Genomic DNA, 55,967 nt, shown 5'->3' with positions numbered 1-55,967 from the left:
TGCGAGGCGGTGCGTTGTGCTTTGGTGTACAGCTTTTTGCCGGCGGCGCTCAGGTGCAAACCCTGGGCGCGGCGGTCGGTGGGGTGTTCGCGTTTTTCGATCACGCCTCGCGTTTCCAGAACGCGCAGCATGCCCACCAGGTTGGGCGGCAGGATGTCCAGCGCGCCACACAGCTGGCGCGAGGTGATGCCGGGGTTGTGGGCGATGAGCGACAGCACTGAAAAATCGACCGGACGCAGTTCGTACTGCGCCATGCGCTCCAGAAACACCGAAATGATGGTCAGCGCCGCGCGGCGGGCGTTGTAGCCGGTGAGGGTTTCGAGGTAGCTGGTATCGATGTCGCCCTCCACTGTCGCCGCCTTGCGGGGCGACGAACTGCGTTTGAGGCTGCGGGCGGTGCTGGGTTCGGCCATGTGTGTGCGTGGGGATGGCTCAGGCGCACAAAGCCTTGATGTCCTCGGGCACCGGGATGGCCTTGATGCGATCCGGGTTCTCGGGCGGGTGCACGACGAAAGCGCGGGTTTCCCGGCCCTCGCACAACACCGTGTCGCCACGTCGCACCACATGTTTCTGGATGAACACCTTCTCGCGCCATTCTTCCACGGTGGTTTCGATGCGCAGCGTTTCGCCGTAGGTGGCGGGCACCATGAAGCGGGTGTTGATCTCCAGCAGCGGTGTGCCGACGATGCCACGCGTCCTGATCAGCTCGCGCCAGGGTGGCACGCCGTTGGCCATGAAAAAATGCAGCGAGGCGGCGTCCATCCACTTGGAGAAGTTGGGAAAAAAGACGATGCCGGCCGGGTCGCAGTCGCCAAACTGGACCTGGATGTCGTAGAAGGTGGACTTGCTCATGTTCTGGGTCGGTTGAGTCGGCTATTGTGCACAGCGCGCCAGCACCATCTGCCGGCGCATCTCAAATTCGGGCAACACGCGCTGGTGCAGAGCCAGGGCAGGGCGTTGCCAGCGTTCATCGTCGGTGGGCGCAGCGTTCTCGATTTGCTGCCAGGCCCAGTCCAGCAGCACCAGGGCGGTGGCGCGCAGGAAATCGCCGGCCACCTCATGGGCCAGGGTCTCGCTGCTCGGGGCGGCTTTCACCACGGTCTGCGCCATGTCGCGCAGCGCGCTGATGCGCAGACCTTCGCCCAGCTCGTCCAGCAACTGGTTCAAGGCCGTACCACCGTCGGGCAGCACCTTGCGCAGCAGCAGGTCGATGGCCTGGATCTCGTTGGTGCCTTCATAAATCATGCTCACCCGCGCGTCGCGCACGATTTGTTCGATGCCCCATTCGCGCACATAGCCGTGGCCGCCAAACACCTGCAGGCATTCGCTGCCGCCGCTGAAGGCTTGTTCGGTGAAGGCGCTTTTGAGCACGGGTGTGGTCAGGGCGCACCAGCGCTGGGCTGAGGCACGGCGGGCTGCGTCGGGGTGGTGTTTGGCCACGTCCAGCTCCAGCGCGGTGCGGTAGGCCAACACGCGGCCCGCGTCCACCCAGGCGCGCTGGGTGTCCAGCTTCTGGCGCATGGCGGGGTGGCGGTGGATGAGGTCGGCCGCTTCACCGTCCACACGCGGGCCGGGCGCACGCATCTGTCGGCGCTCGGCAGCATAGGCGTTGGCCTTTTGCCAGGCGGCGTCGAGCAGGCCCACACCCTGCAGGGCCACGTGCAGGCGCGCGGCGTTCATCATCACGAACATGGCGTTGAGCCCACGGCCCGGTTCGCCGACGATTTGTGCATGGGCTTCGTCGAAGCGCATCACGCAGGTGGGGCTGCCGTGCAGGCCCATTTTTTCCTCGATGCGTTCGCACACCACGGCACTGCGTACCCAGGCCCCCACGCTGCCCACTTCGTGTGGAGCGCTGCCCCCCGAGGGGGCTGGCCTTGCTTGGGACGGCCCGGCGCTGTGGCCGCTGCCATCGGTGTAGAACTTGGGCACCAGGAACAGCGAGAGCCCTTTCGGGCCAGCAGGCGCATCCGGCAGGCGGGCCAGCACCAGGTGGACGATGTTCTCGCTCAGGTCATGCTCACCCCCCGAGATGAAGATCTTGGTGCCACTGAGCAGGTAGCCGCCGTCAGGCTGCGGCACGGCCTTGGTGCGCACCAGCCCCAGGTCGCTGCCCGCGTGGGGTTCGGTCAGGCACATGGTGGCCAACCATTCGCCGGTGGCGAGCTTCTCCAGGTACTGCGCCTTGAGGGCGTCGCTTGCGTGGTGTTTCACACACTCGTAGGCCCCATGCAGCAGGCCGGGTGCCATGGTCCAGCCGTGGTTGGCCGCGCTCAGCCATTCGTACAACACGGCTTCCAGCACGCTGGGCAGGCCCTGGCCACCGTCTTCGGTGGCTGTGGCCAGGGCGGGCCAGCCGGCTTGCCAGAAGGCGCGATAGGCGTCGGCAAAACCGGGTGGCGCGGTGACCGTGCCAGCCTCGAAGCGGCAGCCGATTTCATCGCCATCGCGGTTCAGCGGCGCCACCACCTCACCCACAAATTTGCCGGCTTCTTCCAGCACCTGTTGCATCAGGGCGGGGTCGGCCACCTCGGCCAGGGCGGGCAGTTCGGCCAGTTGCTGCGGCAGGCGCAGCACGTCGAAGAGCAGAAAGGTGGTCTCTGCCGGGTTGGGGCGGTAGGCGTTCATTGTTTGGCGGCCCCGAGGTAGGTGTCGATCACGCGCGGGTCTTGCGCCAGTTCGGCTGCCGGCCCGTGCAGGCTCAACTCGCCCATTTCCAGCACGTAGCCGTGGTCGGCCACGGCCAGCGCGGCGCGCGCGTTTTGCTCCACCAGCACGATGGTCACGCCGGTCTGGCGCAGGGTTTCGATGATGGCAAAAATCTCTTTCACGATCAGCGGCGCCAGGCCCAGGCTGGGTTCGTCCAGCATCAACACCTGCGGGCCCGACATGAGCGAGCGGCCCACCGCCAGCATCTGGCGCTCACCGCCCGAGAGCGTGCCGGCCAGCTGGGTGCGGCGCTCCTTCAGGCGCGGGAACAGGGCGTACACATCGTCGAGGCGCGAGCGCCACTGGGCGTTGCCCATGCGCATCTGGCGGTAGCCACCCAGCACCAGGTTGTCTTCCACTGGCATGGTGCCGAACAGCTCGCGTTTTTCGGGCACCAGCGCGATGCCGCGCATCACGCGTTCTTCCAGGGTGAGGGTGCCGATGTCCTCGCCCTGGTACTCGACCAGGCCCTTGGACGGCAGCAAGCCCATCATGCTGTTGAGCAAGGTGGATTTGCCGGCGCCATTGGGGCCGATCACGGTGATGACGCTGCCTTTGTCGGCGTGCAGGTCGATGCCGTGCAGCACCTCAGCGCGGCCGTAACCGGCGCGCAGCTGCTGGATGCGAAGTAGGGGGGTGCTCATGTCAATGCTCTGTGCCGAGGTAGGCCGCGCGGACCTTGGGGTCTTGTTGAACGTGGGCGGGTGTGCCCTGGGTCAGCAGGGTGCCAAACTCCATCACCACCAGGTGGTCGCAGACCTGCATCACCAGGTCCATGTCGTGCTCCACCAGCAGGATGCTCACGCCTTCGCGCTGCAACTGGCGCAGCACATCGGCCAAGGCCTGTTTCTCCTTGTGGCGCAGGCCGGCGGCGGGTTCGTCCAGCAGCAGCAGGGCGGGGTCGGCGCACAAGGCGCGCGCGATTTCCATCAGGCGCTGTGGCCCCATGGCCAGGTTGCCGGCCTGTTCGTGCAGGTAGGCACCCATGCCAATACGCTCCAGCTGGCGCTGGGCCTCGCGGAACAGCCGCTGCTCCTCGGCGCGGTTGGTGCGCAACATGGCGGGCAACACGCCTTTGCTGCCCCGGGTGTGGGCGCCCAGCGCCACGTTTTCCAGCACCGTCATGTCGGCAATCATCTTGACGTGCTGGAAGGTACGCGCCATCCCCAAGCGCGAGATTTCGCGCGAGGGCTTGCCACCCACCGCCTGGCCCCGGAAGACCACTTGGCCGCTGGTCATGCCCAGCACGCCGGTGATGAGGTTGAAGGTGGTGGACTTGCCCGCCCCGTTGGGGCCGATCAGGCCCACGATCTGCCCGGCCTGGATCTGAAAGCTGATGTCGTTCACGGCGGTGAGGCCACCGAACTGCTTGCGTATGGCTTGCACGTCCAGCACCACTTCGCCGGCAGCGGGTTTGCTGCGCTCGGGCAGGGCGGCGGCGTTGGCCCAATCCACCTTGCGCTGTTTGCGCGGCAGCTTGCGTTCCACCAGTGACCACAGGCCATCCGGCAGGTACTTGAGCACCAGCACCATGGCGATGCCAAACACGATGACCTCGTAGCTACCGCTGGTGCCAATGAGCTTGGGCAGCAGCACCTGCAATTGGTCGTCGAGCAGCTTGATGAGCCCGGCACCGGCGATGGCGCCCCACACATGGCCCACACCGCCCAGCACCGCCATGAACAGGTACTCGATGCCCATCTTCAGGCCGAAGGCCGAGGGGTTGACCGTGCGCTGGAAGTGCGCCAGCAGCCAGCCGGCCACCGAGGCGAACAAAGCGGCCAGCACAAAGATGGTGACCTTGTAGCGAAAGGTGCTGATGCCCATGGCTTCGGCCATTTGCGAGCCACCCTTCATGGCACGGATGGCGCGGCCGGCACGCGAGTCCAACAGGTGGAGCAGCGCAAAAGCCAGCATCAGCAGGATGGCCCAGGTCAGCACAAAAAAGGCGCGGCCCTGGCCGATGTCGAAACCGGCGATGGACAGGCTCTTGATGCCCAGCAGGCCGTCGTACTTGCCCAAGGCATCGAGGTTGCCCATGGTGTAGTAGAGCGACAGGCCCCAGGCGATGGTGGCCAGCGGCAGGTAATGGCCCGACATGCGCAGCGTGATGACACCCACCACCAGCGCGCTGATGGCAGTGAACGCCAGCCCGATGAACAGCGTGACCCACGGCGAATAGCCCAGGTTGAGCGTGAACCAGGCGGTGGTGTAGGCGCCAATGCCCACAAATGCCGCCTGCCCGAAGGAGGTGAGGCCACCAATGCCGGTGAGCAGCACCAGGCCCAGCGAGGTGAGGCTGTACAGGCCGATGTAGTTGAGCTGCGTGATCCAGAAATCAGGCAGCGGCAGCACCGCTATCAGCGGCACGGCGGCGATGAGGGCGATCAGCCCGGTTTTTCTTATATCCATGGCGACGGATCGGACGGGTTGCTGGCGTCAAGTGCGCCCAGGCGGGGGACACCGCCGGGCCGGCTCTGCCGGACGGCTGGTGTCGCCCCCTTGAGGGGGGATGCGGCCACGCGAAGCGGGCAAGTGACGGGGGTGGGCTTTTTCACTTCAGTGGTCCTCGTCGGAGTGGCCGCTGGTGATGGAGCGGATCAAGAGCACCGGCAGGATCAGCGTGAACACGATCACTTCCTTGAAAGCGCTGGCCCAGAAGGAGCCGAAGGATTCGACGACACCCACGAACATGGCGCCGATGAGCGCGCCCGGGTAGCTGGACAGGCCAGCCACCACGGCGGCCACAAAACCCTTCAGGCCGATGAGGAATCCCGAGTCGTAGAACACGGTGGTGGTGGGGCCGATCAGCAAGCCCGAGAGCGCGCCCAGCAGGGCCGCCATGGTGAAGGTGAGCTGGCCCGAGCTGTGGGTGGAAATGCCCATGAGGCGTGCGCCGGTGCGGTTGACGGCGGTGGCGCGCAAGGCCTTGCCCTTGAGCGAACGCTCGAAGTAGAGGTAGAACAACACGATCAAGGCCACCGTGCTCAGGCCGATGATGATGGTCTGGCCGCTCAAGGTGAGTGGGCCCAGTTGGCCTCGGTAGTCCCAGAAGCTGGGGTTGCGGAAACCCTCGGCGCCAAAGAACAACAGGCCCAGGCCGGTCATGGCGAAGTGCACGCCCACGGAAACGATGAGCAGCACCAGTGGCGTGGCGTCTTCCAGCGACTGGTAGGCCACGCGGTAGACCAATGGGCCGAAGGCGGTGACCACGGCCACCGACAGCAGCGCTTGTGCCACCAGCGGCCACTGCTGAGGTGCCGCCCAGATGGTGAACAGCGACACGATCACCGGCGCCAACAGGGTTTTGAGTGCGGCCTGTGTGGCGCGGCCCGCGTGGCCGTGGTGGCGGAAACGCGCCACCCCTTCCATCACGGCGGCGATGCCGGCCAGGATGAGCAGCAGCCACACCGTGCCGGGTGTTTTGCCGGTCTGCAGCATGGCGAGGGTGAGGGCCCCGTAGGCGACAAACTCGCCCTGCGGAATGAAGATGATGCGGGTGACGGTGAACACAAGCACCGTGGCGAGGCCCAGCAGCGCGTAAATGGCGCCGTTGGTCACACCGTCCAGCAGCAGAATGCTGGCGATCGAGAAATCCATGGCCGGGTCCGGGTTGGGGAGGGAGAGGGTGGGGCGCGTCCGCACGGGCGCGCCCCGGGAGAGCAAGGCTTATTCGACCTTGAACTTGCCGTCCACGACCTTGAGCATCACACCGGTTTCGTTGGTGTAGCCCCAGTGGTCGGCGGCGGTCCAGTTCATCACGCCGTGGGCGAAGATGGTGCGGCCCATGGTCTCCATGCCATCGCGCAGTGCCGCGCGGAACTCGGGCGTGCCGGGCTTGGCTTTCTTGAGTGCGGCAGGCACAATTTTTTCTAGCACCACCTGTGCGTCGTAGGAATGGCCGGCGAACTGGTTGCGCGAGTTGGCGCCGTAGGCCTTTTCGTACTTCTGCACGAAGTCGATGGCCTGTTTTTTGGACGGGTGGCTGTCGGGCAGTTGTTCGGCGATCACGGCCGGGCCGGACACCACAAACGAGCCCTCCACCGCCTTGCCGCCCACGCGCATCAGGTCTTGGGTGGCGGCAGCGTGGGTCTGGTAGATCTTGCCTTTGTAGCCACGGTCCACCACGGCCATGTGCGGCATGGCGGCACCCGAGCCCGAGGCCACGATCAGCATGGCATCGGGGTTGGCCGAGGTCAGCTTGAGGGCTTGTGGGGTCACGCTGGTGTCGGTGCGGGCAAAACGCTCGGTCGCCACGATCTTGATACCGGCCTTGTCCAGCAGCGGGGTGATTTCCTTCAGCCACTGTTCGCCGTAGGCGTCGGTGTAGCCCAGGAAGCCCAGGGTTTTCACGCCCTGTTTTTTCATGTGCTCCACCACCGCGCTGCCCATCACGGTGTTGGACTGCGGCAGGCGGAACAACCATTTGTCCTTGCCGGCGGGCACGCCCACGGGCGAGCCGGCCAGTTGCACCGTGCCCGCTTCGCTGGCGATGTCGGTCATGGCGGCTGCCACAGCGGTGATGCACGAGCCGATGATGAGGTCCACCTTGTCTTCGGTCACGAAGCGGCGGGCGTTGGCCGCGCCCTTGCCGGGGTCGGTGGCGTCGTCCAGGATGATGAGGTTCACCTTCTCACCGCCAATGCTTTGCGGGAACAGCTTGAAGTAGTTCTGCATCGGGATGCCCAGGCCCGAACCCGGGCCGGTGAGCGCCAGGCTGACGCCGATGTTGATGTCGGCTTGGGCTGCACCGGTGGCCAGCACGGCCACGGCGGTGGCGATCAGGGTCTTGATGTTTTTCATGGTGTGTCTCCTAGGGGTGGTTGGGGAACGGGGGAACAAAAAGGTCAGCAGGTCAACAAGCGGCAGCGCATAAACAGGTTCATCCGGGGGACACCGCCGGGCCGGCTCTGCGGGACGGCTGGTGTCGCCCCTCGAGGGGGATGCGGCCACGCGCAGCGGGCAAGCGACGGGGTGGGCTTCATCTCGGCGCCATGCGCAGGGCGCCATCCAAGCGGATGACCTCGCCGTTGAGGTGGGTGTTGGTGACGATGTGGCAGGCCAGCTCGGCGAACTCCGAGGGCTTGCCCAGGCGCGGCGGGAAGGGGATGCTGGCGGCCAGCGAGGCCTGCACCGGCTCGGGCAGGCTTTTCATCAGCGGCGTGGCAAACAGGCCCGGGGCGATGGTGCACACGCGGATGCCATGTTGCGCCAGGTCGCGCGCCATCGGCAGTGTCATGCCCACCAGCCCACCCTTGGAGGCGCTGTAGGCTTGCTGGCCCACTTGGCCATCGAACGCCGCCACCGAGGCGGTGAACAACATCACGCCGCGCTCGCCGTCTTCCAGTGGATCGAGCTTGGCGCAGGCCGCTGCAAACAGGCGGCTGGCGTTGTAGGTGCCCACCAGGTTGACGGTGATGACCTTGCTGAAATCGTCCAGCGGGGCGGCGCTGCCGTCTTTTTGCACCACACGTTTGGCGGTGCCGATGCCGGCGATGTTCATCAGAATGCGCGCCGGGCCCAGGGTCGAAGTGACCTTGTCGAACGCTGCTTGCAGGCTGTCGGTGCTGGTGATGTCGCAGGGGCAGGCCACGCCGCCGATGTCGGCGGCCACACGCTCGGCGTTGGCCAGGTTCACGTCGAGCACCGCCACCTTGGCGCCCAGGCGGGCCAGCTCGCGTGCGGTGGCTTCGCCGAGGCCAGAGCCACCGCCTGTGACGAGGGCCACTTGTCCTTGAATCTGCATGGTCGAGTCCTTTGTGTTTTGTCGCTGTGAAAGATCAGGCCGCGTCGGGGTTTTCGACCAGCAGCGCAATGCCTTGCCCACCGCCCACGCAGGCGCTGGAGATGCCATAACGCAGGCCGCTGCGTTGCAGCTCGCGCGCCAGGGTGATGGTCAGGCGCACGCCGGTGGCGGCCAGCGGGTGACCCAGTGCGATGGCGCCGCCGTTGACGTTGAGCTTGGCCAGGTCCAGGCCCAACTCGAGGCCCACGGCCAGGGTTTGGGCGCCTTGGGCTTCGTTGATTTCATATCGGCCGATTTGGTCCAGCGTGAGGCCGGTGCGCGCCAGCAGCAGGCGGATGGCCGGTGCCGGGCCGATGCCCATGATTTCGGGCGGCACGCCCACCGCAGCGGCGGCCACGATGCGTGCCAGCGGCTTCTTGCCGTGGGCTTTGGCGTAGTTGCCCGAGGCCACCACGGCCGCTGCCGCTGCATCCACCAGCGCCGAGCTGTTGCCACCGGTCTGCACGCCACCTTCGTACACCGGCTTGAGCTTGGCCAGCACCTCCACTGGGGAGATGCGGGCGTGGGTGTCGGTGGCCACCTCGGTGACCTTGCCCTGCAGCTTGATGCCGCGTGGCTTGTAGCCATCGAGCTCGAACTTTTCGGTGACGACCGGCACGATTTCGCCAGCCAGGAAACCGCTTTCCTGCGCCGCCACCGCCTTGGCAAAGGAGCTGGACGCAAAAGCATCCACGTCTTCGCGGCTGATGGCGTACTTTTTGGCCAGGTTCTCGGCCGTCTGGATCATGTTGATGCCGGCGGCCGGGTCTTTCAGCGCCTCCCACATGTAGTCCTTGAAGCCGACGGGCGCGCCGAGTTTGAAACCGGTGCGGTGGTCGAAGGCGGCGATGGGGTTGCGCGTCATGCTCTCGGTGCCCACCACCAGCGCGGCCTCGCAGGCGCCGCCCTGGATGTGTTCACCGGCCTGGCGGAACAGCTCGAAGCCGGTGCCACAAATGCGCTGGGCCATGATGGCCGGCACGTCCACCGGCACACCGGCGTAGAGCCCGATGTGGCGGGGCAGGAAAAACTGGTCGAAGTCGCCGGGCGCCATGTTGCCCGTGACCACCGAGCCGATGTCGCTGCCGGGCACACCGGCCCGGGCCAGCGCGGCACGGGCCGCCTTGATGCCCAGATCCGTGGGCGAGATGTGGCCCAGTGCGCCGCAGTAATCGACCATGGGCGTGCGCACACCGTCCAGCATCCAGACGTCGTCGAAGGAGGAGAAAAAACCGGGGTTTGCCATGGTGCTTGTCACTGCGGAAGGAGGATGTGGTGCAGGCGGCCGCCGTGCAGGGCGTCCACCGTGTCGGCACGGTGGGCCAGCACGGCGCGCTGGTTGATGGAGCCTTTGTCGGTGACCTCGCCCCGGTCGATGGTGGGTGGTTCGGACAGCAGGCACAGGCGGGCGATGCGGTTGGCGCTGCCGGTGGCTGTTTTTGCCAGCGTGTTCACCACCGACTGGAAGTGGGCCAGCACCGGGGCGCTGGCCAGCACGTCGGCCATGGCCGCATCGGCGGGCAAGCCGGCCAGTTGGCGCACGGCCGGGGTGGGGAAGACCATGGCACCCACCTCTTTGAGGTTGATGCCGGTCAGCACCACGTCCTGGATGTAGGGCGCGCCGGCCGCGATGACCTTGGCACGCAGCGGCCCCACGCTCACGAAGGTGCCGGTGGCGAGCTTGAAGTCCTCTGCAATGCGGCCGTCGAATTTCAGGCCGAGGTGCACGTCGGTTTCGTCGATCCACTTCACCGCGTCGCCGGTGCAGAAGAAGCCTTCCTCGTCAAAGGCCTCGGCGGTTTCTTTGGGCGCGCGCCAGTAGCCGGGGGTGATGTTGGGGCCCTTGTAGCGCACCTCGGTTTTGCCGTCGGTGTCCACCAGCTTGAGTTCCAGGCCGGGTGTGGGCACACCCAGATCGCCTGCGGTGACGAAGGGGTTGGTCACGAAGATGCCAAATGGGCCGGATTCGGTCATGCCCAGCCCGGTGCCCATGACGATGCGCTCACCGATTTCGCGCTCTTCGCTTTCGTACAGGCTGTCCCAGATCGGCTGGGCCAGGGCGGCGCCAGCATAAAAGAACATCTTGACGCGCGAGAGGAGGTTCTTGCGCAAGGCGTCGTCGGTTTTCATGGCGTTGGCGATGGCCTCGAACCCGGTGGGCACGTTGAAGTACACCGTGGGGGCGATCTCACGCAGGTTGCGCAGCGTCTCGTGCATCAACGCGGGCGTGGGTTTGCCGTCGTCGATGTACATCGTGCCGCCGTGGTAGACCACCATCCCGACGTTGTGGTTGCCACCAAAGGTGTGGTTCCAGGGCAGCCAGTCGCACAGCACCAGGGGCTGCTCGGCCAGCACCGGCATGGACTGCGCCATCTGCTGCTGGTTGGCGCACCACAGGCGCTGTGTGTTGATGACGGCCTTGGGCAGCTTGGTGGAGCCGCTGGTGAAGAGGAACTTCACGATGGTGTCCGGCCCCGTGGCGGCCATCGCTGCGTCCACGGCGCTGGTGGCGTCGGTCAGGGTGAGCTGTTCAAAAGACGTGACCTGGCGATCCGCCACACCGCCGTGGGACAGCACCACCTCCACATCGGCCGGCACCGCCGCGGCAATGGCTTTGGCGTAGCGTGCGCCGTCGGTGGCAAACACCAGACCCGGCGTCACGGTGCGCAGCACGTGTTTGAGTTTGTCGTAGTCCTGGCTGATGAGCGAGTAGGCCGGCGAGGTGGGCACATAAGGGACCCCCGCCACCATGCAGCCCAGGCCCATCAGCGCGTGGTCCAGGCTGTTTTCGCTCAGGATGACCACCGGGCGCTCGGCGCTCAGGCCGCGGTTGATCAGCGACTGTGCGATGCGGCGCGCGGTGTCCCAGGCTTCGCGGTAGCTGACGTGCCGCCAGTCGCCGAGGGTGGTTTTACCTTGCGCATCGGTGGTGGGCTGGCGTTGCGCCATGAAGCTGCGCTCGGGCGCGGTCTCGGCCCAATGGCGCAACCGGTCGGTCAGGCGCTCGGGGTAGGGCAGCAGGTCTTGTTCGGCGCGCAGGTAGTGGGTGCCGGGCGCGCCGTCGCGCAGGCGCACGCGGGTCACGCCGAAGCGCATGGGGCGGAACCGCGGGGAAGTGTGGGGGGTGCTCATCTTGTCTCCGTTGTTCTTTTTTCTTCTTCGAGGCGTCAGGCTTTTTTCACCTTGGCCGCCTTGCCTTCAAGAAAGGCGCGCACCCTCTCTTTGGCTTCGGGGGCGGCCTGGGCAATCGCGGCCATCATGGCTTCGGTCATGAAACCGTGGTCGGCCGGCTGCTCGGCAATCCGGGGCAGGGCATGCATCAACGCGTAGTTGGTCAGCGGCGCGTTGGTGGCGATCTGGGTGGCGAGGGCCAACGCCTTGTCCAGCGCGGTGCCGGCGGGCACCAGGTACTGCGCCAGACCCACGCGCTCGCCGTCAACGGCGTTGTAGACGCGGCCCGTCAGCATCATGTCGGTCATGCGGGCCACGCCGATCAGCTTCGGAATGCGCACCGAACCACCACCGCCCACGAAGATGCCGCGGGTGCCTTCGGGCAAGGCGAAGAACGTGTTTTCGTCGGCCACACGGATGTGGCAGGCGCTGGCCAGCTCCAGACCGCCGCCCACCACGGCGCCGTGCAAGGCGGCCACCACCGGCACCGGGCCGTTCTGCACACACTCCAGTGCCGCGTGCCACATGCGCGAGTGATGCAGGCCTTGGCCGGCGTCGCGCTCCTGCAGTTCCGACAAATCCAGGCCGGCGCAGAAGTGCTCGCCATCGCCGTCAATGACGGCCGCGCGCACGCTGCTGGGCAGGTTCTGGAAGGTGTCGCGCAAGGCCAGGATCAGCGCATCGTTCAGCGCGTTGCGCTTGGCGGCGCGGGTCAGTTTGATGACGGCGATCTGTTGCTGATCGCCGTGCAAGGTGAGGGTCAGGTCGGTGCTTGCCATGGTGTCTGAATGTCGGTATGGTGGGCGATTATGGTTATAAAAAATAACTAATTCAATGGGTCAGGCATGCCCAATTGACAGGTGTTTACCCTGATGTGGTGTGCGCCATCCCACCCGCTGCAAGCCGCCGCGGCATGTTGAACAATGGCTTCTTTTCTCAAGTCCTCATGAGCCCTCAGACCGCTTCCTCGCCCCCCACGCTGCAGATCGCGCAGGGTGTGGCCACCCTCACCCTGAACCGCCCCCAGCATCGCAACCGGCTGGAAGACGGCGACCTGTTGCTGTTGCTGGAACACATCGCGGCGGTCAACGCCGATGTGTCGGTGCGTGCGCTGGTGCTGACCGCACAACCCAACCAACCGCGACCGGTGTTCAGCGCCGGCTACCACCTGGGGGCGTTTCGTGACGACGGCGAAACCGGCCCCATGCCCTTCGAAACCGTGCCCGATGCCCTGGCCACCGCCCGCCCGCTGACCTTGTGTGCCTTGCCCGGAAGTGTGTACGGCGGCGCCACCGATCTGGCCCTGGCCTGCGACTTTCGGTTTGGTGTGGAGGGCATGGAGCTGCGCATGCCGGCCGGCGCCTTGGGCCTGCACTACTACCCCAGTGGCATGCAGCGCTACGTGGCCCGGCTGGGTTTGGGTGTGGCGCGCAAGCTGTTTTTGTTGGCCGAAACCGTGCCCGACCGCGATCTGCTGCAGCTGGGTTTTTTGGACAAGCTGCTGCCCGCGAGCGAGTTGCAGGCCGCTGCGCAGGCCTGGTGTGCCCAGGTGTTGGCCATGGGGCCGCTGGCGGTGCAAGGCATGAAGCAGTCGCTCAATGAAATGGCCCTGGGCTGGAGCCAGCCCACACTGTGGCGCGAACGCGAAGCCGCCACCAAGGCCAGCGCCGATTTCGCCGAAGGGCGGCAGGCCTTTGCCGAGCGCCGAACGCCGACATTCGTGGGCCGTTGAAAACCCTTTTCTTGTTCTGGAGACAAAACATGACCTTCCCCAAAAACGCCTGGTACGTGGCCGCCACAGCTGATGAAGTGGCCGACAAACCCCTGGGCCGCATGGTCTGCGGCGAACGCATCGTTTTCTACCGCAGCGACGCGGCCCATGTGGCCGCGCTGCAGGATTTTTGCCCCCACCGGGGCGCCCCGCTGTCGCTGGGCCGGGTGTGCGCGGGCAAGCTGGTGTGTGGCTACCACGGGCTTGAAATGGGTTGCGACGGCAAGACCGTGGCCATGCCTGGTCAGCGTGTGGGTGGGTTCCCGCCCATACGGGCCTACCCGGCGGTGGAACGTTATGGTTTTGTGTGGGTGTGGCCGGGCGACGCCACGTTGGCCAATGCAGACGATATCCCCGTGCAGCCCTGGCACAAGCACCCCGACTGGGCATACGGCGGAGGCTTGTTCCACATCCGCTGCGACTACCGCCTGATGGTGGACAACCTGATGGACCTCACACACGAAACCTACGTGCACGCCGGCACCATCGGCCAAAAGGAAATCGACGAGACCCCGTGCAAGACCTCGGTGAACGGCGACGAGGTGGTGACCAGCCGCTTTATGCACGGCATCGAGGCACCGCCGTTCTGGAAGATGGCCTTGCGTGGCCACGGCCTGGCCGACGATGTGCCTGTAGATCGCTGGCAGATCTGTCGCTTCACCCCGCCCAGCCACGTGATGATCGAAGTGGGCGTGGCCCACGCCGGCCACGGCGGTGTGGAGGCGCCGCCCGAACACAAGGTCTACAGCATCGTGGTGGACTTCATCACCCCCGAAACCGAGACCTCCATCCACTACTTCTGGGGCATGGCGCGCAAGTTCCAGCCGCAGGATGGCGCGCTCACCGACGCCATCCGAGCCGGCCAGCACAAGATTTTTTCGGAAGACCTGGAGATGCTCGAACGCCAGCAACTCAACCTGCTGACTTGGCCGGAGCGGCCTTTGCTCAAACTCAACATCGATGCCGGTGGGGTGCAGGCGCGCAAGGTGATCGATCGCTGGCTGGCGCAGGAGCAGAGCGCCTGCTCACCCACGTGATGGCGTGGCTGGGTCATATCAAAGCGGTATATCTACATGAGTGAAATTGCGCTTGCGTTTGAACGGTGGACATTGCAAAGTCAGCGCCTAGGCCCCTTGGTGGGCCCGCAACATCCACCGACAGGAGACAACACATGAGATTCGTGAACCGACGCGCTGCCTTGGCCGCCATGGCTGCACTGGCCGCCACGGCCAGCTCCACCGCGATGGCACAACAAACCGTGACCCTGCGCCTGCACCAGTTTTTGCCGCCGCAGGCCGTCATTCCGGCCAAAGCCATCATCCCCTGGGCACAAAAGGTGGAGGCCGATTCGGGTGGACGCATCAAGATCCAGCTGTTTCATGCCATGCAACTGGGTGGTGCGCCGCCGCAGCTGTTTGACCAGGCCAAGGACGGCGTCGCCGACATCACCTGGACCGTGCTGGGCTACACGCCAGGGCGCTTCAACAAGTCCGAGGTGTTCGAGTTGCCCTTCATGAGTGGTGTCGCTGAACATTCATCGCGCGCGTTCTGGGAATACGTGCAAGCCAACGCGGCCGACGAATTCAAGGACGTCAAGCTGCTCGCGGTGCACACGCACGGCCCCGGGCTGTTCCACACCAAGGCACCTGTCACCGGCCTGGAAAGCTTGCGCGGGATGAAGATTCGCGGTGGCTCGCGCGTCATCAACAACATGCTGGTCAAGCTTGGTGCCACGCCGGTGGGCATGCCCGTGCCCGCCGTGACGGATGCCTTGTCCAAGGGCACCATCGACGGGACGACCATTCCTTGGGAGGTCACGCCGTCGCTCAAGGTCACCGAACTGGTGAAGAACCACACCACATTTGCCGGCAAGGAGGGCCTGTACACCCAGACCTTCGCGTTCTCGATGAACAAGGCCGCCTACGACAAGTTGCCAGCCGACCTCAAGGCCGTGATCGACAAGAACTCGGGCATCGAAACGGCGGCCATGTTTGGCCGCGCCATGGACGAAGGTGATCGCACCGGTCGCGAGATCGCGGTCAAGGCCAAGAACAACATCATCGAGCTGGATGTGGCCGAAACGCAGCGCTGGCGTCGCACCGCCGGGTCGGTGGAAACCGACTGGGTCAATGAAATGAAGGGCAAGAACATCGACGGCGCCAAGCTGGTGTCGGAGGCCCGGGCGCTGATCGCCAAGCATTCGCGATAATGCGCGCGTTTTGACGGTACCGGTGTGGGCCGGCCGTCGCCCCGCCGATGTTTCCCCTTGCCTGGGGGAACGTCGGCTTGTTTTTTGGACGGATATGTTTTGAAGACACTGTCGTTTCTTGCACAGGCCTGCGCGGTCATCGCGGGCCTGCTTCTCACCCTGGTCACGCTGGTGACCTGCGTGAGCCTGATTGGGCGCAACACCACCGGCTCTACCCTGCTGGGCGATTACGAGTTGACGGCGGTGGCTGCCGGCGCAGCCATCACCTTGTTTTTGCCGCTGTGCCAGTACCAGCAAGGCAACATCATTGTGGATTTTTTCACCAGCCGCATGCCGGCGCGCATCAACGCGCGCTTCGACCGGTTTGGTGCCCTGCTGTTGTCGCTCATGTTGTTTTTGCTGGCCTGGCGCACCGGGGTGGGTTGCATCAACGCTTTTCAATCGCAAACCACCACCATGATGCTGGGCTTTCCCGAGTGGATCGTGTACGCCGCCATGGTGCCACCGCTGGTGCTGACCGGCGTGATTGGCCTGGCCCAGTGCCTGTTTGGTTTTGATGCGAAGGATGGCGCATGAGCTCGTTGACCATCGCTTTGCTGATTTTTGGCGTCATGCTTGTGCTGATGGTGGTGCGGGTGCCCATCGCCGTGGCCATGTTCGCAGCCGGTGTCTGGGGTTACCTGTATCAGGTGGGGCTGCCGCCGTTCCTCAACAACCTCAATGGCCTGGCCTACGCCCGTTTTGCCAGCTACGACCTCTCGGTCATCCCGTTGTTCATCCTGATGGGCAACTTTGCCACGCAGGGTGGGATTTCCAAGGCCTTGTTCCAGTTTGCCAGCGTGCTCACCGCGCGTTTCAAGGGTGGGCTCGCCATGGCGGCGGTCATGGCCAGTGCCGGTTTTGGCGCCATCTGTGGCTCCTCCATCGCCACGGCGGCCACCATCACCTCGGTGGCACTGCCGGAGATGAAGCGCCACGGCTACTCTGGCCGGCTTTCCACGGGCACGCTGGCAGCAGGGGGCACCCTGGGCATCCTGATTCCCCCGTCGGTCCCGCTGGTGATCTACGCCATCTTGACCGAGCAGAACATCGCCAAGCTGTTTGCGGCGGCCACCGTGCCTGGCATCCTGGCCATGCTGGGTTACATGACCGCGATCGCCATCTACGTGCGCCTGGTGCCTGGCCATGCGCCCGAGCACGACAAGGACTTGCCCGCCATGTCGCTGGAGGCCCTCATGGGGGTGCTGCCCATTGCCATCGTCTTCCTGGTGGTGTTTGGCGGCATCTACGGGGGGTTGTTCACTCCCACCGAAGGGGCGGGTGTGGGCGCCGCCAGCACCTTTGTGGCGGCTTTGCTCAAGCGTGAGTTGACGCCAGCCAAGATCAAGGAGTGTTTTCTTGCCACGGCGGCGACCAGCGCCATGATCTTCATGATCTTCATTGGTGCCGACATGATGAACGTGGCGCTTGCGCTGACCCAGGTGCCGGCCCAACTGGCGGCGCTGATCAAGGACCTGGCCGTGCCTCCTTTGGCGGTGGTGGCCGGCATCCTGCTGTTTTATGTGGTGTTGGGGGCCGTGATGGACGAGCTGTCCATGATCCTGTTGACCATACCCATTTTCTTCCCGGTCATCATGGGCCTGGACTTTGGGATGTCGCAGGAGCACACCGCCATCTGGTTTGGCATCATGGTGTTGATGACCGTGGGCTTTGGCTTGCTGGCACCACCCGTGGGACTCAACGTGTACGTGGTCAACGGCATGTCCAAAGGCGTGCCCATTGCCGAGAGCTACCGAGGCGTGCTGCCCTTTCTGGCCAGCGACGTGGTCCGCACCACCTTGTTGCTGCTGTTCCCGCCCATCTCTTTGTGGCTTGTTCAATTTGTCGGGTGACTTCATGACGCAAACCCTTCTTCATCGCCGCCTTGTTGTCGCCGCTGCCCTGGGCGTGTTCGCGCTGCCCCTGGCGGCACAGACGCCCAGCTACCCCAGCAAAGCGGTTCGGGTGGTTGTGCCCTTTGGCGCCGGTGGCGTGGGTGACCTCACCGCACGTGCCGTTTCGGCCGAACTGGCCAAGCGCTTGGGCCAGCCTTTTGTCATCGAGAACCGCCCGGGTGCGGGTGGGGTGGTGGCCGCCGAGACGGTGGCCAAGGCCGAACCCGATGGCCACACGGTGTTTTTGATGTCCAACGGAACGGCGGTCACGGCCGGCCTGTTCAAGTCGCTGCCTTACGACACGCTCAAAGACTTCACGCCCGTGTCCACCCTGGGCAACTTCGACATCGGCGTGTTGGTGCCGGCCGACTCGCCCCACAAAACACTGGGTGAACTCCTGGCCTGGGCGCGCGCCAACCCGGGCAAGCTCAACATCGGCAGCATCAACATCGGCAGCACGCAGCACCTGGCGGCCGAGTTGTTCAAGAGCACCGCCGCACTGCAGGCGCAGGTGGTGCCCTTCAACGGCACGCCGGCCCTGGTGACCGCGCTGCGCGGCAAACAAGTGGATGTGGCGGTGGAAATCCTTGGCCCGGTGATGCCGCAGATCACGGGCAACGCCGTGCGTGCCCTGGCCGTCACCGGCACACGCCGGTCGCCCTTGTTGCCCGCCGTGCCGACGGCGGAGGAGGGCGGCATCAAGGGTTTTGTGGCTTCGTCGTGGAATGCCTTTGCCGTGCCATCCAAAACCCCACGCGAGGTGGTGCAACGCCTGCACGAAGCGATTGCCGCTGTGCTGGCCATGCCTGAGTTGCAGAAGCGTTTGCGCGACATGAACGTGGAGCCTGACCCGGCCACGCCGCAGGAAACCGCCGCCCTGCTGGCGTCCGACATCCGGCGCTGGAGCGACGTGATCGACAAGGCCGGCATCCCGCGCCAGTGACCCGCGGTCCGCTGGACTGTGCGCCACAATGGGCGCATGACAACATCCTTTTCTGCTGAACAATTGGCCGCCGCCGAGGCGGTGGACGTGGTGGTGGTGGGCGCTGGCGCCGTGGGCCTGGCGGTGGCGCGGGCCTTGGCCCAGGCAGGGCGCGAGGTGCTGGTGCTGGAGCGCGAAACCACCATCGGCACCGGCGTGAGTTCACGCAACAGCGAGGTGATCCACGCGGGCCTGTACTACGAACCCGGGTCGTTCAAGGCACGCTTGTGTGTGCGGGGCAAAGAGCTGCTCTACGCCTTTTGTGAAAGCCATGGTGTTGCGCACCGCCGCTGTGGCAAGCTGGTGGTGGCCACCGATGCGGCGCAACTTGACGCGTTGAAAAACATCGAGGCACGCGCACAGGCCAACGGCGTGCCGGTCGAGTGGCTGAGCGGCGCGCAAGCCCGTGCGCTGGAGCCGGCGCTCAGCGCCCAAGCGGCCTTGCTGTCGCCCAGCACCGGTATCGTGGACAGCCACGGCTTGATGCTCGCGTTGCAGGGTGACCTGGAAGCGGCGGGTGGCGCGGTGGCCCTGGCCTCGTGGCTGGTGCGTGGCGAGGTCGGGGGCGGCGGCACCGTGCTGGAGGTGGTGGCCGATGGCGCACCGATGTGGCTCAAGGCCCGCACCGTGGTCAACGCTGCGGGGTTGTTCGCCTGCCCGGTGGCACGCGCCATTCGGGGCCTGGACCCACGCCATGTGCCCACCGAACGGTATGCCAAAGGCAGCTACTTTTCGCTCGCCGGCAAAGCGCCTTTCTCGCGCCTGGTGTACCCAGCGCCACAAGACGCCTGGCTGGGCGTGCACCTCACGCTGGACCTGGGTGGGCAGGCCAAGTTTGGCCCCGACCTGGAGTGGCTGCCCACCGGCCAGGACCCGCTGGCCATCGACTACACGGTGGACGCCCGGCGCGCGGACGGTTTTTACGACGAGGTGCGCCGCTACTGGCCAGCCCTCGCCGATGGTGCGCTTCAGCCCAGCTACAGCGGCGTTCGACCCAAGCTGTACGGCCCGGGCCAACCCGCACCCGACTTCCGCATCGACGGCCCCGAGCAACATGGTGTGCCGGGCCTGGTCAACCTGTTTGGCATCGAGTCGCCGGGCCTGACCAGCGCGCTGGCCCTTGGTGAACACGTGGTGGATTTGTTGGCAGACTGAACAAGGAGACAGACGATGAAAGTGGCCTGGTACAACCGCAACGGCGAAGCGCGCGAGGTGCTGCACCTGGATGAATGGCCGGATCCCCAGCCGGCAGCCGGCGAGGTGCGCGTGCGCCTGGTCACCTCGGGCGTCAACCCCTCCGACGTGAAAAGCCGCCGGGGCCGTGCGCCGGCCTGGGACCACATCGTGCCCCACAGCGATGGCGCGGGTGTGATCGATGCCGTGGGCGCTGGAGTGCCCGAAGCCCGTTTGGGCGAGCGGGTGTGGATCTGGAACGGCCAGTGGCAGCGCCCTTTTGGCACGGCAGCCGAGTACATCGTGTTGCCCCAGGCCCAGGCGGTGCCCTTGCCCGACGGCACGGACTTTGAGGCCGGCGCCTGTTTTGGCATCCCTGCGCTGACCGCGCTGCAGGCCTTGCGCATCGCTGGCGACGTGGCTGGGCGCGACGTGCTGGTCACGGGTGCGGGCAACGCGGTGGGCCACTACGTGACCCAACTGGCGGCACGCAAAGGTGCCCGGGTGATTGCCACCGCTGGCCACGAGCTGCGCCAGTCGCACGCCTGGGCGGCCGGCGCCCACGAGGTGCTCGACTACAAACACGGTGGCGTGGCCGAGCAGGTTCGTGCGCTGACCAAGGGCCAGGGCGTGGACGTGATCATCGACATGGATTTGTCGGGCACCGCCGGGCTGCTGGCCCGTGGCGCGCTCAAGGCGCACGGTCACCTGGTTTGCTACGGCAGCAACCAGCCGCTGCAGGTGCCGCTCGACTTCCGCAGTCTGTTGTGGGGTTCGCTGAGCATGAGCTTTTTCCTGGTGTACGACCTGCTGCCGCGCGACCGGGAGGCCACCATCGCCGAACTGGAGGCGCTCTTGCGTGCGGGGTGCCTCAAACACGCCATCGGCGCGCGTTTTCCGCTGGCACAGATCGCTGCCGCCCACGAGGCCGTCGAAAACGGCAAGGTGGTGGGCAACGTGGTGCTGACGATCTGAGGGGTGTTCAGCGCCGGGCCGCCTTCAGCGCCGAGGCCGCTTCTTGCACCAGTCCCGGCCCCTTGTAGATCAGCCCGGTGTAGATCTGCACCACGTCGGCGCCTGCCTCGATCTTCGTCACCGCGTCGGCACCGCTCAGGATGCCGCCCACGCCGATGATGGGAAAGCCCTTGCCCAGCTTGGCCCGCAGCTGGCGGATGACGGCGTTGCTGGCTTCAAACACGGGCGCGCCCGACAGGCCACCGGCCTCGTCGCAGTGGGGCAGGCCTTTGACGGCTTCGCGCGAAAGTGTGGTGTTGGTGGCCACCACACCGTCCATGCCATGGCGTTGCAGGGTGGCGGCAATCACGTCGATCTGCGCGGCGTCCAGATCGGGTGCGATTTTCACGAACACCGGCACGCGGCGGCCATGCTGCTGGGCGAGTTGTTCGCGGCGCGTGGCCACGGCCGAGAGCAGGCCGTCCAGCGCCTCGTCGCTTTGCAGGGCGCGCAGGTTCTTGGTATTGGGGCTGGAGATGTTGACGGTGACGTAGTCGGCGTGTGGGTACACACCGTCCAGGCAGGTGAGGTAGTCGTCGGTGGCGTTCTCGATGGGCGTGGCCGCGTTTTTGCCGATGTTCAGGCCCAGCAGGCCACCGTTCTGGCGAAAGCGCGCCTGCTGCACGTTGGCGATGAAGCTGTCCAGGCCTTCGTTGTTGAAGCCCAGGCGGTTGATCAGCGCGTTGGCCTGCGGCAGGCGGAACATGCGCGGCTTGGGGTTGCCGGGCTGGCCCAGCGGGGTGACGGTGCCGACCTCGACGAAACCGAAGCCCATGGCGCCCAGGGCGTCGATCACGCGGGCGTTTTTGTCCAGCCCGGCGGCCATGCCCACGCGGTTGGGAAAGTTCAAGCCGGCCAGGGTGATGGGGTCGCTCACGCGGCTGCTGCCGAACAGGCAGGTCAGCGGCGTACGCTGGGTGCGCGCCAGCGATTCCATGGTCAGTTCGTGGGCGGCTTCGGGGTCGAGGCCAAAGAGAAAGGGCCGGGCCAGGCCGTAGGGCAGAAGGGGCATTGGATAATCCGCGAATCAATTGTTGCGATTGTCTCAAATGACCCAAGACGAACTCAAAACCCTGGTCGGCCAGGCCGCGCTGCAGTATGTGGTGCCGGGCGAAATCATCGGTGTGGGCACCGGCTCCACCGTCAACAAGTTCATCGACGCGCTGGCGACGATGAAGGACCAGATCAAGGGCGCGGTGTCCAGCTCGGTGGCCTCCACCGAGCGCCTGCTGGCCTTGGGCATCCCGGTGTTCGACGCCAACGAGGTGGGCGAACTGGCCGTGTATGTGGACGGCGCCGACGAGATCGACGGCCAGGGCCACATGGTCAAGGGCGGTGGGGCGGCGCTCACGCGCGAGAAGATCGTGGCCGCGCAGTCGCGCCAGTTTGTTTGCATCGCCGACGCCTCCAAGAAGGTGGAGGCGCTGGGCGCCTTCCCGCTGCCGGTGGAGGTGATTCCCATGGCCAGTGCGCGCATCACGCGCCAGTTCCAGGCCCTGGGCGGCACAGCCACCCTGCGCCTGAAGGACGGCGCACCGCTGGTGACCGACAACGGCCAGCACATCCTGGACGTGCGTGGCCTGCACATCACCGACCCGCTGGCCTTCGAGAGCGAGGTCAACCAGTGGCCAGGTGTGGTGACGGTGGGTGTGTTTGCCCACCAGAAGGCCCAGGTCTGCCTGCTGGGCACCGAGCAGGGCGTGCTGACGCTGACCTACTGACTCAGAAGCGGATGCCGGCCGGGTTAGACGGCGGCGCTGCCACCGGCGCCGAAGGGGCGGCGGGCGCCACGGGCGTGTCGACCCTGGGCGCTTCAGGTGTGGGTGGTGCCACGGGCGCCAAGGCTTGTGGCGCCGGGTTGCGGTAGGTGCGCGGCAGTTGCGACTGGGCAGGGTAGCCGGCCGCGTCAAGGTAGCGGTTGAGGTCGCTGGCCAGAAAACCGCTGATGCGCTGTGTGCCGATGGTGGTCAAGGGCAGCGCGTTGTCGGCACCCAGCGCCGCAAACGCCTGCCCGTCTTCGGCCGTGGTGATGGTTTTTTCGGTGAAGGGCACACCACGCTTTTGCAACAGCTCGCGCGCGCTGTTGCACGGGTTGCATTTGTCGCTGGTGTACAGCGTGACCGGGTAGCGCTGCACCGCCTGGCGCAGGGTGTAGGGCAGGGCGCCCGCCTCGCTGGGCGTGGCGGCGGGTGTACTGGTCGATGACGGCGCGGCGCGGTCGGTGTAGGTGACCTTGCCATCCGGCCCCACGATGCGCTGCACACCCTGGGCCTGCGCAGTCAACGCGCAGCACAGTATCAGGGCACCGGTGGAGAGAGCGTGAACCGCTTTCATGTGAACTCCTGCATGCTGTACAAGGGATGTCAGGCCGCCATGCCCTGGTGGCGCAGCAGCGCGTCGATCTGTGGCTCACGCCCCCGGAAAGCTTTGAACGATTCCACCGCCGGACGGCTGCCACCGGCCTCCAGTATGGCCTCCAGGTAGCGCCGACCCATGGCCGGGTCCAGTGGGTTGCCCGCTTCTTCGAAGGCGGCGTAGGCGTCGGCGCTCAGCACCTCGGCCCATTTGTAACTGTAGTAGCCGGCCGCATAGCCACCGGCAAAAATGTGGCTGAAAGTGTGGGGCATGCGGTGGTAGGCCGGTGGCTGCAGCAGCGATACCTCGTTGCGCACTTGGCGCAGCAGGGCCATCACGTCGTTGCCGGGCATCTGGCCCTGGTGCAGCAACATGTCGAACAGTGAGAATTCGATCTGGCGCAGGGTTTGCAGGCCGCTCTGGAAGTTTTTGGCCGCCAGCATCTTCTCAAACAGCGCACGGGGCAGGGGCTCGCCGGTGTCCACATGGGCGGTCATGTATTTGAGCACCTCCCATTCCCAGCAGAAGTTTTCCATGAACTGGCTGGGCAGTTCCACCGCATCCCACTCCACGCCGCTGATGCCGGACACGTCGCGCTCGTTCACTTGGGTGAGCAGGTGGTGCAGGCCGTGGCCGAACTCGTGAAACAGCGTGATGACGTCGTCGTGGGTCAGCAGCGGTGGCTGGCCGTTCACACCTTCGGCAAAGTTGCACACCAGGTGGGCCACGGGCGTTTGCAGGGCGCCGGTGTCGGGGCGCAGCCAGCGGGTGCGCACGTCGTCCATCCAGGCGCCGCCGCGTTTGCCGGTGCGGGCACCCAGGTCAAGGTAGAACTGACCCACCAGTTGGCCACCGCGTTCGAGGCGAAAGAATTCGACCTTGGGGTGCCACACCGGCGCGCTGTCGGCGCGTATGGCCACGTCGAACAGGGTTTCGATGATCTTGAACAGGCCAGCAAGCACCTTGGGTGCGGTGAAGTAGGGCTTGACTTCCTGCTCGCTGAAGGCGTAGCGGGCTTCCTTGAGCTTTTCGGCGATGTAAGGCCAGTCCCAGGCCTGCGGATCGCTCAGGCCCAGCTCGCTGGCGGCGAAGGCGCGCATGTCGGCCAGGTCTTGTTCGGCATAAGGGCGGGCACGGGCGGCCAGGTCGCGCAGGAAGGCGATGACCTGTGCCGGCGAGTCGGCCATCTTGGGCACCAGCGACAAGGTGGCGAAGTCGGGTTTGTCGAGCAGGCGGGCTTCTTCCTGGCGCAGAGCCAGGAGCTCCTGCATCAACGGCGTGTTGTCATACTTCACCGCATCGCCGTCGGCCTGATCGCTGGCGCGGGTGACGTAGGCGCGGTAGAGGCGCTCGCGCAGCGCGCTGCTGTGGGCGAATTGCAGCACCGGCAGGTAGCAGGGCAGCTTGAGGGTGAGTTTGTGGCCGGTTTTGCCCTCTGCCTCGGCGGCGGCTCGGGTGGCGGCTTTCACGTCATCGGGCACACCATCGAGTTCGTCGGACTGCGCGTAGTAGGCAAAAGCGTCGGTGGCGTCCAGCGCGTTTTCGCTGTATTTCTGACCCAGCTCGGCTTGCCGCTCCTGGATGGCCGCGAAGCGGGCCTTGGCTTCGCCTTGCAGCTCGGCACCGCCCAGCACAAAACCGCGCATGGCGTTTTTGTGGGCCTGGCGCTGCTCGGGCGTGAGCTGGGACGGATCCATCTGTTTGTACTTGGCGTAGAGACGCTCGTCGGCGCCCAGACGGGTCCAGAACTCGGTGACCGCGGGCAGGGCCGCGTTGTAGGCGGCGCGCAGCTCGGGCGTGTCGGCCACGCTGTTGAGGTGGCTGACCGTGCCCCAGGCGCTGCCCAGGCGCTCCGTGGCCACATCCAACACCTTGGCCATGGCCGACCACTGGGCGGGGAATTCGGCCGCCGTGGCGGCCTCCAGCGCGGTGTTGGCCTCGGCGAGCAGCGCTTCAATGGCGGGCGCCACGTGTTCGGGGCGGACGGCATCGAACAGGGGCAGGTTGGAAAAATCGAGCAGGGGGTTGGCGGACGTGGTCATGCGCAAAGCGTGTGGGGCAAAAGCCGAAATTTCAAGCCGGGTGGAGCCTGGCTGGGTGTTCAGCGGCGGTCAGGGCTGCGATTTTTTCAAACTTTTTTGCTTGGGCTGGATGCGCTTGATGTTGCCGCCAGCGGTCAGGCGCTCATTGCCCAGCACGCGCACCGTTTTCACCTCGGGGCGCTGGCCGCCTTTTTTGCTGTACTTCAGCACCTTCACGTCGCGCGGCGCCGGCATGCGCTCGGTATCAAACGCTTTTTCCTTCTCGGGCAAAGGGCGCCACAACACGAGCAGCTTGCCGATGTGCTGGATGGGGGCTGCGTCCAGGGCGTCGGCCAGGGTGGTGAACATGGCTTCGCGGGCAGCGCGGTCGTCGTTGAAGACGCGCACCTTGATGAGGCCGTGTGCCTTGAGCGCGGCGTCCACTTCCTTCTGGACGGCGGCGGTCAGGCCGTCGCCACCAACCATGACGACGGGGTCGAGGTGGTGGGCTTCTGCCCGGTGGACTTTGCGCTGGGCGGGGGTGAGTTGTATCTGAGGCATGGGACAATTATCCCCGTGAAAGTCAAAACAAACAGCAAGAAGGTCAACAAGGCTTGGCTCAACGACCACGTCAACGATCCCTACGTCAAATTGGCGAAGAAGGACGGCTACCGGGCGCGGGCGGCTTACAAGCTCATGGAGATCGATGAATCGCTGCACCTGATCCGCCCGGGTGACACCGTGGTGGACCTGGGTTCGGCGCCCGGCGCCTGGAGCCAGTACCTGCGGCGGCGGCTGTCACCCCAGGGGGCCGCCGTGGGCGCGCTCAATGGCCGCATCATCGCGCTCGATCTCTTGCCCATGGAGGCCATCGAAGGTGTGCACTTCATCCAGGGTGACTTTCGCGAGGACGGCCCGCTGGCACAACTGACGCAGCTGTTGGGGGACAAGCCGGTGGACCTGGTGGTGTCGGACATGGCGCCCAACCTCTCAGGCATTGCCCAGACGGACGGGGCGCGCATCACCCACCTGATCGAGCTCGCGGTGGACTTTGCCAAGGCCCACCTCAAACGTGATGGCGCGCTGGTGGTGAAACTGTTTCATGGCCCGGGCTACGAAGAATTGGTCAAGCTTTTCAAGGACACCTTCCGCGTCGTCAAACCGGTCAAACCCAAGGCCAGCCGCGACAAATCGTCGGAAACCTTTCTGGTGGGCTTGGGTCTGAAATAAAAGTTATGGCGGTGATAGCCCGCCCCCAGTCGGGTATTTCGCCGGGCCGCCCCTTGAAAAGCCTAAAATCACCTCATCTGTCAAGTGTCTTGGCACGTTTTCGCCTCAGGAGCCTTTCTTGAACAACCCCTGGTTCTCCAAAATCGCCGTGTGGATGGTCATCGCCATGGTGCTCTTCACGGTCTTCAAGCAGTTCGACGGCCGCGCCACGGCCGGCGCGGGCTACATGGGGTATTCCGAATTCCTCGATGAGGTCAAAGCCCAGCGCATCAAAAGCGCCACCATCCAGGAAGGGCAGGGCGGCACCGAAATTGTGGCCGTCACCATCGATGACCGCCGTGTGCGCACCACCGCCACCTACCTCGACCGTGGGCTGGTGGGCGACCTGATCGCCAACGACGTCAAGTTCGATGTGCGTCCTCGCGAAGAAGGCTCGCTGCTCATGACCTTGCTGGTCAGCTGGGGCCCCATGCTGCTGTTGATCGGCGTGTGGGTGTACTTCATGCGCCAGATGCAGGGCGGTGGCAAGGGCGGTGCCTTCAGCTTCGGCAAGAGCAAAGCCCGCATGCTCGACGAGAACAACAACACCGTGACCTTTGCCGACGTGGCCGGTTGCGACGAGGCCAAGGAAGAGGTCAAGGAAGTGGTGGACTTCCTGAAAGACCCGCAAAAGTTCCAGAAACTGGGTGGACGTATTCCGCGCGGCCTGCTGCTGGTGGGCCCTCCGGGCACCGGTAAAACGCTGTTGGCCAAGTCGATTGCTGGCGAAGCCAAGGTGCCTTTCTTCAGCATTTCGGGCTCCGACTTCGTGGAAATGTTCGTTGGCGTGGGCGCGGCCCGCGTGCGCGACATGTTCGAAAACGCCAAGAAGAACGCGCCCTGCATCATCTTCATCGATGAAATCGACGCCGTGGGCCGCCAACGTGGCGCTGGCCTGGGCGGCGGCAACGACGAGCGGGAACAGACCTTGAACCAGATGCTGGTCGAGATGGACGGCTTCGAGACCAACCTGGGCGTGATTGTGGTGGCCGCCACCAACCGCCCCGACATTCTGGACGCCGCCTTGCTGCGCCCGGGCCGTTTCGACCGCCAGGTCTACGTGACCCTGCCCGACATCCGTGGTCGCGAACAAATCCTGAACGTGCACATGCGCAAGGTGCCGCTGGGCACAGACGTCAACGCCTCGGTGATCGCCCGTGGCACGCCTGGCATGAGCGGTGCCGACCTCGCCAACCTGTGCAACGAAGCCGCCCTGATGGCCGCGCGCCGCAACGGCCGCACGGTTGAAATGCAGGACTTCGAGAAGGCCAAGGACAAGATCCTCATGGGCCCTGAGCGCAAGAGCATGGTCATGCCCGAGGAAGAGCGCCGCAACACGGCCTACCACGAGGCCGGCCACGCACTCATCGGCAAGCTGTTGCCCAAGTGCGACCCGGTGCACAAGGTCACCATCATCCCGCGTGGTCGTGCCCTGGGCGTGACCATGAGCCTGCCGGCGCAGGACCGGTACAGCTACGACCGCGACTACATGCTCAACCAGATCAGCATGTTGTTCGGTGGCCGCATCGCCGAAGAGGTGTTCATGCACCAGATGACCACCGGCGCCAGCAACGACTTTGAGCGCGCCACCCACATCGCCCGCGACATGGTGATGCGCTACGGCATGACCGATGCGCTGGGCCCCATGGTGTACGCCGAGAACGAGGGCGAGGTCTTCCTGGGCCGCTCGGTCACCAAAACCACCAACATCAGCGAATCGACCATGCAGAAGGTCGATGCCGAGGTGCGCCGCATCATCGACGAGCAGTACAAGCTGGCCCGCGACCTGATCGAGGAACACAGCGACAAAATGCACGCCATGGCCAAGGCCTTGCTGGAGTGGGAAACCATCGACACCGACCAGCTCGACGACATCATGGCCGGCAAGCCGCCACGTGCGCCCAAAGACTGGACGCCACGCAACCCCAGCGTGGGTGGCGGCAACAGTGGCGGCGGCGGCGCCGTGGCGACCGACCCGGCGCCCAACGCCGCATGACCCCATGACCCGCCGCTGCCCGGCGTGGTGACACAATGACCGACCCGCCCGCGCAAGCCGGCGGGTCTTTTCATTGGGTCATTTGTCATTTGTCATTTGTCATTCCTCATGTTCTGGCAAACCTCGCGTTTCAACATCGACCTGTCACAGCCGCAGGTCATGGGCATCGTCAATGTCACGCCCGATTCTTTTTCCGATGGCGGTCGACACGACACCACCGCCACTGCGTTGGCGCACTGCGAGCAGCTGCTCAAAGACGGCGCTCACCTGCTGGACATCGGTGGCGAATCAACCCGGCCCGGCGCACCGCCGGTGGGGCTGGAGGACGAGTTGGCCCGTGTCCTGCCGGTCGTGAAGGGCGCCGTCAAACTGGGTGTGCCCGTGTCGGTCGACACCTACAAACCCGAGGTCATGCGGGCCGTGTTGGATGCCGGCGCCGACATCATCAACGACGTGTGGGCCTTGCGGCGGGGCGATGGCGTCTCAGCCGTGGCGGCCCACCCGCATTGCGGCGTCTGTCTGATGCACATGCACCTGGAGCCCCAGACCATGCAGGTTGCCCCCATGAGCGGTGACGTGGTGGCCCAGGTGCGCCATTTTCTGCGTGAGCGTGTACAGACGCTGCAGGCCGCTGGTGTGGCGCGCGAGCGCATCGCGCTGGACGTGGGCATCGGGTTTGGCAAAACGGTGGCGCAGAACTTCGCGCTGCTGGCGGCCCAGACCGAGCTGCTGGAGGAGGCGATGCCCTGGCTGGTGGGCTGGTCGCGCAAGTCCTCGCTGGGCGCCGTCACGGGGCGCAGCGTGCCCGGCGAACGTGTGGCCGCGAGTGTGGCTGCCGCGCTGCTGGCGGTGGACCGTGGCGCACACATCGTGCGGGTGCACGACGTGCGCGAGACGGTGGACGCGCTCAAGGTGTGGGCGGCCGTGCGAGGATAATTGCGGGATATGACAAGAAGATATTTTGGTACCGACGGGATTCGAGGGACGGTTGGTCAATCCCCCATCACCCCCGACTTTGTGCTCAAGCTCGCCCACGCCGTGGGCCGCGTGCTCAAACGTGGCGAGAGCCGGCCCACCGTGCTGATCGGCAAGGACACCCGCATTTCGGGCTACATGCTCGAATCGGCCATGGAGGCCGGCTTCAACTCGGCCGGTGTGGACGTGCTTCTGCTGGGCCCGGTGCCCACCCCCGCTGTGGCCTACCTCACCCGCGCCCAGCGCGCCAGCCTGGGGGTCGTCATTTCGGCCAGCCACAACCCCTTTGCCGACAACGGCATCAAGTTCTTCAACGCCCAGGGCGCCAAACTGCCCGACGAGTGGGAGCGGGCGGTGGAGGCCGCCTTGGATGAGCCCCCCGTCTGGGCCGAATCCGCTGCTTTGGGCAAGGCGCGCCGTTTGGACGACGCGGCTGGCCGGTACATCGAATTCTGCAAAAGCACCTTCGACAAAGAACTCAGTCTCAAGGGCATGAAGCTGGTGGTGGACGCCGCCCACGGCGCGGCCTACCAGATCGCGCCCAAGGTGTTCCATGAACTGGGTGCCGAGGTGATTGCCATCGGCTGCGCGCCCGATGGCCTGAACATCAACCAAGGTGTCGGCGCCACCCATCCGCAAGCGCTGGTGGACGCGGTCAAGGCCCACGGTGCCGACCTGGGCATTGCCCTCGACGGCGACGCCGACCGTTTGCAGATCGTGGACCCCCAAGGTCGCCTGTTCAACGGCGATGAACTGCTGTACCTGCTGGCCGACGAACGCCTGGGCCGCGACGAGCACGTGCCCGGCGTGGTGGGCACGCTGATGACCAACATGGCCGTGGAGGTGGCGCTCAAGGCCAAGGGCGTGCCCTTGGTGCGCGCCAAGGTGGGTGACCGCTACGTGCTCGAAGAGTTGGTGCAGCGCCGTTGGCTGCTGGGGGGTGAAGGCTCGGGCCACCTGTTGGTGCTCGACCAGCACACCACGGGCGACGGCCTGGTGTCGGCCTTGCAGGTGTTACAGGCCTGTGTGCGCAGCGGCAAGTCGGTGAGCGAGCTGTTGGCGGGCTTGACCCTGTTCCCGCAGACCCTGCTCAATGTCCGCATCGCGCCCGGGTCCGACTGGAAAAACAACGCCCGTCTGGTGGCCACCCAGCGCGAGGTGGAAGCCGAGCTGGGTGACAACGGCCGGGTGCTGATCCGCGCCAGTGGCACGGAGCCGCTGTTGCGCGTGATGGTGGAGGCACGCGACGCCGCCCAGGCCTTGGCGTGTGCGCAGCGTTTGGTGGCGGCGGTGTCGGCATGAGCGCGATCACGGTTCGGCGTGCCGACTACGCCAACGCCTCCGATGCGGCTGCCGTGGTGATGCTGCTGGACGCCTACGCCAGCGACCCCGCAGGCGGTGGCGAGCCACTGAGCGATTTCGCCAAGGCCCATCTGGTGTCCTCGCTGGCCGCGCGCCCGACGGCCTTCAGCATCCTGGCCTTCGATGGCGAGCAGCCCGTGGGCCTGGTCAACTGCATCGAAGGTTTCTCCACCTTTGCCTGCAAGCCCTTGGTCAACGTGCATGATGTGGCGGTGCTGGCCAGCCACCGTGGTCAGCGCATTGGCGAACAGATGCTGGCCCTGGCCGAGCAGATCGCCCGCGAACGTGGCGCTTGCAAGCTCACGCTGGAGGTGTTGTCGGGCAACACCGGGGCCTGCCGGCTTTACGAGCGCATTGGTTTTGAGAACTACCAGCTCGACCCCGCCATGGGCCACGCGCAGTTCATGCAGAAATGGTTGGAATAAGCCACCCCCGCGCCGCCTTCGGCGTCACCCCCTGAAAGGGGGCGATGCCAGCCGTCCGGCAGAGCCGGCCCGGCGGCATCCCCGGTTGAATTCACGTCTTTGCGGTCAGTAGAGCAGGTAAGGGCGCCGCGTCTCGGCCCAGGCCGCCTCGTCGGCCGCCGCCGCTTGCTCCAGCACCTCGGGTGCGGCGGTCACGTTATCCACCCACTCGCGCAGCAGCGGCCCGCCGTTGATGAGGTCGATGGCCAGGCGGTCGTGTTCGTACTCGTAGGCGAAGTCGCGCCAAAGTGGGTAGTCGGGTGCTTGCAGGCGCACTGCGCGGAAGGCCAAGGCTTGTAATCGCCACGGCTGGAAGGTTGTGTGGTGGTAGTGGGTCGGGTCTTCCACGTGGATTTGCACCCCGGCACACAGCGCGCCCTTGTGTTTGTGGAAGGTGGGCTCGAAGAAGCACGGGCGCAGCACGCAGCCGCGCAGCCATTCCGGTGCGAGTGCGCGCATGTCTGCCAGCAGGCGTGGCACGTCCAGGTCGGGCGCGCCGAACAGTTCCAGCGGACGGGTGGTGCCGCGCCCTTCCGACAGCGTGGTGCCTTCTAGCATCACCGTGCCGGCGTAGGCGCGGGCCATGCTGAGGTTGGCGGCGTTGGGACTGGGGTTGACCCAGCTTCTCTCCGTTGGCCACCCAAAGCCAGGCGCGGCATCGGGTGCCCAGCCTTGCATGGCGACCACGCGGTAGTCCACCTTCAAGCCCAGCGTGGCAACGAACCAGTGGCCCAATTCGCCCATGGTCATGCCGTGGCGCATGGGCATGGCGCCGGCGCCCACAAAACTTTCCCAGCCCGCGCGCAGCGTGAGGCCCTCGATGGGGCGACCGGCGGGGTTGGGGCGGTCGAGTACCCAGACCGATTTGCCGTGTGCGGCCGCAGCCTCCAGCACGTAGCGCAGCGTCGTGATGAAGGTGTAGATGCGGCAGCCCAGGTCCTGCAGGTCCACCAGCAGCACGTCAAAGCTGTCCATCATGGCCGGCGTGGGCCGGCGCACCTCGCCGTACAAACTGAACACCGGGATGCCCAGGCGGGGATCGAGGAAGTCGGGCGACTCGACCATGTTGTCCTGCTTGTCGCCGCGCAGGCCGTGCTGCGGGCCGAAGGCGGCTGTCAGCTTGATGTCGGGCAGGGCCGCCAAAGCGTCCAGCGCGTGGGTGAGGTCGCGGGTGACCGAGGCCGGGTGGGCCAGCAGGGCCACGCGCTTGCCCTTCAGAGGCGCGCGCAACGTGGGGTCTTCGATCAGACGCTCTATGCCAAATGTCGTGCCGAATTTCATGCGGTGGCTGTGGGTGGGTTGGGGGCGACGCTGGGCATCTCGCGCCAGCCACCCCGGTGGTGGAAATCGGGCCGGTCCGGGCGCGGGTGTTGTAGCGCCCAATAGCTCCGGTGCCCGTCGCGGGTTTCGATCACGGCGCTGAGGCCCAGGCACAGGCTGGATGCCGGGGGCAGGGCGGTCGCGGGCAGTTCGGCCCAGAGGTCAAACTGTTCCGACGTGTGTTCCATCCTAAGGGTCGGCTGGATGGGGCGGCGCGCTTCGGTGTCGGTATCGCGCTGGCGTTCGGCACTGAAGCAGTAGGCGGCCCACTGCCCCGAGGGCGAAAAATTGAACTCCCGGTAGTGCGCGGCCCACACGGGCGAGACAAAAGCTTCCATGCACGTGTGCTGCCACAAACCGTCGGCGGCGCCCGGTGTGGCCGCTGGGGGCAGTTGGATGTCCGCCACTTGGCCGGACACCCGGTAGCGCAACAGCATGCCGCTGGCCTGCCAGTGCAGCGTGGCCGACACCTGGAGCGCCAGCGGGCAGGGGGTGGCCGGGTGGCACAGCAGGTTCAAAGCGGGCAGAGCAGAGGTCACGACAAAGGATTCTCTCAGGCCGGCAACACGGCCACGGGCGAAAAACCGCCGCTCGGGGTGCGGAAGTTGGTGGTCTGGCCCGCGTACAGGCGCGCGGCCAGCAACTGGATCTGGCCCTGGTAGGTGTAGGCGCGCAAATCCATCTTGAGGTGTTTCTCCTCACCGTCCACGGTCACCAGCCGTTCGCTGGGGGGCACCAGGGCCTGGGCCACATAGCTGCCGTTGGCCAGGATCTCGTCCCACACCCGGCGGGTGAGTTTGTCACCCCGGTACGCCGCTTTGCCGCCGTAGCCGGAGCCAGGCTTGAAGAACAGTTGCCGGCGCCGCGTCCACAAGGCCTCGGCCTGGTCCGCGGTCACCGTTTCGGTGAGGGGCACCACCTGTTGCAACAAGGCGCGGTCGGCTTCGTTCGCGCCCCACTGGGCCAGGCGGTCGGGGTCGCTCAAGGCGATGAGGTTGCGTTTGTGCGCCAGCAGTGCGTGGGCACGCGGGTGCGGTGTCAGCACCACCGCACCGGCCTCGTAGGCCTGGCGCAGCGCCGCGTGGCCAGGCTCGCTGAGATCGAAATCGGTGAGCCGGTTGTAGACCAGGTCCACCGGGTGGTCGGCTGGCAGCGCCGGGTGCCAGAGTGCACCATCGCGCCAGACCAGCTCGCCCGGGTCGGCCACCTCGGCCAGCAGGCCTTGTGCGCGGAACCAGGCACGCGCCATGGCGAATTCGGGCGCCAGGTACTGGGCTTGCGGGGCGTCGTCCACGATGAGCACCGTGCGCCAGGTCGCGTCGCCTCGCTGCAAGCGCCATTCGGCGCGGAACATGCCGGAAAAGCTGGCGTCCAGATCGGGCGCCTGTGGGCCGAGTTTCAGCGCTTCGTCCATGGCCGCACAGCAGCTTCGGTGGGCACGGGCCAGGGCGGCATTGAGAAAGGCGCCGCCCGCGTTGGTGTTGATCTCGATGAGGCGGGGGCCGTGCTCGCCGAGGTGGAAGTCGTATCCCATGAACACGCCCAAGGGGCCCAGGTTGTGCTGCGCGATGGCTGGTGCGTGTGCCAGCGCCTCGGCCTGGTAGCCAGGCAAGGCCGCCACCCGTTCGATGGCGGCCACGGCACGTGCCAACGTGTCGCAGGTGCCGGCGTCGATGAAAACCGTGGTGTTGGCAAACAGGTGGGGGTGGCTGTCCTGCAGGCCCGCCCCCAGGCCCGACAGGCCCGGGTTGCGTTCAAGCTCCCGACGCAACCGCATCGCGTCCAGTGTTTTGCAGGCGCAGCCCAGGTTGAGGGAGTCGGACAGATTCATGCGTCGGAACTATAACGAAGCGCATCGCGTCATTCGGCGTGTCACCGAATGGTGCTTCAATGCGGGCCATGTCTGAAACCGAACTCAAGCTGTTGCTGCCCGGCGCCGACGCTGCGCGCATCGCCGAGCTGCTCGCGCGCCATCCCGCCTTGCGCCTCCGGCCCCGGCAGGTGCAGCAACTGCACAACGTGTACTACGACACGCCCGACCAGGCCTTGCGGCGGCAGAAGGTGGCCTTGCGGGTGCGCCGCCAGACCACCGGCGAGCCGCCCAGCGAGTTGTGGATTCTCACCCTCAAGACCGCCGGCACCTCCGTGGGCGGCCTGAGCCAGCGCGGCGAGTGGGAGGCCACGTTGCGCAGCGCCACACCGCGTCTGTCGGCGCTGCAAGGCACGCCTTGGTCCACGCTGGACCCCGACGGCACGCTGTGGCCGCAGCTGGCCCCTGCTTTTGTGACATCGTGCACCCGCACGCTGTGGTGGCTGCGCTCGCGCGGTGGCAGTGTGATCGAGGTGGCCTTGGACGTGGGCGAGATCGTGGCCGGCGGACGGAGCGCGCCCATTTGTGAGCTGGAGCTGGAACTCCAATCCGGCCCGCCCGAGGCCTTGCACGCGCTGGCCCACCGGCTCGCCGCAGCGGTGGCGGTGTTGCCCGGTCAGGCCAGCAAGGCCGAGCGTGGCTACGCGTTGGCCCGCGATGAGGCCGCGTTGCCCACCCGCGCGCGTACGGCGGCGTTGTCGGGACAGATGCGCTTGCCGGCGGTCCTGACGGGCGTGCTTGCTGAGATGTGGGACCAGACCCTGCGCAACGCCGCCTTGTTGACGCACAGCGATGAACCCGAGCCGTTGCACCAGGCGCGGGTGGGTTGGCGGCGGCTGCGCAGCACCACACGCTTGCTCAGGCCGCTGTTGGGCGCGGCGCCTGCCACGCCAGCGTTGCGCGCCTTCTGGCAGGCCACCGGCCCGGTGCGCGAGCTTGATGTGATGCTCACCGACACCTTGCCCGCTGTGGCCCAGGCCTACGTGGATGGCGACCCACAACGCCAGGCCGAATGGGACACCGTGCTGAAGGCGGTGCGTGCGGCCCGCGCACAGGCGGCCGCCACGATGCGTTTGCGTTTGGCCGATCCGGCCACCGGCCAGGGCTGGTTGGTGTGGGGCGAATGGCTGGCCGCTGTGGCCCAGTTGCACGCACATGCTGAGGGCCAGGTCACCAAGGCCACCGATGCCAACCACTGGCCCGCGTGGGTGGCCCAGCGCCTGCGCCGGCAACACAAGCGCCTGACGCAGTTGGGCAAGACGGCCCACAGCGATGCCGAACGACACGCCCTGCGCCTGCGCGCCAAGCGCTTGCGTTACGGCGCCGAGGCGTTTGCCAGCCTTTTGCCCAAGCGGCGAGCGCTTCGCTGGCAGCAGGACGCCGGTAGGGCCCAGCTGGACGAAGGCCGCCTGCGCGATCTGCGCCAGTGTGTGCTGTGGCTGAGTCAGCTTGCGGTGCCGGCGGGGCCGCAGGCCTTCATGCGCGGCGTGTGCGCGGGGCTGCTGTCACGCTGATGTCATGCAATTGCCATGGGTGGGTCATGGCGGCTTTGAAGAATGTGTGAAGACCAAAGACAACACACATCGACCAGGAGCCTGCGATGAAAGAGCTGCCCACCCCCACCATGGATTTTTCACCCCTGCAACTGCCACGGGGGTCACTTCATCCGTTTCAAGCGCTGGTCCCCGGGGCTCAGCCCGTCCGTGCCGCCGCAGGGATTGAGGTCTCGTGGGCGCGCCATTTGGATGAAGTTCGTGCAGCGCAGCGCCTGAGGCACAGCGTTTTTGCCGACGAGATGGGCGCCCGCCTGCCCAAGACCGTGCCTGGCCACGATGTGGACCTGTTTGACGACTACTGCGAACACCTGTTGGTGCGCGAAACCACCCACGGTCAGGTCGTGGGCACCTACCGCGTGCTCACCCCGGCCCAGGCCCAGCGCGTGGGCAGCACCTACAGCGACACCGAGTTCGATCTCACCCGCCTGCGCGCGCTGCGCGAGCGCATGGTGGAGCTGGGCCGCAGTTGTGTGCACAAGGACCACCGCCATGGCGGCGTCATCATGGCCTTGTGGGGCGCGCTGGCCGAGTTCATGGTGCGCAACCAGCTTGACACCATGATCGGCTGCGCCAGCATCCCCATGCAGCACGAGGGCCCCCACGGCATGGTGGGCGGCGGCCACGCGGCGGCCAGCATCTGGCGCCAGTTGCGCAGCACCCACCTGGCGTCCATCGAATACCACGTGCGCCCGCGCCTGCCGCTGCCGGTGGAACAGCTCGATGACACACTGGATGTGGAGCCGCCGGCCCTGATCAAGGGCTACCTGCGCCTGGGCGCCAAGGTGCTGGGTGCCCCGGCGTGGGACCCCGACTTCAACGCCGCCGACCTGCCCATGATGATGCGTATCCAGGATTTGCCGGCCCGCTACCGCAAGCACTTTCTGGGCGTCTGATGCGTGTCGGCCCACACGCCTTCGAGGCCATGGCGCGCACCTGGGCAGATACCGGCCGTGGGGGCGCCAAAGCGGCTTCGCCCCGCAGCCCCGGAGTGGCCCAGGGGGAAGATGCGGCAGAGGGCGAGGAACCGACCCAGCCACTCCTGCGCGCGGTGTTCATTTCCGACCTGCACCTGGGCACGCCGGGCTGCCAGGCCGGGCCGTTGCTGGAGTTCCTGAAGCACCACCCGAGCGAAACCCTGTATCTGGTTGGCGACATCATTGACGGCTGGCAGTTGCGTCGCCGCTGGTACTGGCCCCAGAGCCACAACGACGTGGTGCAAAAGCTGCTCAAACGCGCCCGCAAGGGTTGTCGCGTGGTGTTTGTGCCGGGCAACCACGACGAATTTGCCCGCCACTTCACCGGCCACCACTTTGGCGGCGTGGAAGTGGTGCAGGAGGCGGTGCACACCACCGCCGATGGCAAGCGCTTGTGGGTGGTGCACGGCGACCATTTCGACGGCGTCATCCAGTGCGCCAAATGGCTGGCCTACCTGGGCGACAACCTGTACGAACTCACCTTGCGCCTGAACCGCCACCTCAATTCGCTGCGGGCGCGGCTGGGTTTGCCCTATTGGTCGCTGTCGCAATACCTCAAGCACAAGGTCAAACAGGCGCTCAACTACGTCACACAGTTTGAAAAGGCGGTGGCAGCCGAGGCCCGTCGCCGGGGCCTGGACGGCGTGGTGTGTGGCCACATCCACCGGCCCGAAATGCGCCACATCGACGGCACGCTGTACTGCAACGACGGCGACTGGGTGGAAAGCCTGAGCGCGCTGGTGGAGCATGCGGATGGCCGGCTGGAGCTGCGGTACTGGGCGCCCCAAGGGCTGGCGCCCCGTGTGGCACAGGCCCACGCCGCCGCCACATGACAGTGGGGTATCGGCTGTGTGACGGTTTGTCGTGGCGATGTCACATAAACGTCATGTGACCGTTAAATAATGAAAGCAACACCCGTTGCTCCGGTTCACGCCAGCCCATGACCACCTCCGCCCCGACGTCACACCACAAGATCCCGTTCCTGGACCGCGACCACAGCATTCTGGCGTTCAATCTGCGGGTGCTGGACTGGGCGCGGCGTTCGGAGGTCCCTCTGCTTGAGCGGCTGCGCTACCTGTGCATCGTCTCGTCCAACCTGGATGAGTTTTTCGAAGTGCGGGCCGCCCCCCACCTGAGCGCCTACCAGATCAACGAACAGCGTGGCCCGGCCACCGCCTCGACCTACCTGGCCATCACCGAGCGGGTGAAACAGCTGGTGGCCGAGCAGTACGCCATCTACAACAACGAGGTGCTGCCGCTACTGGAAAAACGCGGCATCAAACTCGTGTCGTACAGCGAACGCAACCCGCGCCAGCGCCGTTGGGTGCGCGATCTGTTTGTGCGCGAGGTCCAGCCCTTGCTGGTGCCGGTGGGGCTGGACCCATCACACCCATTTCCGCAGGTGGCCAACAAGTCGCTCAACTTCATCGTGCGGCTGTCGGGGCGCGATGCGTTTGGCCGCGAGAACGAGATCGCCATCGTCAAGGTGCCGCGTGTGCTGGCGCGGTTCTTTCGGATGCCCAGCGTCAAGGGCTCCAAACAAAGCCACTTTGTTTCGATCTCCAGCGTGGTGCGTGCCCACCTGTCTGATCTGTTTCCGGGCCGTCAAGTCACGGAATTTGCGCAGTTCCGCGTCACCCGCCACTCTGACCTGGCGGTGGACGAGGAAGAGGTGAAAAACCTGCGCACCGCCTTGCGCAAAGGCCTGCAGCAACGCCACTACGGCCAGGCACTGCGCCTGGAGGTGTCGGCAGGTTGCTCAGAGTTTTTGTCGGACTTTTTGTTGCAGCAGTTCGAGCTGCCGCCGCAGGCGCTGTACCGCGTGCATGGCCCCATCAACCTGGTGCGCATGACGCAGCTCATCGACCTGGTGGACGCACCCGCCTTGCGCTTCGAGCGCTACAACCCCGGCTGGCCGGTGCAACTGGTGCCTGGCCAGTCGTTTTTTGACCGATTGCAGCAGGGCGATGTCCTGATTCATCAGCCCTTTGAGAGTTTTGATGCCGTGCTGGCCATGCTGCGTGAGGCGGTGCACGACCCCGATGTGCTGGCCATCAAGCAGACCATTTACCGCACCGGCTCCAACTCCGAGCTGATGGAGCTGCTGCGCGAAGCCGTGCGCCGGGGCAAGGAAGTGACCGCCGTGGTGGAACTCAAGGCCCGCTTCGACGAAGAGGCCAACATCAACTACGCCGAGCGTTTGGAATCGGTGGGCGCGCAGGTGGTGTATGGGGTGGTGGGCCTCAAGACCCACGCGAAGATGATGTTGATCACAAGGCGCGAGGCGGGCGGGCTCAAGCGCTACGCCCACCTGTCCACCGGCAACTACAACCCGGGCACCGCCCGCCTCTACACCGACCTGAGCTACCTCACCGCCGACGAGGCACTGACCCACGATCTGGACCAAGTGTTTTTACACCTCGCCAGCCAGAACCGACTGCCCAAACTGAACAAGGTGCTGATCGCGCCATTTCATTTGCACAAGGCCATGATCGATGCCATCGAATCGGCGGCCCAGCAGGCCGCCAAAGGGGTCCCGGCCCGCATCATCGTCAAGATGAACGCGTTGACCGACGAGCCGCTGGCGCGCGCCTTGACCCACGCTTCGCAGCAGGGCGTGGAGATCGATCTGATTGTGCGCGGCGCTTGCATCCTGCCGGCCCAGCTGCCCGGTGTGAGCGACAGGGTGCGGGTGCGTTCGGTCATTGGGCGTTTTCTGGAGCATTCGCGGGTGTTCTATTTCCGCGTCGGTGACCACGAGGCCCTTTGGCTGTCGAGCGCCGACTGGATGAACCGCAACATGCTGCGCCGGGTGGAGCTGGCCTGGCCGGTGTCCGATCCGGCATTGCGCCAGCGCATCATGGACGAGTGCCTCAGCGCCTACCTGCACGACACCCGCGATGCCTGGTTGCTGCAGCCTGACGGCCAGTATGTGCGCGCGCAGGCGGGCACCACGGCCAAGGGCAGGGCGGCGGCACACCATTCGGCCCAGGTGTCGCTGATGCAACGCTACGGCAGCAAGGGCTGACCGCGGACGGAGATCGATATGGACCTGATTCTGTGGCGGCACGCCGAAGCCGAAGACGAGCTGGAGCTGGGTGGCGATCTGGCGCGCCGCCTCACACCCAAGGGCGAAAAGCAGGCCAGCCGCATGGCCAACTGGCTGGACCGGCAGTTGCCTGATGGCGCACGCATTTACGCCAGCCCGGCGGTGCGCACCGAACAAACTGTGGTGGCACTGGGCCGCAAGTACCGCCTGCGCGATGAACTGGCGCCGGATGGCACGCCCGAGCAACTGCTGCAGCTGGTGCAGTGGCCCGACGCCAAGGGGGCCACCCTGGTGGTGGGCCACCAGCCCGCGCTGGGCCGGGTGATTGCACAGTTGTTGGGCCTTCAGGCACCCGAATGTGCGGTGCGCAAGGGCGCGGTGTGGTGGCTGCGCCAACGCGAGCGCGAGGGCGTCAAGCAGACCGTGGTGGTGACGGTTCAGACGCCCGAATTGCAGTAAGCCAGCGCCGGCTTATTTGCCCTTTTTGGCCGCCGGCCGTCCGGTTTTCAGGGTGGGCACGTCGGCCAATGCCTTGGCAAAAGCGGCGTCTGGCATGAAGGCCAGCGTCATCAGGCCAGCACGCAACAGCTCGCTTTTTTTGATGCTCACGCCTTGCTTCAAGGCGCGCTCCTTGAGCGAGGCGATGGCTTCGTATTCGTTTTTGGGGATGGTGAAGCTGTCGCGCACCAGCTTGGGCTTTTTGGCCTTGACCGGTGCCTCAACGGCCACATGCACCTGGGCGGCTTTGACCACAGACTTGGGTGCGGGCACGGCTTTGGCCAGGGCTTTGCGGGCGGCAGGCGGTGTGGCCACTTTTTTGGCAGCGGTAGGGATGGCGGCCTTTTTGGCTGGCGCTGGAGGCGTGGTGGTCATGGGCAGATGGTTCTGGAACAAATGAAAGCGATGAAAGCGGTAAACAGTGTAAACCGTATATACGGTTTATGTGTGCCGGTCACTTCAATTCCAGCGAGAACTTCCAACGGGTTTTTTGCCATGCGGCTTCTTCCTCCTGCAGCAGCCAGGCCGATTGCGGGAAACGTTTGGCCCAGTCGCTGCTGGCGGTCAGGCGGAAATGGCCGCCTTTGTAGCCCAGTTTGAGTGTGCTGGTGTCGGGTGTTTTGCGCGCGTGGCACAACAGCACCGCCAGGCGCAGGCACAGCAGCTGTTTGGCAAACAACTCGTCTTCCAGGGCCTGCTCCATCTTGCGCAGCTTGCCGCGCTGGCCCAGCACCAGCTGGCTCATGCGGTGCAGCTCGGGCAGGGAGAAGCCAGGCGCATCCACGTGGTCGAGGATGTAGGCGCCGTGGTGGTGGGCGTCGCTGTGCGAGATGTGGGTGCCGATTTCATGCAGGCGGGCGGCCCAGGCCAGTTTGGCCGAAAACCGGCCGGCCAGCGGGTCGGGCGAAGCGATTTGCTCAAACAAAGCCATGCTGAGCGCGCACACCCGTTCGGCCTGGTCCACGTCCACCGAGAAGCGGCTGGCCAGCCAGCCCACCGTGCGTTCGCGCACGTCGGTGTCATCGGCCTCGCGGGCAATCAGGTCGTAGAGGGCGCCTTGGCGCAGTGCGCCTTGGGCGGGCAGCAGCTGTTCCAGTTCGAACAGGTCGAAGATGGCGCGCAGCACGCTGACGCCGCCGCCGATGACGGCCTTGCGGTCATCGCGCAGGCCCTCGAGCTTGAGCTGGTCGGCATGGCCGGCGCGCAGCAGGCGGGTTTGTAGCCAATCCAGCCCGGCACGCCCCACCACACCGGCTGGCCAGCCGTTGTTGGCCAGCAGCTCGGCCACGGCCCCCACGGTGCCCGAGGAGCCGTAGGCCACGCTCCACAAGTCCTTGGCAAAGGTGTGGACCGCCTCATCGAGCACGGCTTTGGCCGCCACCTCTGCGGTGCGAAAGCCTTCGGCCGTGAATTCACCACCGGGAAAATACCGCAGCGACCACGAGCCGCTGCCCAGCCGGAACGACTCCATGCGCAGGGCATTGAAGCCCTGGCCGAGGATCATCTCGGTGGAGCGCCCGCCGATGTCGATGACCAGGCGGTGTTCGTCGGACTGCGGCAGCAGGCGCGACACGCCCTGGTAAATCAGCCGGGCTTCTTCGTGGCCCGACACGACCTCGATGCGGAAACCCAACAGTTCCTGGGCGCGCCCCAGAAATTCGTCGCGGTTGCGGGCTTCGCGCAGGGTTTGGGTGGCCACGGCGCGCACCTGGTGTTTGCCAAAACCCTGCAGGCGCTCGCCAAAACGGGCCAGGCAGTCCCAGCCGCGTTGCATGGCAGCCGGGGTGAGGGCACGGGTTTCGTCCAGTCCACTGCCCTGGCGTATGGCTTCCTTGAGGTATTCGACGCGTTCGATGTGGCCCGAGTGAAAGCGGCCAATTTCAAGTCGAAAGCTGTTCGAGCCCAGGTCGACAGCGGCCAATAAGGTTCCGTTTTGCATGCTGTGGCGAAGCGCAGCGCTCCGCGTTCCCTGAAAAGAAGGGCATTGTGACGCATGGCCGTGGCGTCGGGCTGACGGCTGTGGCTGTCAAACAGCTGTTTTCTGGTGGCCACGAACTTGTCACAATGTCGTCACAATGCGTCCCTAGAGTCTCGGTTGTCGTCTGTTTTTCATCCGCAACCCTGAGGATTCTCATGAACACGAAACGCACCCTGCTCAAGTCCGCCGCTGCTGCCGCTCTGGCCACCCTGGCCATGGGTTCCGCCATCGCGGCCGACATCACCGGCGCTGGCGCCACCTTCCCCTTCCCGATTTACGCCAAGTGGGCTGAGGCCTACAAAGCCGCCACCGGCACCGGCCTGAACTACCAGTCCATCGGCTCGTCGGGTGGCATCCGCCAGATCCGCGCCAAGACGGTGGCTTTTGGTGCATCTGACGCCCCCGTCAAGGGTGAAGACCTGGACAAGGACGGCATGGTGCAGTTCCCCGCCATCATCGGCGGTACCGTGCCGGTGTTCAACCTGGAAGGTTTTGGCAAGGGAGAGCTGAACGTGACCGGCCCCGTGCTGGCCGAAATGTTCATGGGCAAGATCAGCAAGTGGAACGACCCCAAGCTGGCCGCACTCAACCCGGGCAAGAAACTGCCCGACACCACCATCACCGTGGTGCACCGCGCTGACGGTTCGGGCACCACCTTCAACTGGACCGACTACCTCAGCAGCGTCAGCAAGGACTGGGCTGATTCCGTGGGCAAGGGCGCTGCCGTCAAGTGGCCGGCCCCGACCTCGGTGGGTGGCAAGGGCAACGAAGGTGTGGCCGCCAACGTGTCGCGCGTCAAGGGTTCGCTGGGCTACGTGGAATACGCCTACGCCAAAAAGAACAACATCCCGGTGATGGCGCTGCAGAACAAAAACGGCAAGTTCGTCATGCCCGATGACGCCACCTTTGCAGCCGCTGCCGCTGGTGCCGATTGGTCCAAGGCGCCTGGCATGGGCATCTCGCTGGTGAACCAGCCGGGCGATGCCGCTTACCCGGTGGTGACCGCGTCTTTCATCCTCATGTACAAGGAGCCGACCAACAAAGCCGAAAGCGCTGAAGTGCTCAAGTTCTTTGACTGGGCCTTCAAGAACGGCAAGCAGCACGCCATCGACCTCGACTACGTGCCGCTGCCCGACAAGCTGACCAACGAGATCCGCACCAAGGTGTGGTCTCAGATCAACAACAAGTAAGTCTCCGTCCGTAACGGCGCCCGTTGGCCTGAATCAGTGGCCGGCGGGCGTTGGTGTTGTGAGTCTCTGAACGGAGCTGGAATGAGCCTGGAAACCACCATGAGCGCACCCCCGGTGCTGGCCGACAACGGCAGCGAACGCATGCAGCAGATTGCCCGGCGGCAACGCTTGCAGGACTTCTTTTTTCACCGCATCACGCAGCTGTTCTCGCTGGTGGTGCTGCTGGCGTTGCTGGGCATCATCGTCTCGCTGCTGATCAACGCCTGGCCCACTTTCCACAAGTTCGGTGCGCGCTTCATCTGGTACGTCGAATGGGACATCGTCAACGAGGAGTTTGGTGCGGCCATCGCCATCGTGGGCACGCTGGTGAGCGCTGGCATCGCTTTGCTGATCGCGGTGCCGCTGGCGTTTGGCATCGCGCTGTTCCTGACCGAAACCTGCCCCACCTGGCTGCGCCGCCCGCTGGGCACCGCCATCGAGCTGCTGGCGGCGGTGCCGTCCATCATCTACGGCATGTTCGGCCTGTTTGTGTTTGCGCCGCTGTTTGCCGATTACATCCAGATGCCGGCCCAGGAACTGCTGGGGGGCATGCCCTTGGTGGGCTGGCTGGTGGGCGGTGCGCCCACGGGCCTGGGCATCATGGCTGCCGGCATCATCCTCGCCTTCATGGTGTTGCCCTTCATTGCGGCCGTGATGCGCGACGTGTTTGAAATCGTGCCTCCCATCCTGCGCGAATCCGCCTATGGCCTGGGCTGCACCACCTGGGAGGTGGTGCGCCGCATCGTCCTGCCCTACACCCAAAAGGGCGTCATCGGCGGCATCATGCTGGGCCTGGGCCGCGCTTTAGGTGAAACCATGGCCGTGACCTTTGTCATTGGCAACGCCAACCGGCTGCCCACCTCGCTGTTTTCACCCGGCACCTCCATCGCGTCCACCCTGGCGAACGAATTTGCCGAGGCGGCCGATTTCCACCTCTCCACCCTGTTCGCGCTGGGCTTTCTGCTGTTTGTCATCACCTTTGTGGTGCTCAGCTTGGCCAAGATCATGATTTCGCGCGCCGAAAAGGCCAAAGGTCTCTGACATGGACTTCAATCCAGCCCTCTACAACAAGCGTCGCCGCGCCAACGCGGTGGGTCTGACCCTGTCCATGGGCGCCATGGGCCTGGGCCTGATCGTGCTGCTGTGGATTCTTTTCATCCTCTTCAGCAACGGCTTTGCCGCGCTCGACTGGGCGATGTTCACCCAGGACACACCGGCACCCGGCACCGAAGGCGGCGGTTTGCGCAACGCCATCGTGGGCAGCCTCATGATGCTGGGCCTGACCGTGCTGGTGTCCACCCCCATCGGCATCCTGGCCGGTGTCTACCTGGCCGAATACGGCGACACCAGCAAAACCGCTGAGTTGACCCGCTTCGTGACCGACATCATGCTGTCGGCGCCCTCCATCGTGCTTGGGCTGTTCGTGTATGCGATTGCGGTGGCCACGGTGGGCAACTTCTCGGGTTACGCCGGCAGCCTCGCGCTGTCGCTGATCGCCATTCCGGTGGTCGTGCGCACCACCGAAAACATGTTGCGCCTGGTGCCCGGCAGCCTGCGCGAAGCGGCGTTTGCCCTGGGTGCGCCGCGCTGGAAGGTGGCGACCCTCGTGACCTTGCGCGCGGCCAAGAGCGGGGTCATCACCGGCCTGCTGCTGGCCGTGGCCCGCATCAGCGGCGAAACCGCGCCGTTGCTGTTCACCGCGCTGAACAACCAATTCTTCAGCACCGACATGGGCAAACCCATGGCCAACCTGCCGGTGGTGATCTTCCAGTTCGCGATGAGCCCCTACGACAACTGGATCCGCCTGGCCTGGGGTGGCGCGCTGCTGATCACCCTGGCCGTGCTTTTGCTCAACATCCTGGCGCGGGTCTTCTTCCGCGACCGCGCTCCCCGCTGAGCGCCCAACCCACAACGCTCAAGGCCCACTCATGACCGCCACCACTGTTGAAACCCGCAACGCACTGGAAGTGCGCAACCTGAACTTTTTCTACGGCAAGTTCCAGGGGCTGCGCAATGTCAGCATGGACATCGCCGAGCGCAAGGTCACGGCCTTCATTGGCCCGTCCGGCTGCGGCAAGTCCACCTTGCTGCGCACGCTCAACCGCATGTACAGCCTCTACCCCGGCCAGCGTGCCGAGGGCGAGATCAACTTCTACGGCCAAAACATCCTCGACGCCAAGCAGGACTTGAACCTGCTGCGGGCCCGCATTGGCATGGTGTTCCAGAAGCCCACGCCTTTCCCCATGTCCATCTACGACAACATCGCCTTCGGCGTGCGCCTGTACGAAAACCTCAGCCGCAGCGAAATGGACGAGCGTGTGGAATGGGCGCTGACCAAGGCCGCGCTCTGGAACGAGGTCAAGGACAAGCTCAACCAAAGCGGCCTGTCGCTCTCTGGTGGCCAGCAGCAGCGCCTGTGCATCGCGCGCAGCGTGGCGGTCAAACCCTCGGTGTTGCTGCTCGACGAGCCGACCTCGGCGCTGGACCCTATTTCCACTGGCAAGGTGGAAGAGCTGGTGCACGAACTCAAGGCCGACTACACCATCGCCATCGTGACCCACAACATGCAGCAGGCCGCCCGCTGCAGCGATTTCACCGCCTACATGTACCTGGGCGAGCTGATCGAGTTCGGTGACACCGAGCAGATCTTCTTCAAGCCCAAGCGCACCGAAACCGAAGACTACATCACCGGCCGCTTCGGCTGAACCCCGCCACACGAGGAGCCTGCAGCATGTCCGACAAACACCTTTCCAGCCAGTTCGACGCCGACCTCAACACCGTCTCCACCCGCGTGCTGGAGATGGGGGGGCTGGTCGAGTCGCAGCTGCACCAGGCGCTCTACGCGCTGGTGCACCTGAGCCTGGAGACCGCCAACCAGGTGATCGAGAACGAAGCCCGCGTGAACCAGATGGAGCGCGAGATCGACCACGACATCACCTCCACCATCGCGCGGCGCCAGCCCACGGCGCGCGACCTGCGTTTCCTCATGGCCATCTCGCGCACCACCTCCAACCTGGAGCGTGCTGGTGACGAGGTGACCAAGGTCGCCCGCATGGTCAAGTCCATCATCGAGAACGGCTCCCCGCGCTCCTTGCCCATCGCCGAACTGCGCCTGGCGGCCGACCTGGCCGCCGCGCTCATGCGCAAGTCGCTGGATGCCTTTGCCCGCCTGGACACCGCCATGGCCATCGAAATCATCAAAGGCGACGACGCGGTGGATGTGGAGTACGACGGCTTTCTGCGCAAGCTCATCACCTACATGATGGAAGACCCGCGCAAGATCACCCCCAGCCTGGACCTGCTGTTTCTGGCCAAGGCGATTGAGCGTGTGGGCGACCACGCGAAAAACATCGCCGAGTCCATCATCTACATCGTCAAGGGCGAGGACGTGCGCCACACCTCCATGGAAACGCTGGAGAGGCTGGCCCAATGAGAAAGCTGCCCCGTGTGCTGGTGGTGGAGGACGAGCCGGCGATTGCCGAACTGATCGCCGTCAACCTGCGCCACAACGGCTTTGCACCCACCGTGGTGTTTGACGGCCAGGCCGCCCAGCGCGAGGTCGATGCCGTGTTGCCCGATGTCATCCTGCTCGACTGGATGTTGCCCGGCGAAAGTGGTGCCAGCCTGGCCCGCCAGTGGCGCCGCCACGAGCGGACCAAAACCGTGCCTATTCTCATGCTCACCGCACGCAGTGATGAGTCGGACAAGGTGCAGGGCCTGGACGCCGGGGCCGACGACTACATCACCAAGCCGTTTTCGACCCAGGAGCTGCTGGCGCGCATCCGCGCCGTGTTGCGTCGGCGCGCGCCGCAGATCGTCAACGACTCGGTGCAAGTGGGCCCGCTGGTGCTGGATGCCGCGACCTACCGCGTCAGCTACGACGGCCAGGAACTCAAGGTCGGCCCGACCGAGTTCAAGCTGCTGCACTACCTCATGAAACACGCCGAGCGCGTGCACACCCGCGCCAGCCTGCTCGACAAAATCTGGGGCGACCACGTTTACATCGAGGAGCGCACGGTGGATGTGCACATCAAGCGTCTGCGCGAATCGCTGGGTGAAGGTGGCGCGCTGATCGAGACCGTGCGCGGTGCCGGTTACCGCCTCAGTGTGCAGTCCGTGCGAGCCAAGGTGGCTGCGTCCGACAGCCCGCAGGCGGCGGCATCGCCCACATGACCAGGCTCGCATGATCCGTCGCACGCTGGAGTTGGTGGCGCTGGTGTCGGTGGGCGCCGGCTGGGGTGTCTACACGGGTTCGCTGATGCTGGCTGTCAGTGGTGCGGTGGCGGGCGCGCTGCTCTGGGTCGCTCTGGACAACCTGCGCGCGGGGCTGGTGCTGCGCTGGCTCAGCCGTGGCGAACCCAGCACACCACCCGCAGTGGGTGCCGTCTGGGCCGAGGTGGGGGAGCGGGCTCGCAAAGCCTTGCTCAAGCTCACGCGGCAGGCGGCCGACAGCGAAGCCAAGCTGGCGAAGTTTCTGGAGGCCATGCAGGCATCACCCAACGGGGTGGTGCTGCTGGATGCCGGCTGGCACATCGTCTGGTGCAATCTCACCGCCGCACAACATCTGGGCATCGATGGCAAACGCGATGTGCAGCAGATCATCAAGAATCTCGTGCGCGATCCCGGCTTCACCGCCTACCTGGGCGCAGGCGATTTTTCCGGCCCGGTCGAGATTCCCGGACGCGATTACCTGCAAGAGCCGCCGCAACGCATTTCCGTTCAGGTTCACCCTTATGCCGATGGCCGCATGTTGCTGCTGTCGCGCGACGTGACGGCGTTGCAGCAGGCCGAGACCATGCGACGCGACTTCGTGGCCAATGTGTCGCACGAAATCCGCACGCCGCTGACGGTGCTCAGCGGCTTTGTGGAGACCATGCAGCACCTGCCTCTGGATGAAGCCGACCGCGCGCGGTACCTGGGCTTGATGGCGCAGCAGGCCGAACGCATGCAGACGCTGGTGAACGACCTGCTCACGCTGTCACGCCTGGAGGGCAGCCCGGTGCCGGGCACGGGCGAGAGTTTTGATGCCGGCGAGCTGCTCGACACCGCCATGGACGAGGCGCGTGCCTTGTCACAGGTGTTGGCGCAGGGCTCGCATGTGCTGGTGCGGGTATTTGGGCCGGCCCCACGTTTGGTGGGCAGCCGCAACGAGTGGCACAGCGCCGTCTCGAACTTGCTCAGCAACGCCGTGCGCTACACGCCCGCGGGGGGGCAGGTGTCGGCCGGTTGGCGCCTGTTGCCAGACGGTGGCGCCGAACTGGCGGTGGCAGACACCGGGCCGGGCATTGCGGCCGAACACCTGCCGCGCCTGACCGAGCGCTTTTACCGCGTGGACCGAAGCCGTTCGCGTGAAACGGGTGGCACGGGCCTGGGCCTGGCCATCGTCAAACACGTGGTGCAACGGCACGGCGCCCAATTGCGCATAGACAGCAGGCTGGGCAAGGGCTCGGTGTTCACGATTGCCGTGCCCGCTCAGCGGGTGCGCGTGAACGGCACGGCCGACTGAGTCTCAGGGCTCCGAGGACTCGTCGTTGCGCCGGTAGATCAGCAGGGTTTCCTTGCGGTCGTTCAAGCGGGGCACCGCTTGGTCAAAGTCCCAGTCGGCCAGGCTCACGTGCTGGCTCAGGCCGGTCAAGGCCTGCGGCGACACCACCAGCGCATTGCAGCCATTGGCCGAGGTACTGAGCCGCTGCAGGGCAAGGCCACCGTGGTGTTGCAACGCAACGATCTGGCCTTGCGTGAGGCCGTGCACCAACACACACCCTTTGTCTTCTTTCAGCGCTTGTGCCATGCGGTGGGCCATCGGGCCGTAGCTGCGGCCGTGATCGAGCAAGGGCAGCCACAGTGTCATGAGGAGCAGCCAGCACAGGGTGCTGCCGGCTGCGGGCAGCACCAGGCTTTTCCAGAGCGCCGCGCGGTGCCGGCCCACGCGCCAGGCCAGCAGCCACACCCAGGCGGCGGTGGCCAACAGCGCAGGGACCAGCAGGACGAATGAGAAGCTGGGTTCAAATCCGGGTGCCAGGCGGGCCACGTTGGCGGCGGGTTTGGCCGGGGTGCCCGTCATCATGGCCAGCCAGATGACCCAGATGACGGCCGCACAGCTGGTGAAAAACAGCAGGGCAAACCAGTCGATCAGCGCCGAAACACTGCGCTTGAGCGTGGGCAAAGCAAACGCCGCCAGGCAGGCCAGGCCGGGCAGGGCCGCCAGCAGCGCCCGTTCGTTGCCGTTCTGCAAGGTGCTCGACACCAGCGGGGCGATCACCGACCACAACGGCAGCGCCACGTGGGGGCTGCGCAGCTGCCGGCGCCAGCGCCACAAGGTCCACAGTGCCAGTGGCCAGGCGGGCCAGGTGAACCAGGCCAGCAGCCGTGCCAGGCTTTGCCAGTCCGCCAGGCTGTCGGGGGGGCCCCAGTAGCGCCCGAAGGGGTCAACGCCCACCACCGTGAGGCCTGTCCACGCCGCCGCCACGGTCGAGAAGGTCAGACCGATGACCAGACCTGTGGACGGAGGCGCGTTCTCCGCACGGTCCGCTTGGGTGGGTGACGCCTGGCGGGCCAGCAGCATCAGCAGGCCCAGGTGGCCCAGGCCCAGCGCGGCAGCCAGCATGGGCGTGCCGGAAAAGGCCATGCCCCAGGTGGCCAGTACCCACATCAGTGCGGCGTTGCGCCGCTGCCGGGCGTCACCTGCGACCAGGCGAGCGCTTGAATAGGCCAACCATGCGGCACACGCCAGGCCGGCGAGGGCCGGTGTGGTTTCATGCGACAGCTGGGCCAAACCCAGGCACGCGATCAGCGCGAGCAAAGCCGCGTCGGCCAGGGTGCGGGCGTAGTCGGTGGGGCTGGCTTCGCCGCCGAAGGCAAAGGACACCGGCTGCGCCTGTGGCTGGCGCGCCAGTTGGTAGGCCGCGTACCAGGTGCCCACCAGCGTCAAGGCCAGCAACGCGAGGAAAGGCAGGCGGCTCGCGGTTTCTGCCGACAAGAAGGGCAGGGCCTGGATGGACCACGCGCCCAACCAGTAGGGCAGCAGGGCCGGTGTTTCCAGCGCCCGGCCCAAAATCTGCGGCTCCCACCACGACATCTGACCCTGCGCCATGCCCGACATCACGCCAAAAGCAGCCACGTCGTCGTTTTTCCAGGGCGCTCTGCCGAAGAAGCCGGGCAGCAGATAGGCCAGGCAGAACAACAGCAGGGCCAAGCGTGGCAATCGGCGCACGGCGGCCTGGGCAACGATGGCGGGGGAGGGTTGGTTCACGGCGTCAATATACGATTGAGAGCGGGCACAAAAAAAGCCGGACGCATCCGGCTTTTTGGGTGTTCGGCCCGGTTGGGCAGAAATTACTTGGCAGCGGCGCCGCCACGGGCGAAGCGGTTGCGGAACTTCTCGACGCGGCCACCCATGGTGTCCACGCTCTTTTGCGTGCCGGTGTAGAAGGGGTGCGACTCGCTGGAGGTGTCCAGCTTGTACAGCGGAAGTTCGCGGCCGTCTTCCATCTTGATCATCTCTTTCGTGTTGGCGCAGGAGCGGGTCACGAACTTGAAGCCGTTGGACAGGTCCACGAAGCAGACGTCGCGGTAGTTGGGGTGAATGCCTTCTTTCATGGCGGTTCTTTCTGTTCAGGTGCGACAGCCGCGACGAAAACCGTTTCCGCCGTACTTGCCGCTAAGCAAAGCTTTGGATTATATGACGTTTTGGCCGCCGCGCCGGGCCGCCCCAAGCAAGGCCCAGCCCCTTGGGGGCAGCGACCCGCGCAGCGGCGGAGCGTGGGGCACTGATTTTTCAGCCGCCCCGGCGCATCATTTCGAAGAACTCGGAGTTGTTCTTGGTCTGCTTCATGCTCTTCAAGACCATTTCCATCGCCTCGATCTCGTCCATGTTGTACATGAACTGGCGCAGGATGCGGGTCTTCTGCAGGATTTCGGGCTGCAGCAGCAACTCTTCGCGACGCGTGCCGCTGCGGTTGAGCTGGATGGAGGGGAACACGCGTTTTTCGTACAGGCGGCGGTCCAGGTGGACTTCGGAGTTGCCGGTGCCCTTGAACTCTTCAAAAATCACTTCATCCATGCGGCTGCCGGTGTCCACCAGGGCGGTGGCGATGATGGTCAGCGAGCCGCCTTCTTCCACGTTGCGGGCGGCGCCGAAGAAGCGTTTGGGGCGCTGCAGGGCGTTGGCGTCCACGCCACCGGTCAGCACCTTGCCGGAAGAGGGCAGTACGTTGTTGTATGCACGGGCCAGGCGGGTGATGGAGTCCAGCAGGATGACCACGTCCTTCTTCAGTTCGACCAGGCGCTTGGCGCGTTCGATCACCATCTCGGCCACATGCACGTGGCGGGCGGCGGGTTCGTCGAAGGTGGAGGCGATCACGTCACCGCGCACGGTGCGCTGCATCTCGGTCACTTCCTCGGGGCGCTCGTCCACCAGCAGCACCATCAGCGTCACTTCCGGGTGGTTGGCAGCGATGGCGTGGGCCATGTGCTGCATCATCACCGTCTTGCCACTTTTGGGCGGTGCCACCAACAAAGCGCGCTGACCTTTGCCGATGGGGGCAATGATGTCGATCACACGACCGGTGATGTTCTCGTCGGTCTTGATGTCGCGCTCCAGCTTCATCTGTTCCTTGGGGAACAGCGGCGTGAGGTTTTCGAACATCACCTTGTGCTTGTTGTGCTCGGGCGAGAGGCCGTTGATGGCGTCCAGCTTGTTGAGCGCAAAGTAACGCTCGCCGTCCTTGGGCGTGCGCACTTCACCTTCGATCATGTCGCCGGTGTGCAGGTTGAAGCGGCGGATCTGGCTGGGCGAGATGTAGATGTCGTCGGTGGACGCCGTGAAGCTGGTGTCCATGTTGCGCAGGAAGCCAAAGCCGTCGGGCAGCACTTCGAGCACGCCATCGGCAAAAACCTGCTCACCAGCCTTGGCGCGCTTCTTGATGATGGCAAACATCAGCTCTTGCTTGCGCATGCGGCCGGTGTTCTCGATTTCGAGTGCTTCGGCTTGCTTGAGCACTTCAGACACGTGCAGTGCCTTGAGTTCGTTCAGGTGCATGGGGTGAACTCCGTGAAGGAGTGCAGAAAAAAATCGGGGGAGGGGTGTGAGGCAGCGGGGAGGTCCCGACTCACGACTCGGCGGCTGGCAGCAACGAAGCTGAGGTGTGCTGTCCGGCGATGGGTGAAATTATGACAGGAAAAAGGCGCCCGGCAGCGGCGGCCGGGCGGGGTGACGCAGAAGGGCGCTCAGGCCAGTTGCTGGTCGATGAAGGCGGTCAATTGCGCCTTGCTCAATGCGCCCACCTTGGTGGCGGCCGGTTGGCCGTCCTTGAAGAGGATCAGCGTGGGGATGCCGCGGATGCCAAACTGGGCCGGCACGGCGCGGTTGTCGTCCACGTTGACCTTGGCGATCTGCAGTTTGCCGTTGTAGCTGCCGGCCACCTCGTCGAGGATGGGGGCGATCATCTTGCAGGGGCCGCACCACTCGGCCCAGAAGTCCACCAGCACCGGGCCGCTGGCCTGGAGCACATCGGTCTGGAAGCTGTCGTCGGTCACGTGTTTGATCAGGTCGCTGGCCATGGTTTTGCCTCTGGGGAGCAGGTGTCTAGCAGTTAAAGTGGCGTCATTGTGACAGAAAGCGTATTTCCATGACGGCACCCCTGGCGGGGCCCTCCAACCGCCTTGTGGGCCACTGGGTCGAACAGGTGTCGGCCATGCGGCAGCACCTGCGGCGCTGCGATGCCCACGCCGGGCGCAGCCTGGTGCTGGTGCCCTACGCGCAACTGATGGCCCAGGTCCGCCAGGCATGGCGCGAGCATGTGGGTGCCCAGGGTGGTTTTGTGCCCCGTTTCGAGACCACCCGCAACTGGTCGCAGCAACTGGGGCCCCATGAGCCCAGCGAACTCGACCACAGCGCCGACGCGGCGCGCAACCGCGTGTTGGCCCAGCGCCTGCTGGAGCAGGCCGCCGGTGGGCGCCTGCCACCCGACTTGGCGCCGGCCCTGGTCGAGCAACTGCTGGATGCGGCCGCCCAGCTCGCGCCGTTGGCCAGCGCCGTGCAGCCTGCATCCCGCGCCGGTTGGGCCAGCCAGCAGCGGGACGGCCTCGCCGGTTTGTTACCCGGCGGCGTCGCGGCCTGGGAGGGCTTGGTGCAAGCGGTGGCCCTGGAATGGGTGGGCCACAGCAGCTTCGCCACCGACGTGGTGTGGCAACACGCTCTGCCAGGGCAGGGCCTGGACGCGCTGGTGCTGCTGCAGGGCATGTTGCCCGACCCCCTTGGGCAGGCCTTGGTGTCGGCCTGGGGCGAGCGGGGCCTGAGCCAGCCCCTGGCCATGGTCGCAGACCAGGCGGTCGACCACGTCGCGCTTCACAGCTGCGCCGACGCCCAGGACGAGGCCCAGCGTGCCGCCGCCTGTGTGCTGGCCGAGATCGCCGCGGGGCACACGCCGGTGGCGCTGGTGGCGCAGGACCGTGTGCTCACCCGCCGCATCAGCGCCTACCTGCAAGGCGCTGGCTTGCCTGTGCGCGACGAAACCGGCTGGCGCTTGTCCACCAGCCACGCGGCGGCCCGGCTGGTGGCGGTGCTGCGGGCCTGCTCACCCCGCGCCAGTACCGACGAGGTGCTGGACGCTTTCAAGCACATGCCCTGCTGGCGGGGCGCCCAGGTGGACCGCTTAGAACGCCGGTGGCGCCGCGACGAAATGGCCAGCTGGGCTGCGGTGTGTGCCAGCGAAGCGCAGCTGGCGGCTCTACCGGAAGGCATGGCAACTTGTTTCGAGGCCTTGCAGGCGCCACGTGGGCTGGCCGATTGGCTGCGCGACCTCGCGGCCCAAATGCGCCATTGGGGCCTGTGGGACGAGCTGGCCACCGACCGCGCTGGGCAGGCGGTGCTCAAAGCGCTCTGGCTGCCCGAAGACGGCGCGGCGGTGCACGCCGACTGGCTGCTGGCCGCCACCCGCAAGCTGAGTCTGTCGGCATTCACCAGTTGGGTGCGCGACGTGCTGGAGGCCGCCAACTTTGTGCCCTTGTCGCCGCCGGGTGCGCCCGTGGTGGTGTTGCCCACGGCGCAGATGTTGGCGCGCCCGTTTGGCGCGGTGGTGGCCGCCGGCTGCGACGACCTTCACCTGAGCGCCGCTCCGGAGCCACCCGGCCAATGGACGCCAGACCAGCGCAGCCTGCTGGGCCTGCCCGGGCGCGAGGCACTCGCCACCTCGGCCCGCGCCGCCTGGGACCAGCTGTTGTGCCAACCCCGCGTGCATGTGTTGTGGCGCGAACACGAAGGTGACGAACCCGTGTTGCCCAGCCCGTGGGTGGTGCAGGTGCAGCAGGCGCAACAAACGCTGGGCCACCAGAACGCGGCCGACCCACGTGTGCCCCGTGCGTTGACCGGCACGGTGTTGACGCCCCCACAGCCCAGCGCACCGAGTCTGTTGCCCGCCAGCCTCTCGGCCAGCGCCTACAGCGACTTGCGCGAGTGCCCCTACCGCTTTTTTGCCCTGCGCCAGTTGGGCTTGGGCGAACTGCCCGAGTTGGACGACGCGCCCGACAAACGCGACATGGGCAACTGGCTGCACCGCGTGCTCAAGGCCTTTCACGAACAACGGCCCGAGCCGCGTGAGGTGGACGGCGACCGCGCCGCCATCGACGCGCTGGCCACACAGGTGGCCACCGAGATGGGGTTGGACGCAGCCGCCTTTTTGCCCTTCCGAGCCGCCTGGCCCAGCATGCGCGACGGCTACCTGGGCTGGCTCCACGGCTACGAGGAACGACCGGGCCAGGCCGGTCCGCGTTTTGATGTGGCCGAGGTGGACCGCGAGGCCACCTTGGGGCGCTGGCGCATCCGCGGCCAGCTCGACCGCATCGACCGCCAGCCCAGCCCCGAAGGCGCGATGGCCGTGGTCATCGACTACAAGACCGAGACCCGCGCCAGCACCGAAGAGCGCATCAAGCACCCCATGGAAGACACGCAGCTCGCCTTCTACGCCGCGCTGCTGCCCGAAGAAACGCTGCGCGCCGCCTACCTGTCGCTGGGCGAAGGCGCGGCCGGCGCCGCGTGGCTGGAACAAACCGAAGTATTGGCCGCCCGCGACGCCTTGCGTGAAGGCCTGCCCCACGACATGGACCGCGTGGCCGCCGGCGCCCCCATGCCCGCACTGGGCGAGGGCCGCGCCTGCGACTTCTGCGCCGCCCGTGGCCTGTGCCGCAAAGACTTCTGGACATGAACCCAAGCCCCCACGCTCCACCGCTGCGCGGGTCGCTGCCCCCCAAGGGGGCTGACGCCGCCTTGGGGCGGCCCGGCGGCGAATCAGCCACGACGGCCAC

General features: G+C 65.8%; 51 protein-coding genes (1 of these 51 running past the window's edge). 27 read left to right on the top strand and 24 right to left on the bottom strand.

Features of this window, described 5'->3' with window-relative positions; translation table 11 throughout:
- The 11 genes from ACFQPB_RS14950 to ACFQPB_RS14900 all read right to left on the bottom strand — a co-directional run.
- A protein-coding gene (locus tag ACFQPB_RS14950) for a MarR family winged helix-turn-helix transcriptional regulator (RefSeq protein WP_382201446.1) crosses the window boundary here: on the bottom strand, positions 1-413 show its 5' portion. The gene continues 118 nt to the left of window position 1, outside the view; only the first 413 of its 531 coding nucleotides appear in the window; it begins with the start codon at positions 411-413; its stop codon lies beyond the left edge, outside the window.
- Positions 414-432: 19 nt separating this feature from the next.
- Positions 433-852, bottom strand: coding sequence for an acyl-CoA thioesterase (locus ACFQPB_RS14945; RefSeq protein ID WP_382224836.1), 420 nt, complete (start codon positions 850-852; stop codon positions 433-435).
- 21 nt (positions 853-873) lie between these two features.
- Positions 874-2,628, bottom strand: coding sequence for an acyl-CoA dehydrogenase family protein (locus tag ACFQPB_RS14940; protein WP_382224833.1), 1,755 nt, complete (start codon positions 2,626-2,628; stop codon positions 874-876).
- Complete coding sequence (locus ACFQPB_RS14935; protein WP_382224831.1) at positions 2,625-3,353, bottom strand: ABC transporter ATP-binding protein; 729 nt, start codon at positions 3,351-3,353, stop codon at positions 2,625-2,627. Before ACFQPB_RS14935 ends, ACFQPB_RS14940 begins: the two co-directional genes overlap by 4 nt.
- A gap of 1 nt (position 3,354) precedes the next feature.
- Entirely contained in the window at positions 3,355-5,121 is a 1,767-nt protein-coding gene (locus ACFQPB_RS14930) for a branched-chain amino acid ABC transporter ATP-binding protein/permease (protein WP_382224828.1), read from the bottom strand.
- Between the two features lie 147 nt (positions 5,122-5,268).
- Positions 5,269-6,309, bottom strand: coding sequence for a branched-chain amino acid ABC transporter permease (locus ACFQPB_RS14925; protein WP_382224825.1), 1,041 nt, complete (start codon positions 6,307-6,309; stop codon positions 5,269-5,271).
- Between the two features lie 69 nt (positions 6,310-6,378).
- The gene (locus tag ACFQPB_RS14920) at positions 6,379-7,512 is read right to left on the bottom strand and encodes an ABC transporter substrate-binding protein (RefSeq protein WP_382224822.1); all 1,134 of its coding nucleotides are present in this window, start codon (positions 7,510-7,512) and stop codon (positions 6,379-6,381) included.
- 178 nt (positions 7,513-7,690) lie between these two features.
- Positions 7,691-8,455, bottom strand: coding sequence for a 3-hydroxyacyl-CoA dehydrogenase (locus ACFQPB_RS14915; RefSeq protein ID WP_382201458.1), 765 nt, complete (start codon positions 8,453-8,455; stop codon positions 7,691-7,693).
- 34 nt (positions 8,456-8,489) lie between these two features.
- Entirely contained in the window at positions 8,490-9,740 is a 1,251-nt protein-coding gene (locus ACFQPB_RS14910) for a thiolase family protein (RefSeq protein ID WP_382224819.1), read from the bottom strand.
- A gap of 8 nt (positions 9,741-9,748) precedes the next feature.
- On the bottom strand, positions 9,749-11,626 hold the full coding sequence (locus ACFQPB_RS14905) for a feruloyl-CoA synthase (protein ID WP_382224816.1): 1,878 nt from the start codon (positions 11,624-11,626) through the stop codon (positions 9,749-9,751).
- A 35-nt stretch (positions 11,627-11,661) separates the two neighbouring features.
- Positions 11,662-12,444: a crotonase/enoyl-CoA hydratase family protein gene (locus tag ACFQPB_RS14900; protein ID WP_382224814.1), complete on the bottom strand. Its 783-nt coding sequence runs from the start codon at positions 12,442-12,444 to the stop codon at positions 11,662-11,664.
- 167 nt (positions 12,445-12,611) lie between these two features.
- Between ACFQPB_RS14900 and ACFQPB_RS14895 the strand changes: the two genes are divergently transcribed.
- The 8 genes from ACFQPB_RS14895 (at position 12,612) to ACFQPB_RS14860 (ending at position 20,709) form a co-directional block, all read left to right on the top strand.
- Positions 12,612-13,397 (top strand): enoyl-CoA hydratase/isomerase family protein, encoded by a 786-nt coding sequence (locus ACFQPB_RS14895; RefSeq protein WP_382224811.1) that lies wholly within the window; start codon positions 12,612-12,614, stop codon positions 13,395-13,397.
- Positions 13,398-13,426: 29 nt separating this feature from the next.
- Positions 13,427-14,473 (top strand): aromatic ring-hydroxylating dioxygenase subunit alpha, encoded by a 1,047-nt coding sequence (locus ACFQPB_RS14890; protein WP_382224808.1) that lies wholly within the window; start codon positions 13,427-13,429, stop codon positions 14,471-14,473.
- 134 nt (positions 14,474-14,607) lie between these two features.
- The gene (locus ACFQPB_RS14885) at positions 14,608-15,645 is read left to right on the top strand and encodes a TRAP transporter substrate-binding protein (protein WP_382224805.1); all 1,038 of its coding nucleotides are present in this window, start codon (positions 14,608-14,610) and stop codon (positions 15,643-15,645) included.
- A 99-nt stretch (positions 15,646-15,744) separates the two neighbouring features.
- Complete coding sequence (locus ACFQPB_RS14880; protein ID WP_382201469.1) at positions 15,745-16,221, top strand: TRAP transporter small permease; 477 nt, start codon at positions 15,745-15,747, stop codon at positions 16,219-16,221.
- A complete protein-coding gene (locus ACFQPB_RS14875; protein WP_382224802.1) occupies positions 16,218-17,537 on the top strand; it encodes a TRAP transporter large permease in 1,320 nt (439 codons plus the stop codon). The genes ACFQPB_RS14880 and ACFQPB_RS14875 overlap by 4 nt, the downstream gene beginning before the upstream one ends.
- 4 nt (positions 17,538-17,541) lie before the next feature.
- Positions 17,542-18,522 carry a Bug family tripartite tricarboxylate transporter substrate binding protein gene (locus ACFQPB_RS14870; RefSeq protein ID WP_382224799.1) on the top strand — a complete coding sequence of 327 codons (981 nt, stop codon included), beginning with the start codon at positions 17,542-17,544 and terminating at the stop codon, positions 18,520-18,522.
- 36 nt (positions 18,523-18,558) lie between these two features.
- Positions 18,559-19,716, top strand: coding sequence for an NAD(P)/FAD-dependent oxidoreductase (locus tag ACFQPB_RS14865; RefSeq protein ID WP_382224796.1), 1,158 nt, complete (start codon positions 18,559-18,561; stop codon positions 19,714-19,716).
- Between the two features lie 15 nt (positions 19,717-19,731).
- Positions 19,732-20,709 carry an NADPH:quinone reductase gene (locus ACFQPB_RS14860; RefSeq protein WP_382224793.1) on the top strand — a complete coding sequence of 326 codons (978 nt, stop codon included), beginning with the start codon at positions 19,732-19,734 and terminating at the stop codon, positions 20,707-20,709.
- Positions 20,710-20,716: 7 nt separating this feature from the next.
- On the opposite strand, the gene ACFQPB_RS14855 is transcribed toward ACFQPB_RS14860, so the two are convergent.
- Positions 20,717-21,760, bottom strand: coding sequence for a quinone-dependent dihydroorotate dehydrogenase (locus ACFQPB_RS14855; protein ID WP_382224791.1), 1,044 nt, complete (start codon positions 21,758-21,760; stop codon positions 20,717-20,719).
- A gap of 37 nt (positions 21,761-21,797) precedes the next feature.
- On the opposite strand from ACFQPB_RS14855, the gene rpiA reads away from it, so the two are divergent.
- Positions 21,798-22,469 carry a ribose-5-phosphate isomerase RpiA gene (rpiA, locus tag ACFQPB_RS14850; protein WP_382224790.1) on the top strand — a complete coding sequence of 224 codons (672 nt, stop codon included), beginning with the start codon at positions 21,798-21,800 and terminating at the stop codon, positions 22,467-22,469.
- A gap of 1 nt (position 22,470) precedes the next feature.
- Here the strand turns inward: rpiA and ACFQPB_RS14845 are convergent, their stop codons facing one another.
- The 3 genes from ACFQPB_RS14845 to ACFQPB_RS14835 form a co-directional block, all read right to left on the bottom strand.
- Complete coding sequence (locus ACFQPB_RS14845) at positions 22,471-23,082, bottom strand: glutaredoxin family protein (protein ID WP_382224787.1); 612 nt, start codon at positions 23,080-23,082, stop codon at positions 22,471-22,473.
- A gap of 29 nt (positions 23,083-23,111) precedes the next feature.
- Positions 23,112-25,145: a M3 family metallopeptidase gene (locus ACFQPB_RS14840; protein ID WP_382224784.1), complete on the bottom strand. Its 2,034-nt coding sequence runs from the start codon at positions 25,143-25,145 to the stop codon at positions 23,112-23,114.
- Between the two features lie 69 nt (positions 25,146-25,214).
- Positions 25,215-25,685 carry a YhbY family RNA-binding protein gene (locus ACFQPB_RS14835; protein ID WP_382201487.1) on the bottom strand — a complete coding sequence of 157 codons (471 nt, stop codon included), beginning with the start codon at positions 25,683-25,685 and terminating at the stop codon, positions 25,215-25,217.
- A 15-nt stretch (positions 25,686-25,700) separates the two neighbouring features.
- Here ACFQPB_RS14835 and ACFQPB_RS14830 point away from each other — a divergent pair, with 15 nt between their 5' ends.
- From ACFQPB_RS14830 to ACFQPB_RS14810, 5 genes are all read left to right on the top strand, one after another.
- A complete protein-coding gene (locus ACFQPB_RS14830; protein ID WP_382201489.1) occupies positions 25,701-26,354 on the top strand; it encodes an RlmE family RNA methyltransferase in 654 nt (217 codons plus the stop codon).
- 118 nt (positions 26,355-26,472) lie between these two features.
- Positions 26,473-28,389, top strand: a complete 1,917-nt coding sequence (gene ftsH, locus ACFQPB_RS14825; protein WP_382224781.1) for an ATP-dependent zinc metalloprotease FtsH — start codon at positions 26,473-26,475, stop codon at positions 28,387-28,389.
- 108 nt (positions 28,390-28,497) lie between these two features.
- Positions 28,498-29,325: a dihydropteroate synthase gene (folP, locus tag ACFQPB_RS14820; protein WP_382224778.1), complete on the top strand. Its 828-nt coding sequence runs from the start codon at positions 28,498-28,500 to the stop codon at positions 29,323-29,325.
- A 9-nt stretch (positions 29,326-29,334) separates the two neighbouring features.
- A complete protein-coding gene (gene glmM / locus ACFQPB_RS14815) occupies positions 29,335-30,666 on the top strand; it encodes a phosphoglucosamine mutase (RefSeq protein ID WP_382224775.1) in 1,332 nt (443 codons plus the stop codon).
- Complete coding sequence (locus ACFQPB_RS14810; protein WP_382201497.1) at positions 30,663-31,151, top strand: GNAT family N-acetyltransferase; 489 nt, start codon at positions 30,663-30,665, stop codon at positions 31,149-31,151. The genes glmM and ACFQPB_RS14810 overlap by 4 nt, the downstream gene beginning before the upstream one ends.
- A gap of 105 nt (positions 31,152-31,256) precedes the next feature.
- Here the strand turns inward: ACFQPB_RS14810 and ACFQPB_RS14805 are convergent, their stop codons facing one another.
- From ACFQPB_RS14805 to ACFQPB_RS14795, 3 genes are read right to left on the bottom strand one after another with little or no spacing between them, the layout of a single operon-like run.
- Positions 31,257-32,471, bottom strand: coding sequence for an exo-beta-N-acetylmuramidase NamZ family protein (locus ACFQPB_RS14805; RefSeq protein WP_382224772.1), 1,215 nt, complete (start codon positions 32,469-32,471; stop codon positions 31,257-31,259).
- Entirely contained in the window at positions 32,468-33,049 is a 582-nt protein-coding gene (locus ACFQPB_RS14800) for a DOMON-like domain-containing protein (RefSeq protein WP_382224769.1), read from the bottom strand. The genes ACFQPB_RS14805 and ACFQPB_RS14800 overlap by 4 nt, the downstream gene beginning before the upstream one ends.
- A gap of 14 nt (positions 33,050-33,063) precedes the next feature.
- Positions 33,064-34,341, bottom strand: a complete 1,278-nt coding sequence (locus tag ACFQPB_RS14795) for a hypothetical protein (protein ID WP_382224766.1) — start codon at positions 34,339-34,341, stop codon at positions 33,064-33,066.
- A gap of 68 nt (positions 34,342-34,409) precedes the next feature.
- Here ACFQPB_RS14795 and ACFQPB_RS14790 point away from each other — a divergent pair, with 68 nt between their 5' ends.
- From ACFQPB_RS14790 to ACFQPB_RS14770, 5 genes are all read left to right on the top strand, one after another.
- Positions 34,410-35,894: a CYTH and CHAD domain-containing protein gene (locus ACFQPB_RS14790; RefSeq protein ID WP_382224763.1), complete on the top strand. Its 1,485-nt coding sequence runs from the start codon at positions 34,410-34,412 to the stop codon at positions 35,892-35,894.
- A gap of 86 nt (positions 35,895-35,980) precedes the next feature.
- The gene (locus ACFQPB_RS14785; protein ID WP_382224761.1) at positions 35,981-36,829 is read left to right on the top strand and encodes a GNAT family N-acetyltransferase; all 849 of its coding nucleotides are present in this window, start codon (positions 35,981-35,983) and stop codon (positions 36,827-36,829) included.
- Positions 36,829-37,743 carry a UDP-2,3-diacylglucosamine diphosphatase gene (locus ACFQPB_RS14780; RefSeq protein ID WP_382224759.1) on the top strand — a complete coding sequence of 305 codons (915 nt, stop codon included), beginning with the start codon at positions 36,829-36,831 and terminating at the stop codon, positions 37,741-37,743. Before ACFQPB_RS14785 ends, ACFQPB_RS14780 begins: the two co-directional genes overlap by 1 nt.
- Positions 37,744-37,850: 107 nt before the next feature.
- Positions 37,851-39,938: a polyphosphate kinase 1 gene (gene ppk1, locus ACFQPB_RS14775; RefSeq protein WP_382224756.1), complete on the top strand. Its 2,088-nt coding sequence runs from the start codon at positions 37,851-37,853 to the stop codon at positions 39,936-39,938.
- Between the two features lie 18 nt (positions 39,939-39,956).
- Positions 39,957-40,418, top strand: a complete 462-nt coding sequence (locus ACFQPB_RS14770) for a SixA phosphatase family protein (protein WP_382224753.1) — start codon at positions 39,957-39,959, stop codon at positions 40,416-40,418.
- A 12-nt stretch (positions 40,419-40,430) separates the two neighbouring features.
- On the opposite strand, the gene ACFQPB_RS14765 is transcribed toward ACFQPB_RS14770, so the two are convergent.
- Positions 40,431-40,832, bottom strand: coding sequence for a hypothetical protein (locus ACFQPB_RS14765; RefSeq protein ID WP_382224750.1), 402 nt, complete (start codon positions 40,830-40,832; stop codon positions 40,431-40,433).
- 79 nt (positions 40,833-40,911) lie between these two features.
- On the bottom strand, positions 40,912-42,396 hold the full coding sequence (locus tag ACFQPB_RS14760; RefSeq protein ID WP_382224747.1) for a Ppx/GppA phosphatase family protein: 1,485 nt from the start codon (positions 42,394-42,396) through the stop codon (positions 40,912-40,914).
- 194 nt (positions 42,397-42,590) lie between these two features.
- Between ACFQPB_RS14760 and pstS the strand changes: the two genes are divergently transcribed.
- From pstS to phoR, 7 genes are all read left to right on the top strand, one after another.
- Positions 42,591-43,625: a phosphate ABC transporter substrate-binding protein PstS gene (gene pstS / locus ACFQPB_RS14755; protein WP_382224745.1), complete on the top strand. Its 1,035-nt coding sequence runs from the start codon at positions 42,591-42,593 to the stop codon at positions 43,623-43,625.
- A gap of 99 nt (positions 43,626-43,724) precedes the next feature.
- Entirely contained in the window at positions 43,725-44,705 is a 981-nt protein-coding gene (gene pstC / locus ACFQPB_RS14750; RefSeq protein ID WP_382201520.1) for a phosphate ABC transporter permease subunit PstC, read from the top strand.
- A 1-nt stretch (position 44,706) separates the two neighbouring features.
- Complete coding sequence (pstA, locus tag ACFQPB_RS14745) at positions 44,707-45,561, top strand: phosphate ABC transporter permease PstA (protein ID WP_382224742.1); 855 nt, start codon at positions 44,707-44,709, stop codon at positions 45,559-45,561.
- Between the two features lie 31 nt (positions 45,562-45,592).
- Positions 45,593-46,369 (top strand): phosphate ABC transporter ATP-binding protein PstB, encoded by a 777-nt coding sequence (gene pstB, locus ACFQPB_RS14740; protein ID WP_382201523.1) that lies wholly within the window; start codon positions 45,593-45,595, stop codon positions 46,367-46,369.
- A gap of 26 nt (positions 46,370-46,395) precedes the next feature.
- A complete protein-coding gene (phoU, locus tag ACFQPB_RS14735; RefSeq protein ID WP_382224739.1) occupies positions 46,396-47,097 on the top strand; it encodes a phosphate signaling complex protein PhoU in 702 nt (233 codons plus the stop codon).
- A complete protein-coding gene (gene phoB, locus ACFQPB_RS14730) occupies positions 47,094-47,837 on the top strand; it encodes a phosphate regulon transcriptional regulator PhoB (RefSeq protein WP_382201527.1) in 744 nt (247 codons plus the stop codon). The genes phoU and phoB overlap by 4 nt, the downstream gene beginning before the upstream one ends.
- A 10-nt stretch (positions 47,838-47,847) precedes the next feature.
- Positions 47,848-49,170 (top strand): phosphate regulon sensor histidine kinase PhoR, encoded by a 1,323-nt coding sequence (phoR, locus tag ACFQPB_RS14725; RefSeq protein WP_382224736.1) that lies wholly within the window; start codon positions 47,848-47,850, stop codon positions 49,168-49,170.
- Between the two features lie 3 nt (positions 49,171-49,173).
- On the opposite strand, the gene ACFQPB_RS14720 is transcribed toward phoR, so the two are convergent.
- From ACFQPB_RS14720 to trxA, 4 genes are all read right to left on the bottom strand, one after another.
- Entirely contained in the window at positions 49,174-50,916 is a 1,743-nt protein-coding gene (locus ACFQPB_RS14720; RefSeq protein WP_382224733.1) for a hypothetical protein, read from the bottom strand.
- A gap of 83 nt (positions 50,917-50,999) precedes the next feature.
- The gene (locus tag ACFQPB_RS14715) at positions 51,000-51,263 is read right to left on the bottom strand and encodes a type B 50S ribosomal protein L31 (RefSeq protein ID WP_382224730.1); all 264 of its coding nucleotides are present in this window, start codon (positions 51,261-51,263) and stop codon (positions 51,000-51,002) included.
- Positions 51,264-51,441: 178 nt separating this feature from the next.
- On the bottom strand, positions 51,442-52,704 hold the full coding sequence (rho, locus tag ACFQPB_RS14710) for a transcription termination factor Rho (RefSeq protein ID WP_382201535.1): 1,263 nt from the start codon (positions 52,702-52,704) through the stop codon (positions 51,442-51,444).
- A gap of 188 nt (positions 52,705-52,892) precedes the next feature.
- Positions 52,893-53,225 carry a thioredoxin TrxA gene (gene trxA, locus ACFQPB_RS14705; RefSeq protein WP_382201537.1) on the bottom strand — a complete coding sequence of 111 codons (333 nt, stop codon included), beginning with the start codon at positions 53,223-53,225 and terminating at the stop codon, positions 52,893-52,895.
- 68 nt (positions 53,226-53,293) lie between these two features.
- Between trxA and ACFQPB_RS14700 the strand changes: the two genes are divergently transcribed.
- Entirely contained in the window at positions 53,294-55,867 is a 2,574-nt protein-coding gene (locus ACFQPB_RS14700; RefSeq protein WP_382224728.1) for a PD-(D/E)XK nuclease family protein, read from the top strand.
- Positions 55,868-55,967 lie beyond the last annotated feature (100 nt).

The sequence above is a fragment of the Hydrogenophaga atypica genome (genome assembly GCF_042665215.1).
GTDB lineage: Bacteria > Pseudomonadota > Gammaproteobacteria > Burkholderiales > Burkholderiaceae_C > Hydrogenophaga > Hydrogenophaga defluvii_A.
This window is presented reverse-complemented; position numbering and strand designations above follow the sequence as displayed.

Excerpts from the sequence above, each read along its gene's own strand:
- rho (WP_382201535.1), bottom strand. The coding sequence starts at position 52,704 with ATGCACCTGAACGAACTCAAGGCACTGCACGTGTCTGAAGTGCTCAAG.
- ACFQPB_RS14905 (WP_382224816.1), bottom strand. The coding sequence starts at position 11,626 with ATGAGCACCCCCCACACTTCCCCGCGGTTCCGCCCCATGCGCTTCGGC.
- ACFQPB_RS14760 (WP_382224747.1), bottom strand. The coding sequence starts at position 42,396 with ATGCAAAACGGAACCTTATTGGCCGCTGTCGACCTGGGCTCGAACAGC.
- ACFQPB_RS14925 (WP_382224825.1), bottom strand. The coding sequence starts at position 6,309 with ATGGATTTCTCGATCGCCAGCATTCTGCTGCTGGACGGTGTGACCAAC.
- ACFQPB_RS14765 (WP_382224750.1), bottom strand. The coding sequence starts at position 40,832 with ATGACCACCACGCCTCCAGCGCCAGCCAAAAAGGCCGCCATCCCTACC.
- ACFQPB_RS14865 (WP_382224796.1), top strand. The coding sequence starts at position 18,559 with ATGACAACATCCTTTTCTGCTGAACAATTGGCCGCCGCCGAGGCGGTG.
- ACFQPB_RS14715 (WP_382224730.1), bottom strand. The coding sequence starts at position 51,263 with ATGAAAGAAGGCATTCACCCCAACTACCGCGACGTCTGCTTCGTGGAC.
- ACFQPB_RS14890 (WP_382224808.1), top strand. The coding sequence starts at position 13,427 with ATGACCTTCCCCAAAAACGCCTGGTACGTGGCCGCCACAGCTGATGAA.
- ACFQPB_RS14895 (WP_382224811.1), top strand. The coding sequence starts at position 12,612 with ATGAGCCCTCAGACCGCTTCCTCGCCCCCCACGCTGCAGATCGCGCAG.
- ACFQPB_RS14795 (WP_382224766.1), bottom strand. The coding sequence starts at position 34,341 with ATGAATCTGTCCGACTCCCTCAACCTGGGCTGCGCCTGCAAAACACTG.
- ACFQPB_RS14835 (WP_382201487.1), bottom strand. The coding sequence starts at position 25,685 with ATGCCTCAGATACAACTCACCCCCGCCCAGCGCAAAGTCCACCGGGCA.
- ACFQPB_RS14910 (WP_382224819.1), bottom strand. The coding sequence starts at position 9,740 with ATGGCAAACCCCGGTTTTTTCTCCTCCTTCGACGACGTCTGGATGCTG.
- pstB (WP_382201523.1), top strand. The coding sequence starts at position 45,593 with ATGACCGCCACCACTGTTGAAACCCGCAACGCACTGGAAGTGCGCAAC.
- pstS (WP_382224745.1), top strand. The coding sequence starts at position 42,591 with ATGAACACGAAACGCACCCTGCTCAAGTCCGCCGCTGCTGCCGCTCTG.
- ACFQPB_RS14875 (WP_382224802.1), top strand. The coding sequence starts at position 16,218 with ATGAGCTCGTTGACCATCGCTTTGCTGATTTTTGGCGTCATGCTTGTG.
- ACFQPB_RS14810 (WP_382201497.1), top strand. The coding sequence starts at position 30,663 with ATGAGCGCGATCACGGTTCGGCGTGCCGACTACGCCAACGCCTCCGAT.
- ACFQPB_RS14940 (WP_382224833.1), bottom strand. The coding sequence starts at position 2,628 with ATGAACGCCTACCGCCCCAACCCGGCAGAGACCACCTTTCTGCTCTTC.
- ACFQPB_RS14935 (WP_382224831.1), bottom strand. The coding sequence starts at position 3,353 with ATGAGCACCCCCCTACTTCGCATCCAGCAGCTGCGCGCCGGTTACGGC.
- phoU (WP_382224739.1), top strand. The coding sequence starts at position 46,396 with ATGTCCGACAAACACCTTTCCAGCCAGTTCGACGCCGACCTCAACACC.
- glmM (WP_382224775.1), top strand. The coding sequence starts at position 29,335 with ATGACAAGAAGATATTTTGGTACCGACGGGATTCGAGGGACGGTTGGT.
- ppk1 (WP_382224756.1), top strand. The coding sequence starts at position 37,851 with ATGACCACCTCCGCCCCGACGTCACACCACAAGATCCCGTTCCTGGAC.
- ACFQPB_RS14915 (WP_382201458.1), bottom strand. The coding sequence starts at position 8,455 with ATGCAGATTCAAGGACAAGTGGCCCTCGTCACAGGCGGTGGCTCTGGC.
- ACFQPB_RS14885 (WP_382224805.1), top strand. The coding sequence starts at position 14,608 with ATGAGATTCGTGAACCGACGCGCTGCCTTGGCCGCCATGGCTGCACTG.
- ACFQPB_RS14805 (WP_382224772.1), bottom strand. The coding sequence starts at position 32,471 with ATGAAATTCGGCACGACATTTGGCATAGAGCGTCTGATCGAAGACCCC.
- ACFQPB_RS14900 (WP_382224814.1), bottom strand. The coding sequence starts at position 12,444 with ATGGCAAGCACCGACCTGACCCTCACCTTGCACGGCGATCAGCAACAG.
- ACFQPB_RS14845 (WP_382224787.1), bottom strand. The coding sequence starts at position 23,082 with ATGAAAGCGGTTCACGCTCTCTCCACCGGTGCCCTGATACTGTGCTGC.
- phoR (WP_382224736.1), top strand. The coding sequence starts at position 47,848 with ATGATCCGTCGCACGCTGGAGTTGGTGGCGCTGGTGTCGGTGGGCGCC.
- rpiA (WP_382224790.1), top strand. The coding sequence starts at position 21,798 with ATGACCCAAGACGAACTCAAAACCCTGGTCGGCCAGGCCGCGCTGCAG.
- ACFQPB_RS14785 (WP_382224761.1), top strand. The coding sequence starts at position 35,981 with ATGAAAGAGCTGCCCACCCCCACCATGGATTTTTCACCCCTGCAACTG.
- ACFQPB_RS14770 (WP_382224753.1), top strand. The coding sequence starts at position 39,957 with ATGGACCTGATTCTGTGGCGGCACGCCGAAGCCGAAGACGAGCTGGAG.
- ACFQPB_RS14860 (WP_382224793.1), top strand. The coding sequence starts at position 19,732 with ATGAAAGTGGCCTGGTACAACCGCAACGGCGAAGCGCGCGAGGTGCTG.
- phoB (WP_382201527.1), top strand. The coding sequence starts at position 47,094 with ATGAGAAAGCTGCCCCGTGTGCTGGTGGTGGAGGACGAGCCGGCGATT.
- ACFQPB_RS14700 (WP_382224728.1), top strand. The coding sequence starts at position 53,294 with ATGACGGCACCCCTGGCGGGGCCCTCCAACCGCCTTGTGGGCCACTGG.
- ACFQPB_RS14920 (WP_382224822.1), bottom strand. The coding sequence starts at position 7,512 with ATGAAAAACATCAAGACCCTGATCGCCACCGCCGTGGCCGTGCTGGCC.
- trxA (WP_382201537.1), bottom strand. The coding sequence starts at position 53,225 with ATGGCCAGCGACCTGATCAAACACGTGACCGACGACAGCTTCCAGACC.
- ACFQPB_RS14930 (WP_382224828.1), bottom strand. The coding sequence starts at position 5,121 with ATGGATATAAGAAAAACCGGGCTGATCGCCCTCATCGCCGCCGTGCCG.
- ACFQPB_RS14780 (WP_382224759.1), top strand. The coding sequence starts at position 36,829 with ATGCGTGTCGGCCCACACGCCTTCGAGGCCATGGCGCGCACCTGGGCA.
- ACFQPB_RS14945 (WP_382224836.1), bottom strand. The coding sequence starts at position 852 with ATGAGCAAGTCCACCTTCTACGACATCCAGGTCCAGTTTGGCGACTGC.
- pstA (WP_382224742.1), top strand. The coding sequence starts at position 44,707 with ATGGACTTCAATCCAGCCCTCTACAACAAGCGTCGCCGCGCCAACGCG.
- ACFQPB_RS14840 (WP_382224784.1), bottom strand. The coding sequence starts at position 25,145 with ATGACCACGTCCGCCAACCCCCTGCTCGATTTTTCCAACCTGCCCCTG.
- pstC (WP_382201520.1), top strand. The coding sequence starts at position 43,725 with ATGAGCGCACCCCCGGTGCTGGCCGACAACGGCAGCGAACGCATGCAG.
- ACFQPB_RS14790 (WP_382224763.1), top strand. The coding sequence starts at position 34,410 with ATGTCTGAAACCGAACTCAAGCTGTTGCTGCCCGGCGCCGACGCTGCG.
- ACFQPB_RS14855 (WP_382224791.1), bottom strand. The coding sequence starts at position 21,760 with ATGCCCCTTCTGCCCTACGGCCTGGCCCGGCCCTTTCTCTTTGGCCTC.
- folP (WP_382224778.1), top strand. The coding sequence starts at position 28,498 with ATGTTCTGGCAAACCTCGCGTTTCAACATCGACCTGTCACAGCCGCAG.
- ACFQPB_RS14870 (WP_382224799.1), top strand. The coding sequence starts at position 17,542 with ATGACGCAAACCCTTCTTCATCGCCGCCTTGTTGTCGCCGCTGCCCTG.